The sequence below is a fragment of the Streptomyces azureus genome, assembly GCF_001270025.1.
Lineage (GTDB): Bacteria > Actinomycetota > Actinomycetes > Streptomycetales > Streptomycetaceae > Streptomyces > Streptomyces azureus.
On the sequence record NZ_DF968229.1, the window covers coordinates 1 to 52,093 of the forward strand.

50 protein-coding genes and 1 pseudogene are annotated in these 52,093 nt (G+C 70.8%); 39 read left to right on the forward strand and 12 right to left on the reverse strand.

Annotated elements, in window-relative coordinates:
* From murD to AOQ53_RS09115, 10 genes are all read left to right on the forward strand, one after another.
* The coding region (murD, locus tag AOQ53_RS09070) for a UDP-N-acetylmuramoyl-L-alanine--D-glutamate ligase (protein ID WP_059416475.1) at nt 1-1,204 on the forward strand (1,204 nt) is incomplete at its 5' end.
* 132 nt (nt 1,205-1,336) lie between these two features.
* Entirely contained in the window at nt 1,337-2,701 is a 1,365-nt protein-coding gene (gene ftsW / locus AOQ53_RS09075; RefSeq protein WP_059416476.1) for a putative lipid II flippase FtsW, read from the forward strand.
* A gap of 6 nt (nt 2,702-2,707) precedes the next feature.
* Nucleotides 2,708-3,805: an undecaprenyldiphospho-muramoylpentapeptide beta-N-acetylglucosaminyltransferase gene (murG, locus tag AOQ53_RS09080; RefSeq protein WP_059416477.1), complete on the forward strand. Its 1,098-nt coding sequence runs from the start codon at nt 2,708-2,710 to the stop codon at nt 3,803-3,805.
* Between the two features lie 26 nt (nt 3,806-3,831).
* On the forward strand, nt 3,832-4,626 hold the full coding sequence (locus AOQ53_RS09085; protein WP_059416478.1) for a cell division protein FtsQ/DivIB: 795 nt from the start codon (nt 3,832-3,834) through the stop codon (nt 4,624-4,626).
* Nucleotides 4,627-4,914: 288 nt separating this feature from the next.
* On the forward strand, nt 4,915-6,108 hold the full coding sequence (gene ftsZ / locus AOQ53_RS09090; RefSeq protein WP_059416479.1) for a cell division protein FtsZ: 1,194 nt from the start codon (nt 4,915-4,917) through the stop codon (nt 6,106-6,108).
* 10 nt (nt 6,109-6,118) lie between these two features.
* On the forward strand, nt 6,119-6,850 hold the full coding sequence (gene pgeF, locus AOQ53_RS09095) for a peptidoglycan editing factor PgeF (protein WP_059416480.1): 732 nt from the start codon (nt 6,119-6,121) through the stop codon (nt 6,848-6,850).
* Nucleotides 6,851-6,856: 6 nt separating this feature from the next.
* Nucleotides 6,857-7,576: a YggS family pyridoxal phosphate-dependent enzyme gene (locus AOQ53_RS09100; RefSeq protein ID WP_059416481.1), complete on the forward strand. Its 720-nt coding sequence runs from the start codon at nt 6,857-6,859 to the stop codon at nt 7,574-7,576.
* A gap of 129 nt (nt 7,577-7,705) precedes the next feature.
* Nucleotides 7,706-8,347 (forward strand): cell division protein SepF, encoded by a 642-nt coding sequence (gene sepF / locus AOQ53_RS09105; protein WP_059416514.1) that lies wholly within the window; start codon nt 7,706-7,708, stop codon nt 8,345-8,347.
* Between the two features lie 59 nt (nt 8,348-8,406).
* Nucleotides 8,407-8,691 carry a YggT family protein gene (locus AOQ53_RS09110; protein ID WP_007448661.1) on the forward strand — a complete coding sequence of 95 codons (285 nt, stop codon included), beginning with the start codon at nt 8,407-8,409 and terminating at the stop codon, nt 8,689-8,691.
* 53 nt (nt 8,692-8,744) lie between these two features.
* Entirely contained in the window at nt 8,745-9,884 is a 1,140-nt protein-coding gene (locus AOQ53_RS09115; protein ID WP_059416482.1) for a DivIVA domain-containing protein, read from the forward strand.
* 219 nt (nt 9,885-10,103) lie between these two features.
* Here the strand turns inward: AOQ53_RS09115 and ileS are convergent, their stop codons facing one another.
* Nucleotides 10,104-13,256: an isoleucine--tRNA ligase gene (gene ileS / locus AOQ53_RS09120; RefSeq protein ID WP_059416483.1), complete on the reverse strand. Its 3,153-nt coding sequence runs from the start codon at nt 13,254-13,256 to the stop codon at nt 10,104-10,106.
* A 627-nt stretch (nt 13,257-13,883) separates the two neighbouring features.
* Here ileS and AOQ53_RS09125 point away from each other — a divergent pair.
* The 5 genes from AOQ53_RS09125 (at nt 13,884) to AOQ53_RS09145 (ending at nt 19,227) form a co-directional block, all read left to right on the forward strand.
* Entirely contained in the window at nt 13,884-15,284 is a 1,401-nt protein-coding gene (locus AOQ53_RS09125; protein WP_174523247.1) for a TraR/DksA family transcriptional regulator, read from the forward strand.
* An 89-nt stretch (nt 15,285-15,373) separates the two neighbouring features.
* Nucleotides 15,374-16,060, forward strand: a complete 687-nt coding sequence (lspA, locus tag AOQ53_RS09130) for a signal peptidase II (RefSeq protein ID WP_059416484.1) — start codon at nt 15,374-15,376, stop codon at nt 16,058-16,060.
* Nucleotides 16,061-16,124: 64 nt separating this feature from the next.
* Complete coding sequence (locus AOQ53_RS09135) at nt 16,125-17,069, forward strand: RluA family pseudouridine synthase (protein WP_059416485.1); 945 nt, start codon at nt 16,125-16,127, stop codon at nt 17,067-17,069.
* On the forward strand, nt 17,066-17,545 hold the full coding sequence (locus AOQ53_RS09140) for a GNAT family N-acetyltransferase (RefSeq protein ID WP_059416486.1): 480 nt from the start codon (nt 17,066-17,068) through the stop codon (nt 17,543-17,545). Before AOQ53_RS09135 ends, AOQ53_RS09140 begins: the two co-directional genes overlap by 4 nt.
* Before the next feature lie 95 nt (nt 17,546-17,640).
* Nucleotides 17,641-19,227, forward strand: coding sequence for a Na+/H+ antiporter (locus AOQ53_RS09145; protein ID WP_059416487.1), 1,587 nt, complete (start codon nt 17,641-17,643; stop codon nt 19,225-19,227).
* 65 nt (nt 19,228-19,292) lie between these two features.
* On the opposite strand, the gene AOQ53_RS09150 is transcribed toward AOQ53_RS09145, so the two are convergent.
* Entirely contained in the window at nt 19,293-20,420 is a 1,128-nt protein-coding gene (locus tag AOQ53_RS09150) for a mechanosensitive ion channel family protein (protein ID WP_059416488.1), read from the reverse strand.
* Nucleotides 20,421-20,482: 62 nt separating this feature from the next.
* On the opposite strand from AOQ53_RS09150, the gene AOQ53_RS09155 reads away from it, so the two are divergent.
* Complete coding sequence (locus AOQ53_RS09155) at nt 20,483-21,100, forward strand: dienelactone hydrolase family protein (protein ID WP_269085442.1); 618 nt, start codon at nt 20,483-20,485, stop codon at nt 21,098-21,100.
* Between the two features lie 37 nt (nt 21,101-21,137).
* Here AOQ53_RS09155 and AOQ53_RS09160 read toward each other — a convergent pair whose 3' ends face one another.
* The 4 genes from AOQ53_RS09160 to AOQ53_RS09175 all read right to left on the reverse strand — a co-directional run bounded on the left by AOQ53_RS09160 (nt 21,138) and on the right by AOQ53_RS09175 (nt 25,910).
* On the reverse strand, nt 21,138-22,808 hold the full coding sequence (locus AOQ53_RS09160) for an alkaline phosphatase D family protein (RefSeq protein ID WP_059416489.1): 1,671 nt from the start codon (nt 22,806-22,808) through the stop codon (nt 21,138-21,140).
* A gap of 92 nt (nt 22,809-22,900) precedes the next feature.
* The gene (locus AOQ53_RS09165) at nt 22,901-23,719 is read right to left on the reverse strand and encodes a DsbA family protein (protein WP_059416490.1); all 819 of its coding nucleotides are present in this window, start codon (nt 23,717-23,719) and stop codon (nt 22,901-22,903) included.
* 77 nt (nt 23,720-23,796) lie between these two features.
* Nucleotides 23,797-24,492 (reverse strand): hypothetical protein, encoded by a 696-nt coding sequence (locus AOQ53_RS09170; protein WP_059416491.1) that lies wholly within the window; start codon nt 24,490-24,492, stop codon nt 23,797-23,799.
* A 92-nt stretch (nt 24,493-24,584) separates the two neighbouring features.
* The gene (locus tag AOQ53_RS09175; protein ID WP_059416492.1) at nt 24,585-25,910 is read right to left on the reverse strand and encodes a DUF2252 domain-containing protein; all 1,326 of its coding nucleotides are present in this window, start codon (nt 25,908-25,910) and stop codon (nt 24,585-24,587) included.
* Between the two features lie 216 nt (nt 25,911-26,126).
* Between AOQ53_RS09175 and dnaE the strand changes: the two genes are divergently transcribed.
* A complete protein-coding gene (gene dnaE / locus AOQ53_RS09180) occupies nt 26,127-29,666 on the forward strand; it encodes a DNA polymerase III subunit alpha (RefSeq protein WP_059416493.1) in 3,540 nt (1,179 codons plus the stop codon).
* A 101-nt stretch (nt 29,667-29,767) separates the two neighbouring features.
* On the opposite strand, the gene AOQ53_RS40580 is transcribed toward dnaE, so the two are convergent.
* Nucleotides 29,768-29,932: a hypothetical protein gene (locus AOQ53_RS40580; RefSeq protein ID WP_230299561.1), complete on the reverse strand. Its 165-nt coding sequence runs from the start codon at nt 29,930-29,932 to the stop codon at nt 29,768-29,770.
* 222 nt (nt 29,933-30,154) lie between these two features.
* Here AOQ53_RS40580 and AOQ53_RS09185 point away from each other — a divergent pair, with 222 nt between their 5' ends.
* The 4 genes from AOQ53_RS09185 (at nt 30,155) to AOQ53_RS09200 (ending at nt 34,204) form a co-directional block, all read left to right on the forward strand.
* Nucleotides 30,155-31,366: an NYN domain-containing protein gene (locus tag AOQ53_RS09185; RefSeq protein WP_059416494.1), complete on the forward strand. Its 1,212-nt coding sequence runs from the start codon at nt 30,155-30,157 to the stop codon at nt 31,364-31,366.
* Nucleotides 31,367-31,489: 123 nt separating this feature from the next.
* Nucleotides 31,490-32,464 (forward strand): ABC transporter ATP-binding protein, encoded by a 975-nt coding sequence (locus tag AOQ53_RS09190; RefSeq protein ID WP_059416495.1) that lies wholly within the window; start codon nt 31,490-31,492, stop codon nt 32,462-32,464.
* Nucleotides 32,465-32,612: 148 nt separating this feature from the next.
* Nucleotides 32,613-33,434 carry an ABC transporter permease gene (locus AOQ53_RS09195; RefSeq protein ID WP_059416496.1) on the forward strand — a complete coding sequence of 274 codons (822 nt, stop codon included), beginning with the start codon at nt 32,613-32,615 and terminating at the stop codon, nt 33,432-33,434.
* 56 nt (nt 33,435-33,490) lie between these two features.
* Nucleotides 33,491-34,204, forward strand: a complete 714-nt coding sequence (locus AOQ53_RS09200; protein WP_078945224.1) for an AAA family ATPase — start codon at nt 33,491-33,493, stop codon at nt 34,202-34,204.
* Between the two features lie 33 nt (nt 34,205-34,237).
* On the opposite strand, the gene ybaK is transcribed toward AOQ53_RS09200, so the two are convergent.
* The 4 genes from ybaK to AOQ53_RS09220 all read right to left on the reverse strand — a co-directional run bounded on the left by ybaK (nt 34,238) and on the right by AOQ53_RS09220 (nt 38,235).
* Nucleotides 34,238-34,741: a Cys-tRNA(Pro) deacylase gene (ybaK, locus tag AOQ53_RS09205; RefSeq protein ID WP_059416498.1), complete on the reverse strand. Its 504-nt coding sequence runs from the start codon at nt 34,739-34,741 to the stop codon at nt 34,238-34,240.
* A gap of 11 nt (nt 34,742-34,752) precedes the next feature.
* Entirely contained in the window at nt 34,753-35,493 is a 741-nt protein-coding gene (locus AOQ53_RS09210; RefSeq protein ID WP_059416499.1) for an LON peptidase substrate-binding domain-containing protein, read from the reverse strand.
* An 11-nt stretch (nt 35,494-35,504) separates the two neighbouring features.
* On the reverse strand, nt 35,505-36,536 hold the full coding sequence (locus AOQ53_RS09215) for a hypothetical protein (RefSeq protein WP_174523248.1): 1,032 nt from the start codon (nt 36,534-36,536) through the stop codon (nt 35,505-35,507).
* 121 nt (nt 36,537-36,657) lie between these two features.
* The gene (locus AOQ53_RS09220; RefSeq protein ID WP_059416500.1) at nt 36,658-38,235 is read right to left on the reverse strand and encodes an oxidoreductase; all 1,578 of its coding nucleotides are present in this window, start codon (nt 38,233-38,235) and stop codon (nt 36,658-36,660) included.
* Between the two features lie 178 nt (nt 38,236-38,413).
* Here AOQ53_RS09220 and hisD point away from each other — a divergent pair, with 178 nt between their 5' ends.
* The 8 genes from hisD to hisF are packed head-to-tail and all read left to right on the forward strand — an operon-like array spanning nt 38,414 to nt 44,133.
* Nucleotides 38,414-39,739, forward strand: a complete 1,326-nt coding sequence (hisD, locus tag AOQ53_RS09225) for a histidinol dehydrogenase (protein ID WP_059416501.1) — start codon at nt 38,414-38,416, stop codon at nt 39,737-39,739.
* Nucleotides 39,736-40,848, forward strand: a complete 1,113-nt coding sequence (locus AOQ53_RS09230; RefSeq protein ID WP_059416502.1) for a histidinol-phosphate transaminase — start codon at nt 39,736-39,738, stop codon at nt 40,846-40,848. Before hisD ends, AOQ53_RS09230 begins: the two co-directional genes overlap by 4 nt.
* Nucleotides 40,845-41,438, forward strand: coding sequence for an imidazoleglycerol-phosphate dehydratase HisB (gene hisB, locus AOQ53_RS09235; RefSeq protein WP_059416503.1), 594 nt, complete (start codon nt 40,845-40,847; stop codon nt 41,436-41,438). Before AOQ53_RS09230 ends, hisB begins: the two co-directional genes overlap by 4 nt.
* A complete protein-coding gene (locus AOQ53_RS44530) occupies nt 41,435-41,599 on the forward strand; it encodes a hypothetical protein (protein ID WP_010039417.1) in 165 nt (54 codons plus the stop codon). Before hisB ends, AOQ53_RS44530 begins: the two co-directional genes overlap by 4 nt.
* Nucleotides 41,596-42,240 carry an imidazole glycerol phosphate synthase subunit HisH gene (gene hisH, locus AOQ53_RS09245; protein WP_408055143.1) on the forward strand — a complete coding sequence of 215 codons (645 nt, stop codon included), beginning with the start codon at nt 41,596-41,598 and terminating at the stop codon, nt 42,238-42,240. Before AOQ53_RS44530 ends, hisH begins: the two co-directional genes overlap by 4 nt.
* A gap of 11 nt (nt 42,241-42,251) precedes the next feature.
* Nucleotides 42,252-42,983 (forward strand): bifunctional 1-(5-phosphoribosyl)-5-((5-phosphoribosylamino)methylideneamino)imidazole-4-carboxamide isomerase/phosphoribosylanthranilate isomerase PriA, encoded by a 732-nt coding sequence (gene priA, locus AOQ53_RS09250; protein WP_059416518.1) that lies wholly within the window; start codon nt 42,252-42,254, stop codon nt 42,981-42,983.
* Nucleotides 42,980-43,381 (forward strand): RidA family protein, encoded by a 402-nt coding sequence (locus AOQ53_RS09255; protein ID WP_020271433.1) that lies wholly within the window; start codon nt 42,980-42,982, stop codon nt 43,379-43,381. The genes priA and AOQ53_RS09255 overlap by 4 nt, the downstream gene beginning before the upstream one ends.
* Nucleotides 43,378-44,133, forward strand: a complete 756-nt coding sequence (gene hisF / locus AOQ53_RS09260; RefSeq protein WP_059416505.1) for an imidazole glycerol phosphate synthase subunit HisF — start codon at nt 43,378-43,380, stop codon at nt 44,131-44,133. Before AOQ53_RS09255 ends, hisF begins: the two co-directional genes overlap by 4 nt.
* Nucleotides 44,134-44,200: 67 nt before the next feature.
* On the opposite strand, the gene AOQ53_RS09265 is transcribed toward hisF, so the two are convergent.
* Nucleotides 44,201-44,836: a TIGR03085 family metal-binding protein gene (locus AOQ53_RS09265; RefSeq protein WP_059416506.1), complete on the reverse strand. Its 636-nt coding sequence runs from the start codon at nt 44,834-44,836 to the stop codon at nt 44,201-44,203.
* Nucleotides 44,837-44,919: 83 nt separating this feature from the next.
* Between AOQ53_RS09265 and hisI the strand changes: the two genes are divergently transcribed.
* From hisI to AOQ53_RS09310, 10 genes and pseudogenes are all read left to right on the forward strand, one after another.
* Entirely contained in the window at nt 44,920-45,315 is a 396-nt protein-coding gene (gene hisI, locus AOQ53_RS09270) for a phosphoribosyl-AMP cyclohydrolase (protein ID WP_059416519.1), read from the forward strand.
* 11 nt (nt 45,316-45,326) lie between these two features.
* A complete protein-coding gene (locus AOQ53_RS09275) occupies nt 45,327-46,808 on the forward strand; it encodes an anthranilate synthase component I (protein WP_059416507.1) in 1,482 nt (493 codons plus the stop codon).
* A 41-nt stretch (nt 46,809-46,849) separates the two neighbouring features.
* Nucleotides 46,850-47,491: a TIGR02234 family membrane protein gene (locus AOQ53_RS09280; RefSeq protein ID WP_059416508.1), complete on the forward strand. Its 642-nt coding sequence runs from the start codon at nt 46,850-46,852 to the stop codon at nt 47,489-47,491.
* A 118-nt stretch (nt 47,492-47,609) separates the two neighbouring features.
* The gene (locus tag AOQ53_RS09285) at nt 47,610-47,861 is read left to right on the forward strand and encodes an HGxxPAAW family protein (RefSeq protein WP_059416509.1); all 252 of its coding nucleotides are present in this window, start codon (nt 47,610-47,612) and stop codon (nt 47,859-47,861) included.
* A gap of 37 nt (nt 47,862-47,898) precedes the next feature.
* Nucleotides 47,899-48,333 carry a DUF2752 domain-containing protein gene (locus tag AOQ53_RS09290; RefSeq protein WP_059416510.1) on the forward strand — a complete coding sequence of 145 codons (435 nt, stop codon included), beginning with the start codon at nt 47,899-47,901 and terminating at the stop codon, nt 48,331-48,333.
* A 140-nt stretch (nt 48,334-48,473) separates the two neighbouring features.
* Complete coding sequence (trpC, locus tag AOQ53_RS09295; RefSeq protein ID WP_059416511.1) at nt 48,474-49,283, forward strand: indole-3-glycerol phosphate synthase TrpC; 810 nt, start codon at nt 48,474-48,476, stop codon at nt 49,281-49,283.
* Nucleotides 49,284-49,304: 21 nt separating this feature from the next.
* A complete protein-coding gene (trpM, locus tag AOQ53_RS44535) occupies nt 49,305-49,472 on the forward strand; it encodes a tryptophan biosynthesis modulator TrpM (protein WP_167745701.1) in 168 nt (55 codons plus the stop codon).
* Nucleotides 49,473-49,608: 136 nt separating this feature from the next.
* The gene (trpB, locus tag AOQ53_RS09300) at nt 49,609-50,895 is read left to right on the forward strand and encodes a tryptophan synthase subunit beta (RefSeq protein WP_059416512.1); all 1,287 of its coding nucleotides are present in this window, start codon (nt 49,609-49,611) and stop codon (nt 50,893-50,895) included.
* A complete protein-coding gene (gene trpA, locus AOQ53_RS09305; RefSeq protein ID WP_059416513.1) occupies nt 50,892-51,710 on the forward strand; it encodes a tryptophan synthase subunit alpha in 819 nt (272 codons plus the stop codon). Before trpB ends, trpA begins: the two co-directional genes overlap by 4 nt.
* Nucleotides 51,711-51,796: 86 nt before the next feature.
* Nucleotides 51,797-52,093 (forward strand): annotated as a pseudogene (locus AOQ53_RS09310) (hypothetical protein); the annotation flags it as partial.

Sequence of the window (52,093 nt, forward strand, 5' to 3'; positions counted from 1 at the left end):
GCTGATCGTCACCGCGCCCGGCTGGAAGCCGGACAAGCCGCTGTTCGCGGCGGCGGAGCGGGCGGGCGTCCCCGTCTGGGGCGACGTCGAGCTGGCCTGGCGCCTGCGCGGTCCCGACGCGGCCCCGTGGCTCGCCGTCACGGGCACCAACGGCAAGACCACCACGGTGCAGATGCTCGCCTCGATCCTGAAGGCGGCGGGCCTGCGCACGGCCGCCGTCGGCAACATCGGCGTCTCCCTGCTGGACGCGGTGCTCGGCGAGGAGCGGTACGACGTGCTGGCCGTGGAGCTGTCCAGCTACCAGCTGCACTGGGCGCCGTCGCTGCGCGCCCACTCGGCCGCCGTGCTCAACCTCGCCCCCGACCACCTCGACTGGCACGGCTCCATGGAGGCGTACGCCGCCGACAAGGGCCGTATCTACGAGGGCAATAGCGTCGCCTGCGTCTACAACGCCGCCGACAAGGCCACCGAGGACCTGGTCCGCGAGGCCGACGTCGAGGAGGGCTGCCGGGCCATCGGCTTCACCCTCGGCACCCCGGGCCCCTCCCAACTCGGTGTCGTGGAGGGCATCCTGGTCGACCGCGCCTTCGTCGAGAACCGGCAGAAGAACGCCCAGGAGCTCGCCGAGGTCGCCGACGTCAACCCGCCGGCCCCGCACAACATCGCCAACGCCCTCGCGGCGGCGGCCCTCGCGCGGGCGTACGGCGTGCCCGCCAAGGCCGTACGGGACGGTCTGCGGGCGTTCACCCCGGACGCCCACCGCATCGCGCACGTGGCCGACGTGGACGGGGTCGCGTACGTCGACGACTCCAAGGCCACCAACACCCACGCGGCGGAAGCCTCGTTGGCGGCCTACGAGTCGATCGTGTGGATCGCGGGCGGGCTCGCGAAGGGTGCGACCTTCGACGAGCTGGTCACCAAGTCGGCGCCGCGGCTGCGCGGGGCCGTACTGATCGGCGCGGACCGCGCGCTGATCCGCGAAGCCCTGGCGCGACACGCCCCGGAAGTACCCGTCGTCGACCTCGACCGGACCGACACTGGGGCGATGCGCGCGGCGGTGCAGGAGGCGCGGCGGCTCGCTCAGGCCGGTGACACGGTGCTGCTGGCTCCGGCCTGCGCCTCCATGGACATGTTCGCCAACTACAACAAGCGCGGGGACGCTTTCGCGGACGCCGTTCGCGAGCTCGGCTCCGCCGACGGCTGACCCGGGTCCGCCTCGCCCGGCGGCGCCGGGCGTATCTGGGAGGGACGCGTGACACGGATGTGGCTGGTGCCCGAGCGGCCGGGGAGCGTTCGCTTCGGAACGTCGTCTTCCGGCATGGCGGGGTGAGCGGCGATGCCCACCAGCCGCACCGGAAGGCCTCCGGTTCCACGCACTCCCAAGCGCCCGGTGACGCCCCGGCTCGCCCCTGAGAACGGCGTCCTGGCCTTCTACACCCGTGCGCGCAGGGGCTGGGACCGGCCGCTGACCGCCTACTACCTCATCTTCGGCGGCAGTCTGCTGATCACCGTGCTGGGCCTGGTGATGGTCTACTCGGCCTCCCAGATCACCGCGCTCCAGATGTCGCTGCCGGGCTCGTACTTCTTCCGCAAGCAGCTGCTGGCCGCCGTGATCGGCGCCGGGCTGCTCTTCGCCGCCTCCCGGATGCCCGTGAAGCTGCACCGGGCCCTGGCCTATCCGATCCTCGCGGGCGCCGTCTTCCTCATGGCCCTGGTGCAGGTCCCCGGGATAGGAGTGTCGGTCAACGGCAACCAGAACTGGATCGCGCTCGGCGGCTCCTTCCAGATCCAGCCCAGCGAGTTCGGCAAGCTCGCCCTCGTGCTGTGGGGCGCCGACCTGCTCGCCCGCAAACAGGACAAGAAGCTGCTGACCCAGTGGAAGCACATGCTCGTGCCGCTGGTGCCGGCCGCCTTCATGCTGCTCGGCCTGATCATGATCGGCGGCGACATGGGTACGGCGATCATCCTCACGGCGATCCTGTTCGGCCTGCTGTGGCTGGCGGGCGCTCCCACCCGGCTGTTCATCGGCGTCCTGTCGATCGCCGCGGTGCTCGGCGCCATCCTCATCACGTCCAGCTCGAACCGCATGGCCCGCCTGCAGTGCCTCGGCGCCACCGAACCCCAGTCCGGTCCCGTCGACTGCTGGCAGGCCGTGCACGGCATCTATGCCCTCGCCTCCGGCGGAATCTTCGGCTCCGGGCTGGGTGCGAGTGTGGAGAAATGGGGCCAACTCCCCGAAGCCCATACCGACTTCATCTTCGCCGTCACCGGTGAGGAACTGGGCCTGGCGGGGACGCTGTCGGTACTCGCCCTCTTCGCGGCTCTAGGCTATGCGGGTATCCGCGTGGCCGGACGCACGGAGGACCCCTTCGTGAGGTATGCCGCGGGAGGCGTGACCACCTGGATCACGGCCCAGGCCGTGATCAACATCGGTGCGGTGCTCGGTCTGCTGCCGATCGCCGGCGTCCCCCTCCCGTTGTTCTCCTACGGGGGATCCGCCCTGCTGCCGACCATGTTCGCCATCGGGCTGCTGATCGCCTTCGCGCGTGACGAGCCCGCTGCGCGGGCGGCGCTTGCGATGCGGCAACCCTGCTTTGGTAGAAAGCGGGGGGCTGGGGGAACCGGTTCCGGCCGGAGTCCCCGGAGATGGAACACGATGCGACGGCGCGCCTCGGCGGCGCGCTCGTCCGGAGAGCGGTGAATTTCGGTGCATGTCGTACTCGCCGGCGGAGGAACCGCGGGCCACATCGAGCCCGCGCTCGCCCTCGCGGACGCCCTGCGCAGGCAGGATCCGACCGTGGGCATCACAGCCCTGGGCACGGAGCGAGGCCTGGAGACACGTCTCGTACCCGAGCGCGGGTACGAACTCGCGCTGATCCCCGCCGTACCGCTGCCACGCAAGCCCACCCCCGAGCTGATCACCGTCCCGGGCCGGCTGCGCGGCACCATCAAGGCGACCGAGCAGATCCTGGAGCGCACCAAGGCGGACGCCGTGGTCGGCTTCGGCGGCTACGTCGCCCTGCCCGGCTACCTCGCGGCCAAGCGCCTCGGCGTGCCGATCGTCATCCACGAGGCCAACGCCCGCCCGGGCCTGGCCAACAAGATCGGCTCGCGCTACGCCAGCCAGGTCGCCGTCTCCACCCCGGACAGCAAGCTGCGGGGCGCCCGCTACATCGGCATCCCGCTGCGCCGCTCCATCGCCACCCTGGACCGGGCCGCCGTACGCCCCGAGGCCCGCGCCGCGTTCGGGCTCGACCCGAACCTGCCCACGCTGCTGGTCACCGGCGGCTCCCAGGGCGCCCGCCGCCTCAACGAGGTCGTCCAGCAGGTCGCGCCCTGGCTCCAGCAGGCCGGGATCCAGATCCTGCACGCGGTCGGACCGAAGAACGAACTGCCGCACGTCCAGCAGATGCCGGGGATGCCCCCCTACATCCCGGTAAGTTACCTGGACCGGATGGACCTCGCGTACGCCGCGGCCGACATGATGCTCTGCCGCGCGGGCGCGATGACCGTCGCCGAGCTCTCCGCCGTCGGGCTCCCGGCCGCCTACGTCCCGCTGCCCATCGGTAACGGCGAACAGCGGCTCAACGCCCAGCCGGTGGTCAAGGCCGGCGGCGGCCTGCTGGTCGACGACGCCGAGCTGACCCCCGAGTGGGTCCAGCAGAACGTGCTGCCCGTGCTCGCCGACCCGCACCGGCTGTACCAGATGTCCCGCGCCGCCGCCGAGTTCGGCCGCCGGGACGCCGACGACCTGCTCGTCGGCATGGTGTACGAGGCGATCGCCGCCAGTCGTGCACACCGCTAGGACTGTATGACGGAAGGCAGGGGAGCGTGGCCGGATCGACCACCGCCGAGCGCGGTGAACGCCAGCAGGAGTCGTCCGGCCCGCCGCCCCGCCTGCGGTCGAGGCGGGCCCGGCTTCGCGCGATCGTCATCCTGGGTCTCGTCCTGGTGTTCCTCGGCATCCCGACGGTGTGGCTCTTCTACGGCTCCGACTGGCTGCGCGCCGAGCAGGTCTCCGTGTCGGGTACACGGGTCCTGACGCCGGCTCAGGTCGAGGCGGCCGCCGACGTCCCCCTGGGGGAGCCGCTGATTTCCGTCGACACCGATGCGATCGAGACGAGACTGCGCCAAAAAATGCCCCGAATTGACTCGGTTGACGTGGTCCGTTCCTGGCCCCATGGAATCGACCTGAAAGTGGTCGAGCGGACTCCGGTTCTGATTGTCCAAAAGGGCCGAAAGTTCGTCGAAGTGGACGATGAAGGTGTCCGTTTCGCCACGGTTTCCAAGGCGCCGAAAGGCGTGCCCGCACTGGAATTGACGCTCTCCCGGTCCAGCTCCGCCGCCGCGAGCCTGCGCCGCTTCGGCGAGTCCCGGCTGGTGCGCGAGGCGGTCGGCGTCGCCCGTGCGGTTCCGGCCGCCGTCGCGCGCGACACACGGACCGTCAAGGCCCGTTCCTACGACGACATCTCGCTGGAGTTGAGGGACGGCCGTACGGTCGTCTGGGGCAGCAGCGAGAAGGGCGCCGCGAAGGCCCGTACGCTCACCGCCCTGATGAAAGCCTCGCCCGGCGCGCGGTACTTCGACGTGAGTGTCCCCACCGCGCCTGCGTCATCAGGAAGTTGACGCACATCCGCGCAGGCCAGCACCCTGGTTGGGCAGTGCTACGGCTGATCACATAGGGTGAAAAGAAAAACGGGAGGTTCGGCGTGTTCGTTGAACGTGCGCCACTTGTCGACTTAGTGTCCTGTTCAGAAGACTCCAAGGAACAGACACACTGGTAACCCTAAACTTCAGGGTTAGGGTTCGGGTCGGCGATACGGACCGTCCCATTCGGCATCAGTCGTCGGGTCGCGGGGCGCAGCGCGCCACGGTGATTCGGCGACACGTAACTCGAGGCGAGAGGCCTTCGACGTGGCAGCACCGCAGAACTACCTCGCAGTCATCAAAGTCATCGGTGTCGGCGGCGGTGGTGTCAATGCCATCAACCGGATGATCGAGGTCGGTCTCAAGGGCGTCGAGTTCATCGCCATCAACACCGACGCGCAAGCTCTGTTGATGAGCGACGCCGACGTCAAGCTGGACGTCGGCCGTGAACTCACCCGCGGACTCGGCGCCGGAGCCAACCCGGCCGTGGGCCGCAAGGCCGCCGAGGACCACCGCGAGGAGATCGAGGAGGTCCTCAAGGGGGCCGACATGGTCTTCGTGACAGCCGGTGAAGGCGGCGGCACCGGCACCGGCGGCGCGCCCGTCGTGGCCAACATCGCCCGCTCGCTCGGTGCCCTCACCATCGGCGTGGTGACGCGCCCGTTCACTTTCGAGGGACGGCGCCGCGCGAACCAGGCCGAGGACGGCATCGCCGAGCTCCGCGAAGAGGTCGACACCCTCATCGTCATCCCGAACGACCGACTGCTGTCCATCTCGGACCGCCAGGTCTCGGTGCTGGACGCCTTCAAGTCGGCCGACCAGGTCCTGCTCTCCGGTGTCCAGGGCATCACCGACCTCATCACCACCCCGGGCCTCATCAACCTCGACTTCGCCGACGTCAAGTCGGTCATGTCCGAGGCCGGCTCGGCCCTGATGGGTATCGGCTCCGCCCGCGGCGACGACCGCGCGGTCGCCGCCGCCGAGATGGCGATCTCCTCCCCGCTGCTGGAGGCGTCCATCGACGGCGCCCGCGGTGTGCTGCTCTCCATCTCCGGTGGCTCGGACCTCGGTCTGTTCGAGATCAACGAGGCCGCCCAGCTGGTGAGCGAGGCCGCCCACCCCGAGGCCAACATCATCTTCGGCGCGGTGATCGACGACGCCCTGGGCGACGAGGTCAGAGTCACCGTGATCGCGGCCGGCTTCGACGGCGGCCAGCCGCCCTCCAAGCGGGACAACGTCCTCGGCTCGTCCTCGGTCAAGCGTGAGGAGCCGACCCCGGTACGGCAGACCGAGAGCCGCCCGTCCTTCGGTTCGCTCGGCAGCGTGACCCCGAAGGAGGACCCGGAGCCCGCTCCGGAGCCGGTCAACGACATCCCGGTCGCCCCGCCGGTCCCGCCGGCGCCGCGGACCTACTCGGACAGCGCGGCCGAGGAACTGGACGTACCGGACTTCCTCAAGTGATCCTTCTGACGTGATAGGACAGCGCGAAAGCGCGAGCGGCGCCCACTTCGCCTTCACCGACCGGTGGGGCGGGGTGAGCGCCGCTCCGTATGAGGAGCTCAATCTCGGCGGGGCGGTCGGTGACGACCCCGACGCCGTACACGCCAACCGCGAACTGGCCGCGAAGTCCCTGGGCGTCGAGCCGGACCGGGTGGTCTGGATGAACCAGGTGCACGGGGCCGACGTGGCGGTGGTGGACGGGCCGTGGGGATCTTCCCCCGAGATCCCGTCGGTCGACGCGATCGTCACGACGCGGCGGGGGCTCGCCCTCGCCGTGCTCACCGCCGACTGCGTGCCGGTCCTGCTCGCCGATCCCGTCGCCGGAATCGCCGCCGCGGCCCACGCGGGCCGCCCCGGCATGATCGCCGGAGTCGTCCCGGCCGCGCTACGCGCGATGACGGACCTGGGTGCCGAGCCCTCCCGGATCGTCGCCCGCACCGGGCCCACCGTGTGCGGCCGGTGTTACGAAGTGCCCGAGGCGATGCGCGCCGAGGTGTCCGCCATCGAGCCGGCGGCGTACGCCGAGACGAGTTGGGGCACACCGGCGGTCGACGTGAGCGCCGGAGTGCACGCCCAACTGGAACGGCTCGGGGTGCGCGACCGGGCGCAGTCGCCGGTGTGCACGCTGGAGTCGGAGGATCACTTCTCGTACCGCCGCGACCGCACGACCGGTCGGCTCGCGGGCTATGTGTGGCTGGACTGATAGGGCATGACGGACCGTAAGGAAGAACTCGCCGCAAATCTGGCGAAAGTTGAGCGACGCATCGCCGACGCGTGCGCGGCCGCGGGGCGGGGGCGTGACGAGGTGACCCTGATCGTGGTCACCAAGACCTACCCCGCGACCGATGTGCGGATCCTCTCGGAACTCGGCGTGCGGCACGTCGCCGAGAACCGCGACCAGGACGCGGCACCGAAGGCCGCCGCCTGCGCGGATCTGCCCCTTACTTGGCATTTTGTCGGTCAACTCCAGACCAACAAGGTGCGATCCGTGGCCGGTTACGCGGCCTTCGTGCAGTCCGTCGATCGTTCCAAGCTCGTCACAGCTCTGTCGAAGGAGGCCGTCCGGGCCGGGCGGGAGCTGGGGTGTCTCATCCAGGTCGCACTCGACGCCGGCGAGAGCGCGCGGGGTGAGCGGGGAGGCGTGGCGCCCGCGGGAATCGAAGAGTTGGCCGACCTCGTCGCCGAAGCACCGGGGCTGCGGCTCGGCGGACTGATGACCGTCGCACCGCTCACCGGGGAGTACGCGGGACGCGAACAGGCGGCGTTCGGGCGGTTGATGGATTTGTCGACCGACCTGCGCCGGAGTCATCCGGCTGCCACCATGGTCTCGGCAGGGATGAGTGCGGACCTCGAACAGGCCGTGGCGGCCGGAGCGACACATGTGCGCGTCGGCAGCGCGGTACTCGGAGTCCGCCCCAGGCTCGGGTAACGTCGCCAGGAAGTCGGACCACAGCAGAAAATATGGTCATTGCCGCCGAAAGGCGGATTCAAGGACCTCGTGGATCGCGGGCACCTGGCAGTCGTCAGCCGATCCACCACAGAGCGGAGGACTCAGAGCATGGCCGGCGCGATGCGCAAGATGGCGGTCTACCTCGGCCTCGTGGAGGACGATGGGTACGACGGCCGCGGATTCGATCCCGACGACGACTTCGAACCAGAGCTGGACCCGGAGCCCGAGCGGGACCACCGACGGCACGAGCCGTCCCACCAGCCGCACGGCTCACATCAGCCCCAAAGGGACGAAGAGGTACGAGTCGTACAGCCGCCCGCACCTCGTGAACCGGCCGCCCGTTCCGCTTCGCTACCCGCGGAATCCGGCCGCCCGGCGCGCATCGCGCCCGTGGCATCCATCACACAAGAACGCGCAAGTCTGGAGAAGAACGCACCGGTGATCATGCCCAAGGTCGTGTCCGAACGAGAGCCTTACCGGATCACCACGCTTCACCCACGGACCTACAACGAGGCCCGTACCATCGGGGAACACTTCCGTGAAGGCACTCCGGTGATCATGAATCTGACTGAGATGGATGACACAGATGCGAAGCGACTTGTCGACTTTGCGGCCGGTTTGGTGTTTGGTCTTCACGGCAGTATCGAGCGGGTGACGCAGAAGGTGTTCCTGTTGTCGCCTGCTAACGTCGATGTCACGGCGGAGGACAAGGCCCGCATCGCAGAGGGCGGGTTCTTCAACCAGAGCTGAGACGTAACACCGGAAGCAGCAGTAACAGCAGGGCACAGGGGAGAGGGAAGCAAGAGGTCATGAGCGTGGTTTTGGATGTCGTCTACATCGCGCTGATGTGCTTCCTCATCGTGCTCATCTTCCGGCTGGTCATGGACTATGTCTTCCAGTTCGCCCGCTCATGGCAACCAGGCAAGGCGATGGTGGTCGTTCTGGAGGCCACCTACACTGTCACGGATCCACCGCTCAAGCTTCTGCGGCGGTTCATTCCGCCGCTGCGTCTCGGGGGCGTGGCGCTCGACCTGTCCTTCTTCGTGCTGATGATCATCGTCTACATCCTGATCTCGATCGTGAGCCGGCTGTGAGCGATGTGAACTACGGTCTTGCCGAATGCCGACGACTACGTTGAGGTGAAGAGATGCCGTTGACCCCCGAGGACGTGCGGAACAAGCAGTTCACGACCGTCCGCCTCCGAGAAGGCTATGACGAGGACGAGGTCGATGCCTTCCTCGACGAGGTCGAAGCCGAACTGACCCGCCTGCTCCGCGAGAACGAGGACCTGCGCGCCAAGCTGGCCGCGGCCACGCGCGCTGCTGCCCAGAATCAGCAGAACATGCGCAAGCCTCCGGAGCAGCAGGATCAGCAGCAACAACAGCAACAGCAACAGCAGCAGCAGGGCATGCGCGGTCCAGGTGGTCCCGTACCCGCCGGCATATCGGGCCCGCCGCAGCAGCAGATGGGTGGCCCCATGGGTGGTCCGCCCCAGCTGCCGAGCGGTGCCCCGCAGCTGCCCGCCGGTCCCGGCGGTCAGGGTGGCCCGCAGGGTCCCGGCCCCATGGGCCAGGGTCCGGGCGGTCCCGGCCCGATGGGCCAGCCCCCTATGCAGCAGCAGATGGGTGGTCCGATGGGCGGCCCCATGGGTGGTCCGATGGGCGGCCCCGGTCAGGGAGGCCCCGGTGGCGACAGCGCCGCCCGTGTCCTCTCGCTGGCCCAGCAGACCGCCGACCAGGCGATCGCCGAGGCCCGTTCCGAAGCCAACAAGATCGTCGGCGAGGCGCGTTCGCGTGCCGAGGGTCTGGAGCGTGACGCCCGTGCCAAGGCCGATGCCCTGGAGCGGGACGCGCAGGAGAAGCACCGCGTCGCGATGGGCTCCCTGGAGTCCGCCCGCGCCACGCTGGAGCGCAAGGTCGAGGACCTGCGCGGCTTCGAGCGCGAGTACCGCACGCGCCTGAAGTCGTACCTGGAGTCGCAGCTGCGTCAGCTGGAGACCCAGGCCGACGACTCGCTGGCCCCGCCGCGTACTCCGGCGACCGCCTCCCTCCCGCCGTCCCCGGCGCCTTCCATGGCACCGGCCGGCGCGAGCGCCCCGTCGTACGGCGGTGGCAACCAGACGATGGGCGGCGGCCCCTCGCAGTCCGGTCCGTCCTACGGCGGTCAGCAGCAGATGTCCCCGGCGATGACCCAGCCCATGGCGCCGGTGCGTCCGCAGGGTCCGTCGCCGATGGGTCAGGCGCCCTCGCCCATGCGGGGCTTCCTGATCGACGAGGACGACAACTGACGGCCTGATGGCCAGTAGTACGGCGTAGACGTCGGCAGCGTTCAGGGCGGGGCCCCGGGTTGAACCCGGGGCCCCGCCCTTTTGCCGCACGTGTCCGTGCGCACAGCACCGGTGTTCGTGCATGCGCAACCGCGTTCGTGCGCACGCAACGCCGAAGGCCCGGACTCACCAAGATTTTTGGCGGGTCCGGGCCTTCGGCCTGGGGGTTACGCCCTGTGGCTACGCCTTGCGCAGGCGGAACGTCAGCGTCAGCCCCTCGTCCGTGAAGGGGTTCCCGAAGCTGTCGTCCGCGCCGCCTTCGGCGAAGTCGGTCGCCAGGACCTCGTCGGCGATCAGGCCGGCGTGGTCGGTGAGGGCAGCGACCGTCGCCGGGTCCGTGGCGGTCCAGCGCAGTGCGATGCGGTCGGCCACGTCGAGGCCGCTGTTCTTGCGCGCCTCCTGGATCAGGCGGATCGCGTCACGGGCCAGGCCCGCACGGCGGAGCTCCTCCGTGATCTCCAGGTCCAGCGCCACCGTCGCACCCGAGTCGGATGCCACGGACCAGCCCTCGCGCGGGGTCTCCGTGATGATCACCTCGTCCGGAGCGAGGGTGACCGTCTCGCCGTCGACCTCCACCGACGCCGTGCCCTCGCGCAGGGCCAGGGACAGCGCGGCCGCGTCCGTGTTCGCGATGGCCTTGGCCACGTCCTGGACGCGCTTGCCGAAACGCTTGCCCAGCGCGCGGAAGTTGGCCTTCGCGGTGGTGTCGACCAGGGAGCCGCCGACCTCGCTCAGCGTCGCCAGGGACTCGACGTTCAGCTCCTCCGTGATCTGCGTGCGCAGTTCCGAGCCGAGCGCCTCGAAGCCCGTCGCCGCGATCAGGGCGCGGGAGAGCGGCTGACGCGTCTTGACGCCCGACTCCGCGCGCGTGGCACGGCCCAGCTCCACGAGCCGGCGCACCAGCACCATCTGCTTCGACAGCTCCGGGTCGATGGCGGTGAGGTCCGCCTCCGGCCAGGTCGACAGGTGGACCGAATCGGGGGCACCCGGGGTGACCGGGACGATCAGGTCCTGCCACACCCGCTCGGTGATGAACGGGGTCAGCGGGGCCATCAGCTGTGTCACCGTCTCGACGACCTCGTGCAGCGTGCGCAGCGCCGCCTTGTCGCCCTGCCAGAAGCGGCGGCGGGAGCGGCGCACGTACCAGTTCGACAGGTCGTCGACGAACGCGGACAGCAGCTTGCCGGCGCGCTGGGTGTCGTAGGCGTCGAGGGCCTGGGTGACCTGGTCGGTGAGCGCGTGCAGTTCGGACAGCAGCCAGCGGTCCAGGACCGGGCGGTCGGCCGGGGCCGGGTCGGCCTCGGACGGGGCCCAGCCGGACGTACGCGCGTACAGGGCCTGGAAGGCGACCGTGTTCCAGTACGTGAGGAGCGTCTTGCGGACGACCTCCTGGATGGTGCCGTGGCCCACGCGGCGGGCCGCCCACGGGGAGCCGCCGGCCGCCATGAACCAGCGGACCGCGTCGGCGCCGTGCCGGTCCATGAGCGGGATCGGCTCCAGGGTGTTGCCCAGGTGCTTGGACATCTTGCGGCCGTCCTCGGCGAGGATGTGGCCCAGGCAGACCACGTTCTCGTACGAGGACTTGTCGAAGACCAGCGTGCCGACCGCCATCAGCGTGTAGAACCAGCCGCGGGTCTGGTCGATGGCCTCGCAGATGAACTGCGCCGGGTAACGGGCCTCGAAGATCTCCTTGTTCTTGTACGGGTATCCCCACTGCGCGAACGGCATCGAACCCGAGTCGTACCAGGCGTCGATGACCTCGGGCACGCGCGTGGCGGTCTGCCCGCAGCCGTCCTGCGGGCAGGCGAAGGTGACCTCGTCGATGAACGGGCGGTGCGGGTCCAGGCCCGACTGGTCGGCGCCGGTCAGCTCGGTCAGCTCGGTGAGGGAGCCGACGCAGGTGAGATGGTCGTCCGCGCAGCGCCAGATCGGCAGCGGGGTGCCCCAGTAGCGGTTGCGGGACAAGGCCCAGTCGATGTTGTTGTTCAGCCAGTCGCCGTACCGGCCGTTCTTGACCGTGTCCGGGAACCAGTTGGTGTTCTCGTTCTCCGCGAGGAGACGGTCCTTGACTGCCGTGGTGCGGATGTACCAGGAGGGCTGCGCGTAGTAGAGCAGCGCGGTGTGGCAGCGCCAGCAGTGCGGGTAGCTGTGCTCGTACGGGATGTGCTTGAAGAGCAGACCGCGCTGCTGGAGGTCCTCGGTGAGCTTTTCGTCCGCCTTCTTGAAGAAGACGCCGCCGACGAGGGGGACGTCCTCCTCGAACGTGCCGTCCGGGCGGACCGGGTTCACGACCGGCAGGCCGTACGCGCGGCAGACCTTGAGGTCGTCCTCACCGAAAGCGGGGGACTGGTGGACCAGACCCGTACCGTCCTCGGTCGTGACGTACTCGGCGTTCACGACGTAGTGCGTGCCGCCCTCGGTCTCCGGGAACTCGACCAGCTCGAACGGGCGCTGGTACGTCCAGCGCTCCAGCTCGGCGCCCGTGAACGTCTGGCCGGTGGTCTCCCAGCCCTCGCCGAGGGCCTTGGCGACGAGCGGCTCGGCGACGACGAGCTTCTCCTCGCCGTCGGTCGCGACGACGTAGGTCACCTCGGGGTGCGCGGCGACCGCCGTGTTGGAGACCAGCGTCCAGGGCGTGGTCGTCCACACCAGGAGCGCGGCCTCGCCGGCCAGCGGGCCGGAGGTGAGCGGGAAGCGGACGAAGACCGACGGGTCGACGACCGTCTCGTAGCCCTGCGCCAGCTCGTGGTCCGACAGGCCCGTGCCGCAGCGGGGGCACCAGGGGGCGACGCGGTGGTCCTGGGCCAGCAGGCCCTTGTTGAAGATCTCCTTGAGCGACCACCAGACCGACTCGATGTACTCGGGGTCCATGGTGCGGTAGGGGTCGGTGAGGTCGGTCCAGTAGCCCATGCGGGTCGTGAGTTCTTCGAAGGCGTCCGTGTGCCGGGTCACCGACTCGCGGCACTTCGCGTTGAACTCGGCGATGCCGTACGCCTCGATGTCCTGCTTGCCGGAGAAGCCGAGCTCCTTCTCCACGGTGAGCTCCACCGGGAGGCCGTGGCAGTCCCAGCCGGCCTTGCGGGCCACGTGGTAGCCGCGCATGGTGCGGAAGCGGGGGAAGACGTCCTTGAAGACGCGGGCCTCGATGTGGTGGGCGCCGGGCATGCCGTTGGCGGTGGGCGGACCCTCGTAGAACACCCACTCGGGGCGGCCCTCGGACTGCTCCAGGGTCTTGGCGAAGATCTTCTGCTCGCGCCAGAAGTCGAGCACGGCGTGCTCGAGGGCGGGCAGGTCGACCTGGGCGGGCACCTGGCGGTACGTCGGCGATGTCATCAGCGGGCTTCCTCCGGCGGACTTGCTGCCTTCCGTCCGGAGGGACGAGAGCTGTGTCTGCCTGCGCCGCCTTCGGCGCGCTCCCGCGGTACCACCCTCCTTGGCCCTCCGGCGCGGGGTGTGCGCCGGTGAGCCCCCTCATTGGGGTCGCGATGCCGGTTCTACTGGCCACTGCCCTCGGGATGCGGCTTTCTTCCGGCGGCTCCGGGGTGATCTTCACGTCGCGCTCGCCCCCGGGCTTCCACCGTCCCCGGGTCGCTCTGGGCTGCGTACGCCGCTACTCGTCCCCATCCACGCTTTTCGCTCCGCCCAGTGTACGGCGCCGCACGGACAGGGGCCGACCGCATTTTCGGGGGCGGTCGGGGACAGGGAGCCGTAAGGGGCGCCGTAATGGGTGACGTATGGGTTTGATGACCCGAATGGCGAGGTATGGGTGTTCGGATCCTGGGACGTCCGGCTCGGCGGATTACCCGGCGGGGAGCTGGGCACAACGGATGCAGGTTCGCCGCGCGCCGTGCGCGAGGCGGGCGAATCGGGCGGTGTGCCCCGTTGCCGCGGGACTCAAGTCGATTTATCGTCCCAGCACGATTCACGAGCAAGATCACAATATGTGAAGGGGCCGCGGCCATGGTGGCGAAGAAGACCGCCGTACAGCAGCCGGCGTCCGGCAGGTCCGCGGAGGCCTCCGGCGGTGCGGCCAAGGACGTGGGCGGGAAGAAGACCACACAGGGGGGCTCGGCGGGGCGGGCGGCGAAGGGGGCGGCCGGGAAGGCGACCGAGGGGACGAAGGCGGCTGTCGAGAAGACGAAGTCGGCGGTCAAGAAGGTGACGGGCAAGAAGGCCGTGGCCGGGAAAGTGGTGGCCAAGGCCGAGAAGGCCGTTGCCGAAAAGGTCGCGACGAAGAGGGCCGCGACGAAGGAGGCTGTGGCCAAGGAGGCCGCGGGCAAGGCTCCGGCCGAGAAGACGACCGAGAGGGAGACGGCGGCCGAGAAGGCGGCAGCCAGGAAGACGGCGGCCAAGGAGGCCGTGGCTGGAAAGGTCCCGGCCAAGAAGGCCCCCGCCAAGACGGCGGCGGCAAAGAAGGCGGCGGCCAAGGAAACAGCGCTCAAGGGGGCGGCAGGCAGGAAGACGGCGGCCAAGGAGGCCGCGGTCGAGGGGGCCCCGGGCAAGGAGACGGCGGCCAAGGAGGCGGCAGCCGGGAAGGCGGCTGAGAAGGCGGCGGCCACAGAGGCGCCAGCCAGGAAGGCGCCAGCCCGGAAGGCGGCAGCCAAAGAGACGGCGGCCGAGAAGGCGGCGGTCAAGGAGACGGTGGCCAGGAAGACGGCGGCAAAGAAGGACGCTGTCAGGAGGGCGAAGGCCGCCGAGGCCGGTGCCGCCGAGAAGGGCGTCGAGGCCGAGGGCGTTCGCGCCGGAGGCGAGAGCACCACCACGAAGGGCGGAGTCGGGAAGGGCGCGGCCCGGACCGGCGCCGTCACACAGGACACGGCCGGGAGCAGCACGGCCAAGAAGGCGGGTGCGGCCGAGGCCGCGCAGCAGACGGGAGCGACGACGGTGGGCGCGAAGAAGACTCCTGGCACGGCAACGGCGGCCAAGACCGCTGTTCCGAAGGCACGGGCGGCCGCGGTGGAGCCAGGTGAGCTCGCGGTACGCCCGGGCGAGGACCCCTGGACGGAGGCGGAGGTCGAGGAGGCGCGTGCCGAGCTGACGTCCGAGGAGACCCGGCTGCGTGAGGAGCTCGAGTCGTCGGAGCGGTCGCTCGCCGGTCTGATGCGGGACTCCGGGGACGGCGCCGGTCACGACGAGGCGGACACCGGCAGCAAGAACATCACGCGCGAGCACGAGCTGGCCCTGGCCGCCAACGCGCGCGAGATGCTCGTCCAGACCGAGCGCGCCCTGGAGCGCCTCGACTCCGGTACCTACGGCCTGTGCGAGAACTGCGGCAACCCCATCGGCAAGGCCCGCATGCAGGCCTTCCCGCGGGCCACTCTGTGCGTGGAGTGCAAGCAGAAGCAGGAGCGCCGTTACTGACCGGCGGCTGAATGCCTCCTGAGCACGTGGGACGCCCGGGGTGTGCCGTACCCTCGTCCTCAGTCAGGCACCTAGGTTGAGGGACTCACGTGGCAGAGGCGGAGCGCATCATCGGTACGCCGGACACACCGGACGCGGCCGGTAACGGGCGGGAGCGGCCCGGCGAGGACGCGGCGTCGGGCGAGCGCGCCGACTCCGAGGGCACCCGGGCCCCGGCCGGCGGCTCCGGCGATGCGGCGGCCGCCGGGGCGTCCGGCACGGATGAGCCGACGGCGGCCGGGCGTCCCCGGGGCAAGCGCCGCATCGCGGTCCTGTTCGCGGTCGCCATGGTTGCGTACGCCCTCGACCTGATCAGCAAGATGCTCGTGGTGGCCAAGCTGGAGCACCACCCGCCCATCGAGATCATCGGGGACTGGCTGAAGTTCGAGGCGATCCGCAACGCGGGCGCGGCCTTCGGCTTCGGAGAGGCCTTCACGGTGATCTTCACCATGATCGCGGCGGCGGTGATCGTGGTGATCGCCCGGCTCGCCCGCAAGCTCTACAGCCTGCCCTGGGCGATCGCGCTCGGCCTGCTGCTCGGCGGTGCGCTGGGCAACCTCACCGACCGGATCTTCCGGGCGCCGGGCGTCTTCGAGGGCGCGGTCGTGGACTTCATCGCGCCCAAGCACTTCGCCGTCTTCAACCTGGCGGACTCGGCGATCGTGTGCGGCGGCATCCTGATCGTGCTGCTGTCGTTCAAGGGGCTCGACCCTGACGGGACCGTCCACAAGGACTGAGCCCGCGAGGGGTTGTCCACAGGCTCCGTACGGGGCTGTCTCACCCGTCCGGCATACTCGACGGGTGAGCACGATTCCCGAGATCCGTACCCTGCCCGTGCCCGACGGACTGGAGGGCGAGCGCGTCGACGCCGCCATCTCCCGTATGTTCGGCTTCTCCCGGACCAAGGCGGCCGAGCTCGCCGCCGCGGGGAAGGTCACGGTCGACGGATCGGTGGTCGGCAAGTCGGAGCGGGTGCACGGCGGAGCCTGGCTCGAAGTCGAGATGCCGCAGGCGCCCGCGCCGGTGCAGGTGGTGGCCGAGCCGGTCGAGGGCATGGAGATCGTGCACGACGACGATGACGTGGTCGTGATCGTCAAGCCGGTGGGCGTGGCCGCGCACCCGTCGCCGGGCTGGACCGGCCCGACCGTCATCGGGGGCCTGGCCGCCGCCGGGTACCGGATCTCGACCTCCGGGGCCGCGGAGCGCCAGGGCATCGTGCACCGGCTCGACGTCGGCACGTCCGGGCTGATGGTGGTCGCCAAGTCGGAGTACGCCTACACGTCGCTCAAGCGCCAGTTCAAGGAGCGCACGGTCGACAAGCGGTACCACACGCTCGTCCAGGGCCACCCCGACCCGACCAGCGGCACCATCGACGCGCCCATCGGACGGCACCCGCAGCACGACTACAAGTGGGCGGTCACCGCCGAGGGCAAGCCGTCCGTCACGCACTACGACCTGATCGAGGCCTTCCGCGCGGCGTCCCTGCTCGACGTGAAGCTGGAGACCGGCCGCACCCACCAGATCCGCGTCCACATGGCCGCCCACCGGCACCCCTGCGTGGGCGACCTGACGTACGGGGCCGACCCGACGCTCGCCAAGCGGCTCCATCTGACCCGCCAGTGGCTGCACGCGGTGCGGCTCGGCTTCGAGCACCCCGGGGACGGGCAGTGGGCGGAGTTCTCCTGCGAGTACCCGGACGACCTCCAGAAGGCCCTGGACCAGGTCCGGGAGGAGACGTACGCATGAGCGGGAGGCCGGCGCCGTCGTACGCGGTGCGGGTCGCCGAGGACCCGGCCGACCGTGAGGCGTGCTTCGCGGTGCGCAAGGAGGTGTTCGTCGGCGAGCAGGGAGTGCCGGAAGGCATCGAGTACGACGCGTACGACCGGGGGGCCGTCCATGTGCTGGCGGTCCGGGAGGACGGCGTGCCGGTCGGGACCGGGCGGCTGCTGCTCGGGGAGGCGGCCGTGGCGCAGACCGGCGCCGACCCGTCCGTGGGCTCCCTCGGCCGGCTCGCCGTGGCCGCCCACGCGCGCGGTCTCGGTGTCGGCGCCGCCCTGGTGCGGGCCATCGAGGAGGCGGCACGCGCGCGTGGTCTCGCGGCCGTGGACCTGCACGCCCAGACGCACGCGCTGGGCTTCTACGAGCGGCTCGGCTACGAGGCGTACGGGCCGGAGTACTTGGAGGCGGGCATTCCGCACCAGGCGATGCGGCGCTCGCTTTAGCCCGTCATGACGGGTGCCGAAACGGTTTGTCCCGGGAGTTGCGTGGCAGGCTTGAGGTCAGTCGTGTGAACGTTTGACCTTCCGGAGCGCTGACCGTGGATCAGTTGGCCCTGCTGTTCGTGCTGCTGCTCGGGGCCGTGATCAGCGTCCCGGTCGGGGACCGGATCGGCATGCCCGCGCCGGTGCTGATGACACTCCTGGGCATAGTCCTCGCGCTGCTCGACTTCGTGCCGAACGTGCAGATCCCGCCGGACCTGATCCTGCCGCTGTTGCTTCCGCCGCTGCTGTACGCGGCGGTGCGGCGCACGTCCTGGCGGCAGTTCGCGGCGAACAAGAGACCGATCTTCCTGCTGGCCGTGGCGCTGGTGTTCGTCACCATGGCCTCTGTGGCCGCCGCGGCCAACGCGATCGTGCCGGGGCTGCCGCTGGCAGCGGCGTTCGCGCTCGGCGCGCTGGTCGCGCCGCCGGACCCGGTCGCGGCGACCGCCGTCGCCGGGCAACTGGGGCTGCCGCGCCGGCTGGTGTCGATCCTGGAGGGCGAGGGGCTGTTCAACGACGTGACGGCCATCGTCCTGTACCACGTGGCGATCGCGGCCGCCGTCAGCGGGACGTTCTCACCCTGGAAGGCCGGGCTGGATCTGGTGCTGTCGGCCGTGGTGGCGGTGGCCGTGGGCCTCGCGCTGGGCTGGGGCGCGAACAAGCTGATGGAACTGCTCGGGGAGGCGACCCTCCAGATCGGGCTGACCCTGCTGGTGCCGTACGCCTCGTACGTCATGGCCGAGGAACTGCACGGGTCCGGAGTGCTCGCCGTGCTCACCACCGCGCTGTTCCTCGCGGAGTACGGGTCCGACGCCGACGACGTCATGACGCGGCTGGCCGGGCACACGTTCTGGAACATCGTCGACACGCTCGTCACCGGCGTCGCGTTCGGGCTGGTCGGGCTGGAGTTGCACAACGCGATCCACACGGCGTCCGGCCGCTGGGGCGAGTTGCTCGGGTGGGCGGCGGTGGTCGTCTGCGTGGTCGTGTTCGTACGGCTGTTGTGGCTGCTGCCGGCGACCTGGCTGACCAAACGGCTGCACGCGCGGCGGGACTACGACGAGGACATCCCGGTGAGCTGGCGCGAGACCGTGGTGATGTGGTGGTCGGGGATGCGGGGGGTGGCCTCGGTCGCGCTGGTGCTGGCCATTCCGCTGGAGACCGACGCCGGGGCGCCGTTCCCCAGCCGGGACGAGATCATCTTCATCGCGTTCGGGGTGATCATGGCGACGTTGGTGGTGCAGGGGCTGACGTTGCCGTGGCTGGTGCGGTCGCTGGGGGTGCGGGCCGACACGGACGTCGAGAAGGAGTTCGCGAAGGCGTTGGCGATCCGGGCGTCCAAGGCGGCGAAGCGCAGGCTCCGGGAGATCGAGGAGGCCGAGGAACTGCCGGAGGAGTTGTCCGAGCAGATGGTGCGGCGGGCGTTCGACATCGCGGTGCGGATCAGCCCTGAAGTGGCCGAGGACGAGCGGCGGGACGCCTATCGGGAGCGGGCCCGGCGGCTGAAGCGGGTGCGGCGCATCCAGCAGGAGATGCTGAGTGCGGCGCGGCATGAGGTGTTGGCGGCGAGAAGCGAGCCGGGGGCGGACCCGGAGGTGGTGGACCGGGTGCTGCGGCATCTCGATGTGCGGTCCATGCGGTGAGCTGTAGGCTCCCCCCTCCCCGGGGCGGGCCCGCCCGTAGCTGTTCGCTTCAGCCGTTGACCTCGTCAGCGCTCCGGCCTCGTCGAGCCGTGGAAGCGGCGCTGCTGCGGGACGCCGTCCTGGGACGGGCGGTGGCCGTTCTGGGTCTGGGACGGCGGCAGGATCGCGTCCGCCGTGTTGACCCGGGGCAGGGCGTACGGGTGCTCGTCGGCCAGCCAGCGGACCATCTGCTCGCGGACCGTGACCCGCGCCGTCCAGATGTCGTCCGCGTCCTTGGCGGTGACCAGGGCCCGCACCTGCATGGTGTTGGGGGTGGTGTCCGTCACGGACAGGTCGTAGGCGCGGCCGTCCCAGGCCGGGCACTGGCGCAGGATGTCGCGGAGTTTCTCGCGCATGGCGTCCACGGGGGCCGTGTGGTCGACGTGCCAGAAGACGGTGCCGGTCATCTGCGGCGTGCCGCGCGACCAGTTCTCGAACGGCTTGGACGTGAAGTACGACACCGGCATGGTGATCCGCCGCTCGTCCCAGGTGCGCACGGTCAGGAACGTCAGCGTGATCTCCTCGACCGTGCCCCACTCGCCGTCCACGACGACGGTGTCCCCGATGCGCACCATGTCGCCGAAGGCGATCTGGAACCCGGCGAACATGTTGCTCAGCGTGGACTGGGCGGCGACACCGGCGACGATGCCGAGGATGCCGGCCGAGGCCAGCAGTGAGGCACCCGCCGCGCGGAACGCCGGGAACGTCAGCAGCATGCTCGCCGCGGCCACCACGCCGACGATCGCCGACACCACCCGCATGATCAGCGTCACCTGGGTGCGCACCCGGCGGACCCTGGCCGGGTCGCGGTGGGCCCGGCCATTGGCGTAGCGGCTGTAGGACGTCTCGACGATCGCCGACGCGATACGGATCACCAGCCAGGCGGCTGACCCGATCAGTACCAGGGTCAGCGCTTGGCCGATGCCCTCCTTGCGGCTCTCCAGCAGTTGTGCCTCGTCGTACGACCCTCGCAGCAGGGCCGCGCACAGCAGGAGCTGGTAGGGGATGCGGCCGCGACGGAGCAGACCCCACAGCGGGGTCTCGTGGTGCCGTTCGTCGGCCTTGCGCAGCAGGAAGTCGGTGGCCCAGCCGATCACCAGCGTGAGCACGACCGAGCCACCGACCACGATCAGCGGTCGTAGCAGGTTCTCCATGCCCCCGAACCTAACCGGCTCGCCGGGGGCATGAACATGTGACTTCGGCGGCGTCCTGGGTAGTGCCGCGATCTCGGCTCGTCACACCCGGCTGGCACCATGGCTTCATGAACATCATGCTCTTTCACTCGACCCATGGGCTGCGGCCCGCGGTGCTCCAGGCCGCCGACCGGCTGCGCGCGGCCGGACACGAGGTGTGGACACCCGACCTCTTCGAGGGACGCACGTTCGACACGGTCGAGGAAGGCATGGAGCACAAGGAGAAGATCGGCAAGGAGGAGCTGCTGAGGCGGGCCGTGCTGGCCGCCGCGCCCTACTCCGAGCGCGGGCTGGTCTACGCCGGGTTCTCGCTCGGCGCCTCCATCGCGCAGACCCTCGCCCTCGGCGACGACAAGGCGCGTGGGCTGCTGCTCGTGCACGGCACGTCGGACATCGCGCCGGGCGTCACGGCGGACGAGTTGCCGGTCCAGCTGCACGTGGCGGAGCCGGACCCGTTCGAGACGGACGACTGGCTGAGCGCCTGGTACCTCCAGATGGGCCGCACCGGCGCCGACGTAGAGGTGTACCGGTACGCCGGGGCCGGCCACCTCTACACCGACCCCGACCTGCCCGACTACGACGAGGAGGCCGCCGAGGCCACCTGGCGGGTGGCGCTCGGCTTCCTGGAGACCCTCCAGTAGACCGGCCCGTTCGGGCACGCCTTCGAGGTGACGGTGGTTACACCGGGTCGTGGACGCGCTCGATCTTCTGCGTGCCGCTGCGCGTGCGGTACGAGCGGGCCCACGTGACGGTGGCGTCGCGCTTCGTGCGGTCGGACAGGACGTAGTAGTCCATCTGCGCCCGCTCGGCCGTGATGTCCAGGACGCCGTAGCCGTGGCGGTCGGTGTCGACCCAGTGGACGTGCCGGTTGGCGGCGCGGATGACGGGTGAGGCGACCGCGGAGACCGTGCCCTGGGGGACCTTGACGAGGTCGTCGAGGTTGTCGGAGGTGACCGAGGTGACGACGAACTCCGTGGCGGCCGACGGGGACAGCGGGTACGTACCGGCGTCCACCGGCACGTCGTTGGCCCAGGCCATGTGGATGTCGCCGGTGAGGAAGACCGTGTTGCGGATCGAGTTCGCCCGCAGGTGCGCCAGGATCTCGCGGCGGTCGTCGGTGTAGCCGTCCCACTGGTCGGTGTTGAGGGCGAGGCCCTCCTGCGGCAGGCCCAGCAGCTTGGCCAGCGGCTTCAGCAGATCGGCGGAGAGCGAGCCGATGGCGAACGGCGAGACCATCACCGAGTTGCCGACCAGCCGCCAGGTGGTGTCGGACGCCTTCAGGCCCGCCTTGAGCCAGTCGAGCTGGGCGCGGCCGGTGAGTGTGCGGTCCGGGTCGTCGACCTCGCCGCCTCCGACCTTGACCTGCTGCGAGCGGAACGAGCGCAGGTCCAGCAGCGAGAGGTCGGCCAGCTTGCCGAAGCGCAGGCGGCGGTAGGTGGTGCCCGCGATCGCCGGTCGCACCGGCATCCACTCGAAGTAGGCCTGCTTGGCGGCGGCCTGGCGGGCGGACCAGGCGCCCTCGGCGCCCTCCGTGTGGTTCTCGGCGCCGCCCGACCAGGCGTCGTTGGCGAACTCGTGGTCGTCCCAGATCGCCACGACCGGGGCCGCCGCGTGCAGCGCCTGGAGGTCCGGGTCGGTCTTGTAACGGGCGTGCCGGACGCGGTAGTCGGCGAGGGTGACGATCTCGTGGGCCGGGGCGTGCGGGCGGACGACCGTGCCGCGGGTGCCGTACTCGCCGGTGCCGTACTCGTAGACGTAGTCGCCGAGGTGCAGCCAGGCGTCCAGGTCGCCGCGGGCCGCGAGATGGCGGTACGAGGAGAAGTAGCCGGCTTCCCAGTTGGCGCAGGAGACCACGCCGAAGCGGAGGCCCGTGACGGCCGCGTCGGCCGCCGGGGCGGTGCGGGTGCGGGCGGCGGGGGAGTCGGTGCCCCCGGCGGAGAAGCGGAACCAGTAGTCGGTGGCCGGTTCCAGGCCGCGGATGTCGGCCTTCACGGTGTGGTCGGAGGCGGCGGTCGCGGTGGTGGAGCCCTTGGCGACGACGGTGGTGAACGCCCGGTCCCTGGCGACGACCCAGCTCACCTCGGTGGCCGGGCCGAGCCCCGAGCCGGGTATGGCCTCCGGGACGGGCGTCACGCGGGTCCACAGCAGGACGCCGTCCGGCAGGGGGTCACCGGAGGCGACGCCGTGCAGGAAGGCGGGAGCCTGGTCGACGGCGCGCGCGGGCAGGGTCGCCGCCAGCGGTCCGGCCAGGACAGCGGTCGCCGCCGCGGCCTTGACGACCGTGCGGCGGCGCGGGGTGAGGGAGTTGAGGCCCTCTGACGGCTTCGATGATCTGTATCGACTGGTCACGGACGATCAGGTTACTGATCGGTATGCACCAGAGCGGGCGAACTCCCGAAGTTCGCCCGCTCTTCACGCAGTGACCGGTCCCGGCCTCGTCGTCACTTCTTGAGGGCCTCGCCCACCACCCGGTTGAAGTCGGCCACCGTCATCAGCGGCGTGCCCTGCTTGTCGGCGGTGAGCTGCTTGCCGTCCATGACGAAGCCCGGGGTGCCCTGCACGCCGTCCTTGTTGTCGTCGAAGGTCTTCGACATGGCCATCGCCCAGGCGTCGTAGGTGCCCTTCTCGACCGCGTCCTGGAACTTCTTGTTGTTCTTCAGCGCGGGGACGGTGTCGGCGACCTTGATGAGGTAACTGTCCTTCTTGAACTCGTCGGTCGTCTCCTCGGGGTGGTACTTCGCCGAGTACAGCGCGGCCTTGTAGTCGAGGAACGCCTCGGGGCTGACGTTCAGCGCGGCACCCAGGGCGCTCAGCGCGTTCTTGGAGCCCTCGCCGTTGTCCTTGTTGTCGATGAAGGTCGCGCCGATGAACTGCATCTTGTACTTGCCGTCGTCGATGTCCTTCTTCACGGTCGGACCGACGGTCTGCTCGAACTGGGCGCACACGGGGCAGCGCGGGTCCTCGTAGATCTTCAGGGTCTTCTTGGCCGAGTCCTTGCCGATGACGACCGTGGTGCCCTTGGCGCCCGTGGTGTTGGCCGGGGCGACGACCTTCTCGTCCTTCACCGCCTCCCAGTGGGTCGGCTTGTTGGCCTGGACGACCGCGTAGCCGATGCCGCCGGCTATCGCCAGGACGCCGACGATGGAGGCGGCGACGATGATCTGCCGCTTGGCCTTCGCCCGCTTGGCCTCGCGCTCGCGCTCGATGCGCAGCCGCTCACGGGCCGCCGTCTTCGCCGCCTGGCTGTTCCGCTTGCTCATGGTGATGTTCTCCGTCGGGGACGCGCACACGTCGTGTGCGGAATATGTAAGGGGGACTGCCGGTGCTCGAAAGGTGCTCACGCGAAGGCGGGCGAGCACGGCGGTCCACGTCGTCCCAGGGAGTGGGCGAGGATCCGGTCGCGGGCGGTGGGCGTGCGGTCGGCGGCCCGCGACGGCAGCCGGGGCCCGGCCGGGTCCCGTGTCACCGTCACCGCGGCGACCGCCAGCAGCAACGGCCGGAACGTGCTCGCCGCCACCGCCCGCAGCAGCTGGGCCAGGGCCCGCTCACCCCGGCGCAGCCAGACGGCGGCGGCCAGTCCCACGCCGACGTGCGCGCCGAGCAGCAGCCAGGCGGTGGCCGGGTCGGCATGCGCGACCACGGCCGCGAGCCGGTCGGTGCCGGTGGCCCCGGCCATCCGCGCCAGCGGCGTGCCGACCTCGCCGCCGCCGCACAGCACGTCCAGGCCGACCGACCGCAGAGGGCCGGCGACCGGGCCGCCCGACCGGCCGTAACAGGCGTGCTGTCCCGTGGTGAACACCGTGTCCGCGGCCAGTTCCAGCGGGATCAGCAGGGCGGCGATCCGCCCGAAGGAGCGCTCGCGGCCCGCCAGGGCGTACGCGATCACGAACACGGTGGCGGCGACCGCGGCCACCGTGCCCAACGGGAGCGGGACCCCGGACAGCAGCACGTGCGACGCGGTGCTGAGCGTCACGACCACTGCCGTGAACAGCGCCGCGCGTACGGCTCTGAGCTGGATCCCGGATATGTCCATAGCGAAAGGAGAGTCTGTCACGGGGGCCTTAAGGGACCCCTAAAGGATGCCTGTGAGAGAGCGGTCGGCCAAAGCCGGCGGTTCAGGGGTCCTTACAGCCCCGGGATCCGGCCGTTGCGGAACAGGTCAACGAAGGTCTGGTGGTCGGCACGCGCGCGTGCGCCGTAGCTGTGCGCGAAGTCGGTCAGCAGCGGCGCGAAGCCCTCCTCGTCGGCCGCGATCGCCGCGTCGATGGCCCGCTCCGTGGAGAACGGCACCAGGGACTCACCGGACTGGTCGTCCGCCGCCGAGTGCATCGTGGCCGTGGCCCGGCCGAGATCGGCCACCACCTGTGCGATTTCCTCCGCGTCGTCGATGTCGCCCCAGTCGAGATCCACCGCGTACGGCGAGACCTCGGCGACCAGCTGGCCCGCGCCGTCCAGCTCGGTCCAGCCCAGCCACGGGTCGGCGTGCGCCTGGAGGGCACGCTGGGAGATGACCGTGCGGTGCCCCTCGTGCTGGAAGTAGTCGCGGATCGCCTGGTCCGTGACGTGCCGGGAGACGGCCGGGGTCTGGGCCTGCTTGATGTAGATCACCACATCGTTCTCCAGGGCGTCGCTGTGGCCCTCAAGGAGGATGTTGTACGACGGCAGCCCCGCCGAGCCGATGCCGATGCCGCGCCGGCCGACGACGTCCTTCACGCGGTAGGAGTCCGGGCGGGCCAGCGAACTGTCCGGCAGCGTCTCCAGGTAGCCGTCGAAGGCGGCGAGGACCTTGTAGCGCGTGGCCGCGTCCAGCTCCACCGAGCCGCCACCCGGCGCGAAGCGGCGCTCGAAGTCGCGGATCTCCGTCATCGACTCCAGCAGCCCGAACCGGGTCAGCGACCGGGCGTCACGCAGCGCGTCCAGCAGCGGGCCCTGCGCGGTGTCCAGCGTGAACGGCGGCACCTCGTCGCTCTTGGCGCCGGTGGCCAGCGCGTGGATCCGCTCGCGGTACGCGACCGCGTAGATCGTCACCAGCTCGGAGATCTGCTCGTCGCTGAGCGCCTTCGCGTACCCGATGAGGGCGATGGAGGCGGCGAAGCGCTTCAGGTCCCACGTGAAGGGACCGACGTAGGCCTCGTCGAAGTCGTTGACGTTGAAGATCAGGCGGCCGTTGGCGTCCATGTACGTGCCGAAGTTCTCCGCGTGCAGGTCGCCGTGGATCCACACGCGCGAGGTGCGCTCGTCCAGGAACGGCCCGCCCCGCTTCTCCTCATCCAGATCGTGGTAGAAGAGGCATGCCGTGCCCCGGTAGAACGCGAAGGCCGAGGCCGCCATCTTCCGGAACTTCACGCGGAACGCGGCCGGGTCGGCGGCCAGGAGCTCGCCGAAGGCGGTGTCGAAGACGGCGAGAATTTCCTCACCGCGGTGCTCGTCGTCGAGCTGCGGGAACGACATCGCTGGGTGCCTCCTGGTGCATGCGTCTGGGGACGGCAGGTCCGCCCTCTGCCTAACGTGCGGCGGTCCGCGGGAGTGCCCGCGAGCCTCGCACGAAGGTACGCGGGTCAGGCCCCCGGGTGTCAGCGGCGAGGCATAGACTTCGACGCTGTCCCCCAGACTGTCCGCAGCCTGTCGGGCCCCATTCGACGTATGTTTTCCCTGGAGGCCGCAGCCGTGTCGAAGCCGCCGTTCACGCACCTGCACGTCCACACCCAGTACTCGCTGCTGGACGGTGCCGCGCGGCTGAAGGACATGTTCAACGCGTGCAACGAGATGGGCATGACGCACATCGCCATGTCCGACCACGGCAACCTCCACGGGGCGTACGACTTCTTCCACTCCGCGCAGAAGGCCGGGGTCACCCCGATCATCGGCATCGAGGCGTACGTCGCGCCCGAGTCGCGCCGCAACAAGCGCAAGATCCAGTGGGGCCAGCCGCACCAGAAGCGGGACGACGTCTCCGGTTCCGGTGGTTACACCCACAAGACGATGTGGGCCGTGAACAAGACCGGCCTGCACAACCTCTTCCGGCTCTCCTCGGACGCGTACGCCGAGGGCTGGCTCCAGAAGTGGCCCCGGATGGACAAGGAGACCATCGCCAAGTGGTCCGAGGGGATCGTCGCCTCCACCGGCTGCCCCTCCGGCGAGGTCCAGACCCGGCTGCGCCTCGGCCACTTCGACGAGGCCCTCAAGGCCGCCGCCGACTACCAGGACATCTTCGGCAAGGACCGCTACTTCCTGGAGTTGATGGACCACGGCATCGAGATCGAGCGCCGGGTCCGCGACGGCCTTCTGGAGATCGCCAAGAAGCTCGGCATCCCCCCGTTGGTCACCAACGACTCGCACTACACCTACTCGCACGAGGCGAGCGCCCACGACGCCCTGCTGTGCATCCAGACCGGCAAGAACCTCTCCGACCCGGACCGCTTCAGGTTCGACGGCACCGGCTACTACCTGAAGTCCACGGACGAGATGTACGCCATCGACTCCTCGGACGCCTGGCAGGAGGGCTGCGCCAACACCCGGCTGATCGCCGAGATGGTCGACACCACGGGCATGTTCGAGAAGCGCGACCTCATGCCCAAGTTCGACATTCCGGAGGGGTACACCGAGGTCAGCTGGTTCCGCGAGGAGACCCTGCGCGGCATGCACCGCCGCTTCCCGGACGGCATCCCGGACGACCGCATGAAGCAGGTCGAGTACGAGATGGACACCATCATCTCGATGGGCTTCCCGGGCTACTTCCTCGTGGTCGCCGACTTCATCATGTGGGCCAAGAAGCAGGGCATCGCGGTCGGCCCCGGCCGAGGCTCCGCGGCCGGCTCGATCGTCGCCTACGCCCTCGGCATCACCGACCTCGACCCCATCCCGCACGGCCTGATCTTCGAGCGGTTCCTCAACCCCGAGCGCATCTCCATGCCCGATGTCGACATCGACTTCGACGAGCGCCGGCGCGTCGAGGTGATCCGGTACGTGACGGAGAAGTACGGCGCCGACAAGGTCGCCATGATCGGCACGTACGGCACCATCAAGGCCAAGAACGCGATCAAGGACTCCGCGCGTGTGCTGGGCTACCCGTACGCGATGGGCGACCGCCTCACCAAGGCCATGCCCGCCGACGTCCTCGGCAAGGGCATCAACCTCGACGGCATCACCAACCCCGAGCACCCCCGGTACTCGGAGGCGGGCGAGATCCGGGCGATGTACGAGAACGAGCCGGACGTGAAGAAGGTCATCGACACCGCCAAGGGCGTCGAGGGCCTGGTCCGGCAGATGGGCGTGCACGCCGCCGGCGTGATCATGTCCAGCGAGACGATCACCGACCACGTCCCGGTCTGGGTCAGGCACACCGACGGCGTGACCATCACGCAGTGGGACTACCCGAGCTGTGAGTCGCTCGGCCTGCTGAAGATGGACTTCCTGGGCCTGCGCAACCTGACGATCATGGACGACGCCGTCAAGATGGTGAAGTCCAACAAGGGGATCGACATCGATCTCCTGAGCCTCCCGCTCGACGACCCCACGACCTTCGAACTGCTCCAGCGCGGCGACACCCTCGGCGTCTTCCAGTTCGACGGCGGCCCCATGCGCTCGCTGCTGCGGCTGATGAAGCCGGACAACTTCGAAGACATCTCCGCCGTGTCGGCCCTGTACCGCCCGGGCCCGATGGGCATGAACTCCCACACGAACTACGCGCTGCGCAAGAACGGGCAGCAGGAGATCACCCCGATCCACCCCGAGCTGGAGGAGCCGCTCAGGGAGGTCCTGGACGTCACCCACGGCCTGATCGTCTACCAGGAGCAGGTGCAGAAGGCCGCCCAGATCATCGCCGGCTACTCGCTCGGCGAGGCCGACATCCTCCGCCGCGTGATGGGCAAGAAGAAGCCCGAGGAACTGGCGAAGAACTTCGTGCTGTTCCAGGAGGGCGCCCGCAGGAAGGGTTTCAGCGACGAGGCCATCCAGGCCCTGTGGGACGTGCTGGTCCCCTTCGCCGGCTACGCGTTCAACAAGGCGCACTCCGCCGCGTACGGACTCGTCTCGTACTGGACCGCGTACCTCAAGGCGAACCACCCCGCCGAGTACATGGCCGCGCTGCTCACGTCCGTGAAGGACGACAAGGACAAGTCGGCCGTCTACCTCAACGAGTGCCGCCGCATGGGCATCAAGGTGCTCCCGCCGGACGTCAACGAGTCGATGTCCAACTTCGCCGCCCAGGGCGACGACGTGATCCTCTTCGGCCTCTCCGCCGTCCGCAACGTCGGTACGAACGTCGTCGAGTCGATCATCCGGTGCCGCAAGGCCAAGGGGAAGTACACCTCGTTCCCGGACTACCTCGACAAGGTGGAGGCGGTGGTCTGCAACAAGCGCACCACCGAATCGCTGATCAAGGCCGGCGCCTTCGACGCGATGGGCCACACCCGCAAGGGCCTCACCGCGCACTACGAGCCGATGATCGACAACGTCGTCGCGGTCAAGCGCAAGGAGGCCGAGGGGCAGTTCGACCTCTTCGGCGGCATGGGGGAGGAGCAGAGCGAGGAGCCGGGCTTCGGGCTCGACGTGGAGTTCACCACCGAGGAGTGGGACAAGACCTATCTGCTCGCCCAGGAGCGGGAGATGCTCGGACTGTACGTCTCCGACCACCCGCTGTTCGGGCTGGAGCACATCCTGTCCGACAAGGCCGACGCGGGCATCTCCCAGCTGACCGGTGGTGAGCACGCGGACGGCGCGGTCGTCACCATCGGCGGCATCATCTCCGGCCTCCAGCGCAAGATGACCAAGCAGGGCAACGCCTGGGCCATCGCCACCGTCGAGGACCTCGCCGGTTCGATCGAGTGCATGTTCTTCCCGGCGACCTACCAGCTCGTCTCGACCCAACTCGTCGAGGACGCCGTGGTGTTCGTCAAGGGCCGCCTCGACAAGCGCGAGGACGTGCCGCGGCTGGTCGCGATGGAGTTGCAGGTCCCCGACCTGTCGAACGCGGGCACCAACGCGCCCGTCGTGCTGACCATCCCGGCCACGCGGGTCACCCCGCCGCTGGTCAGCCGTCTCGGCGAGGTCCTCAGCCACCACAAGGGCGACAGCGAGGTGCGGATCAGGCTCCAGGGGCCGACCAAGACGACCGTGCTGCGTCTGGACCGGCACCGGGTGAAGCCGGACCCGGCGCTCTTCGGTGACCTGAAGGTGCTGCTCGGGCCGTCCTGCCTGGCGGGCTGACGCTGAGCTCGGAGCGGCTCTTGACGCGCGAGAGGGGCGCACCTGGTACCGGGTGCGCCCCTCGGCGTGTGTCCGGGCCTCAATCACCCGTTACACAGATGTCAGTTGTGACCGAAGCTCCGCTTGCGCTTGCGGGACGCCACGTCGCCGGGGGTCACCTCGACCTCGGGCTGGGGCTCCGCCTCCGCGGTGGGACGGCGGTCCGCACGCTGACCACGCTCGGTAGGACGCTGCTGCTTACGGTCACGGTTCTTGTTCTTGGCCATGGTGATGCCTCCTGTGGGGGATCTAGGGGCCAGGGCCGGGACCAGATTCACACAGGCCGACAACGATCGCATGTCGGACAATTACCGTGCGTGACAGGGCTGGTCGTGGCGAGAACCTCGGAAACGCCACGCCGAAGATCGAGTTCCGGCCGTTAACCTCCGCGCCGTCGGGCAGACTCGAAGCAAGCCCGAAGCAAACCTCCCGGGAAGAGGGTGAGTCGTGTGGACCGCTGCATCGTCCTGGTGGACGCGGGGTATCTGCTGGGGGCAGCGGCGAGTCTCCTCGCCGGGGAGCCCTCACGATCCCGTATCACCGTCGACCACACCGCCCTCATCCAGGGGCTGCGCGAACGCGCCGAGTCGGACACACAGCAGCCGCTGTTGCGCATCTACTGGTTCGACGGCGCCCCCGACCGCGTCCCGCAGCCCGAGCACCGCAGGCTGCGCGTGATGCCCCGGGTCACCGTCCGGCTGGGCGCGCTGACCCGCAGCGACGGCCGCTGGGCGCAGAAGGGCGTGGACGCCGCGATGCACGCCGAGCTCACCGAACTGGCCCGCAACCGCGCCTGCTCGGACGTCGTCCTGGTGACCGGGGACGGCGACCTGCTGCCGGGCATGATGGCCGCCAAGGAGCACGGCGTCGCCGTCCACCTGTGGGCCGTGCAGGCCGCCGACGGCGACTACAACCAGTCCGAGGACCTGGTCGCCGAGGCCGACGAGCGGCGCGTCCTGGATCGCGCCTGGATCACCAAGGCCGTCCGCGCCAAGGAGCACACCGGCGTGTGCGCCCCGCAGCCCGCGCCCCGGCCCGAGATCGCCGCGATCCTCTCCGCCCCGCTGCCCGAGGCCGCGCTCGCCGCCGCGACCGAGCGCCCCGCCCCGCAGCCGCAGCACCCCGCGGCCGACGCCGGGCAGAACGGAGCGGAGGAACGGGTGCCCGCCCCGAAAGGCGTTCCCACACCCAAAGACCTCGCCGCCCTGCGCGCCCCCGGCACCCAGGCCGCCCAGCAGCCCGCCTCCGCCACCCTCCGCTGGTCCTCCGACAAAGGCTGGGTCGACCGGCCCACGGCCGAGCCCCCCGAGGCCGCCTCGATGCCGACGCTCGCCCAGCTGACCACGGCCGAGCAGCGGTGGGCCGACCGCGAGGAGGACATCACCACCGTCGGCGGCGACCCCTTCGAGGTGGGGCAGGTCTTCGCCCGGCGCTGGGTCGAGCGCCTCGGCGACCAGGGCCACCTGCAGAAACTGTCCGGGATGTACCCGCGCATCCCGCACCGCGTCGACGGGGAGCTGCTGCGCTACGCCGCCCGCTTCGGTCTGCTGGCCCACAAGGACGACCAGATCGACGAGCGGGACCGGTACGCCATCCGGGCCGGTTTCTGGAAGGAGATCGGCGTGCGCACGGGAGTGGAGCACGCGCCTGTCGGCGAATGAGGACTTTGCCGACGGATTTCCCGTTGTGGACCGACCCGAGAGCGGACCGGGCTTGCCGACCCCGTAGTCTCGTCCCTTGTGAGTAAGCGCGCGGCACAGGCATTTCGGCACGATGGTGACGTCGTGTGCGCGGTGCGCGGGCTGACCAAGACCTATCCGGCGGTACGCGGCCGTCGCGGCGCGCCCGGAACACCCGAGGTCCGGGCCACGGACGACGTGACGCTGGACATCAGGCGCGGCGAGATCTTCGGCCTGCTCGGGCCGAACGGCGCCGGCAAGTCCACCCTCGTACGGCAGCTCACAGGACTGATGCGGCCCGACCGCGGCAGCGTGGGGATCCTCGGGCACGACATCGTGCGCCACCCGGAGCGGGCCGCGCGGATCCTCGCCTACCTCGGGCAGGAGTCGACCGCCCTCGACGAGCTGACCGTGTCGCTCGCCGCCGAGACCACCGGGCGGCTGCGCGGCCTGGACGTACGGCGGGCGCGGGCCGAGCGGGACGACGTACTCGACGAGCTGGGGCTCGCGCCGCTCGCCGGGCGGCCGCTGAAGAAGCTCTCCGGGGGCCAGCGGCGCCTGGCGTGTTTCGCCGCGGCGCTGGTGGGGGAGCGGCCGCTGCTCGTGCTCGACGAGCCGACCACCGGCATGGACCCGGTGGCGCGGCGGGCCGTGTGGTCCGCCGTCGACCGGCGGCGGGCCGAGCGCGGGACGACCGTGCTGCTCGTCACCCACAACGTCATCGAGGCCGAGACCGTGCTGGACCGGGTGGCCGTCCTCGACCGGGGGCGGGTGATCGCCTGCGACACCCCGACCGGGCTCAAGGAGCAGGTCGCCGGCGAGGTGCGGGTCGATTTGGTGTGGCGGGACGCGGCGCCGCTGCACGTCCCCGAGGTGGCCGCGCTGCGGGACCGCGCCGTGGAGTCGGGCCGCCTGTGGACGCTCCGGCTCGGGCCCGAGGAGGCCCGGGCGGTCGTCGCCACCGTCACCGGTGGGGCCGCCTTCGCCGCCCTCGACGACTTCACGCTGGCCACCCCGAGCCTGGAGGACGTGTACTTGGCCCTGGGCGGTGCCGTGCAGCAGGGGCTGGTGAAGGCGTGAGGCGTACCGAGGCCTTGAGTGCGGGGGCGAACATGACGGCCTGGAATGTGACGGCCCGGAATGCGGCGGCCTTGAGTACGCAGGCCGCCGCGTACGTACCGAACAGGGCGACTGCCGCAGTGGACCCGACGAAGGGGAGCAGCGCGACGTGAGTGTCGTACCCGCCGATGTCCTGCCGGGCAGTGCCCTGGCCGTGGAGGAGCCCGCCGCGTGCGCGGCCGAGCTCGGACCTCGGGCGCGGCTGTGGCCGTCGCTGGCGGCCGTGTACCGGGCGCAGCTGTCCCGGGCGCGGGTCGCGCGGATCCCGTTGCTGTTCGTGGCGACCTTCCAGTCGATCGGGATCATGATCCTGATGCGGGGGGTCGTGGACGACGGGGCGGAGGCGCAGGCCGTCGTCGCCGGGTCGTCGGTCCTGGTGGTCGCCTTCGTCGCGCTGAACCTCCTCGCGCAGTACTTCGGGCAGCTGCGGGCCAGCGGCGGACTCGACCACTATGCGACCTTGCCGGTGCCGCCGGCGGCGGTGGTGCTGGGCGCGGCGGGCGCGTACGCGTCGTTCACCGTGCCCGGGACCGTCGTGACGGCGGTGTTCGGCTGCGTGCTGTTCGGGCTGCCGCTGGCCCATCTGTGGATCCTCGTGGCCGTGATCCCGTTGGCGGGCGCCGCGCTCGCCGGGCTCGGGGCGGCGCTCGGGCTGCTGGCGCCCCGGCCGGAATTGGCCACGCTGCTCGGGCAGCTGGGCATGTCGGCGGCGCTGCTGCTGGGCGTGCTGCCGGCGGACCGGATGCCGGAGGTCGTGCGGTTCGCTCGGGATCTGCTGCCGTCGACGTACGGGGTGGAGGCCTTCGCGCGCACGTTCGGGCCGAACCCCGACTGGGCCTTCGTGCTCGGTGACCTCGCCGTGTGCGGGTTCGTGGGCGTCGTCTCGCTGGCCGTGGCGACCTGGGCGTACCGCCGGGCGGCCGTGCGGTGAGCGGGGAGGGATCGTCCGGTGACGCGGGGCACAGGCGGGCCTGGCACGATGGCAGGGTGACCGCACCACTGAATCCGCCACCGCCACCGCATGAACGTTCCGCACAGGGGTCGTGGCAGCCGCCGGCCGCCGGGCCCGAGGCACACGGGGCTCACGGGTTTCAGGCTCCCGGGTCTCACCACGCCGAGTACGCCGGGCACGGCTGGTACGAACAGGACGGCCCCGGATTGCAGGCGGAAGTGCGGGAGGCCGCCGTGGTCGCGGTGGCCGTGGCGCTCGGCGGCGTGCTGCTCGGGGTCCTGTGGTGGTGGCTCGCTCCGCACGTGCCGCTGGTCGGTGACGTGGCGGAGGGCAACTGGGCCGTCTACCTCAAGGAGACCGAGGGGGAGCAGGCCGTCGGTGTCGACGGCACGTTCACGCTGCTCGGGCTGGGCTTCGGGGTCGTGAGTGCGCTCGTTGTGTTCCTGTTGCGGCGGCGCGGGGGTGTGCCGCTGGTGGTGGGGCTGGCCGTCGGGGGACTGCTCGGGTCGTTGCTCGCGTGGCGGACCGGAGTGTGGCTCGGGCCTGCGGGGGATGTGGTCGCGCAGGCGAGGGAAGTCGGGCGGGGGGTGACGTTTTCCGCGCCGCTGAGGATGGGGGCGAAGGGGGCATTGCTGGCTTGGCCTCTTGCCGCGCTGGTGTTGCACCTGGGGCTGACGGCGCTGTTCGGGCCTCGGGATCCGGAGCCGGAGTTTTCGGACGGGCCGTATCAGGCACCGCCGGTGGCGTAGTGCTCGGTGCCGGTGCTGGGGCCGGGTGGGCGCCTAGGTACGTCCGATAGAAGCCAGCACCGCTTCTGTCAGCCTGGCGAGATCCTCCGGGGACAGCTCCACCTCCAGGCCCCTCCGGCCCGCCGACACACAGATCGTCGTATGGGCCGAGGCCGACGCGTCCAGCACCGTCGGGAGCTTCTTTCGCTGGCCCAGCGGGGAGATACCGCCCCGGACATAGCCCGTCGTGCGTTCCGCCAGTGTCGGGTCGGCCATTGTGGCGCGCTTGCCGCTCACCGCTGCTGCCAGGGCCTTCAAGTCCAGCTGGCCCGCCACCGGGACCACCGCGACCGTCAGCGTGCCGTCGACGTCCGCGACCAGGGTCTTGAAGACGCGGTCCGGGGAGACGCCCATCGCCTCGGCCGCCTCCTCGCCGTAGGAGGGGTGCGCGGGGTCGTGGTCGTAGGAGTGGACCGTGTATTCCACACCGGCCGTCGTCAGTGCGACCGTCGCGGGCGTGCCGCCCGGCTGTTGCTGCTTCCTCGACTTCTTCGCCATTCCGGTCCGCTTCAGTTGAGACTCGTCGGGCCGCGCGTCAGGTCCGACGCCGGCAACGACGGCAGATTACGGATGATGGCCGTCTCGGAGCGAAGGAGTTTCAGCTCGTCGCGCAGGCGGGAGGCCGTGTCGGGCGCCTGGAGCAGGCGCTGCTTGGTGGGGGTGTCCAGCATCATCGCCGCGGCCACCAGGTACGACACCACACCCGGCTCGTCGGGCAGGTCGGCGCCGGTCGTCAGGGACCGCTCCCGCGCGCCCGCCAGCCGCTTCTGGTACTGGCGGAAGGACCGCAGCACCCCCTCGGCCAAGGGCGCCGCCTCGTCGCCGGGTTCCTCCGGCAGCGTCTCCAGCTCGGCCGTCAGGAAGGGACCTGACGCCTCCACCGACAGCAGCCGCACCCGGTTCGTGCCGGTCGCCAGCACCTCGAAGGAGCCGTCGGTCCGCTCGCGGATCGTCGCGGCGTCCGCGATACAGCCCACCTTGTGGAACGCCTTGGCCGGGTCCGTGCCGAAGCCGGCGGCGGGCCCCCGCTCGGGCAGGGACGTGGGGTCGGGCATGCCGGGCGCGCTCAAGGCCACCTCGTGGCCGTCGCGGATCGCCACGACGGCGAACCGGCGCGGCTCGTCCTCCGGCGTCTTCAGCAGCTCGCGCATCATGGCGCGATACCGCTCCTCGAAGACGTTGAGCGGGAGCACGAGCCCCGGGAACAGCACCGAGTTCAGGGGGAAGAGGGGGAGCCGGACGGTGGTCACGACGCAAAAGCCTAATGGTCGCGGGAGCGGGCTCGTCCGCCCCGTTCACTCCGTGGATGCCCGGACGGCCGGCCGGCCGCCCCGGCCCGGATGTCGTCGCGTACCCGAAGGAAGTGGCCGAGCGGGTCGTCGGACACCTGGTCCCAGGGGAACGAGGTGGCGTACGGGCCGTTCAGGCGCAGCTGCTCCTGGGCATCCGGCCAGCGCTCCAGGCGCACCAGGACGAAGACGAGCAGGTTCCGCATGCGGGCCGGCCAGGGGTCGGACGCCGGCAGTCGAAGGGAGAGCGCGATCGCCCGGTCGGCGGCCGCGTCCAGCCGTTCGCGCGGCAGCTCGGGCCCGCAGTCGTCGGTGAGGTAGCCGAAGGCGGCCCGCAGCGGGAGCGCCTGGACGAGCGCGTCGGCGGGCGCGTCCTGCGCGGCCCGGTCGGCGAAGTCGAAGCACTCCTGGTGCGAACCGTGCCAGGACGCGGCCAGATAGCGCAGGGCCGACTCGTGACAGCCGTAGTGGTGCGGGGCGCGACGGACGGCCGCCACCCACAGTTCCTCGAAGTAGCTGTGTCCGGCCTGGGCGCCGCGCGCGTGGTCCAGCGCGAGCCGCCAGGGCACGGGGTCGCCGTGGTCGGCCCGCGCGGCGGCCGTGATCAGCGGGCTCACCTCGCGCAGCGCCTCGGCCCGGGCCGGTGACTGCCAGGCGCGGTCCACCGCCAGCTGGGCCCCGAGCAGCAGCGCGTCCGGGTCCTGCGGGGCGGTGGCGAGCCAGGCGTCCAGCCAGTCGGGGCGCGAGCGGGCGAAGGCGGCCAGCCGGGTGACGTACCGGTCGCGCCGCTCCCACTCGGCCGCCGCCCGGGTGGCGCGGAGCAGCCCGGCCGCCGGTCCGTGGTCGTCGCGGGCGGCCGCGACCAGCGCCGGACTGAGCCGCGCGTCGGGCGCGTCGAGCAGCACCTCGTCGTCGGTGCGCGGTCCGCTGACGAGGTGGGAGGCGGTCCTTGTCATCCGGCTCGCGCGGATGAACGGCAGCTGTATTGCCATGGTGCCGACCATTGAAAGTCCGCTGGTCACAGCGGCGCCAGATCGTTCGGGGAAGTCGCGGAAAGTTGTACGCCGAAAGGTCAAGAGACGGTAAAACTGTGACAGTCCGACAACTGCCATCACATGGGCAACACTAGTTGCGCCGCAGCAGCCGCGTCGCCCCCGCCGCCACCGTGGTCGCCAGGATCCAGCCCAGCAGGATCATCGCCGTCGCCAGCCACTGCCAACCCCCGCGCAGCTGCCAGAAGCCCACCTGGCCGAGGTCGATGACCGGCAGCAGCAGATCGAGCGTGAAGAGCGCGGGGTTCCACTCCGGATGCTCGCCCCGCTTCAGCGGCGGATGCCCGGCCTGCGCGAAGGCGAGCGAGCCCGCCGCCCACAGCACCGCCATCCACACCGCGGCCCGGGCCGGCCGGTACCCGTAGGCGACCGTCCAGTCCTGCGCGTAGCCCCACAGCTTGGCGGCCGGCGGCAGGCTCTCCCGGTGCCGGCGCTGCTTGGCGAGCAGCACCTCGCGGGCGTCCTCGTCCTCCCCGCCGGCCCGCAGCACGGCCGCGAGCCGCTCGTACGGCTCCGGGTTGTACTCGGCGGTCGCCGCCGCCACCCAGTCCAGCCGCTCGGCCAGCGGGAACGGCCCGCGCGGCACGAGGTTCTCGTAGGCGAAGCCGCCCATGTGCAACCTTCCCGGGCCAGGCCAGGCGTCCGCCCGGTCCATCAGGTTGACGATCTTCGCCCCCGACAGCACCACACGCCCGCGCTCGGGATGCTCGCCGAGGAACCGCAGCTCGGGCGTCTGCACCCGGCGCAGCGACAGCTCCTGATCGTCGGTGAGGGTGAACCTGGCCCGTTCGAAGTCGACCGCGTCGCCGAACCGCCCGTCGTCCAGCCGGATCCCGCCCTCGCACGCGAACCGCTGGATCCGCGTCCCGCGCGCCGGGGTCATCCCGCTCATCGCCTGGGCGCCGACGCCCGCCGGGGTCAGGTACAGGCTGCGCTCGACGGTCAGCTGCGGGGCGTTGAAGGCGAGCCGCTCGTACGGGTTGGCCAGACGGGCGCCGCGCAGGCTCAGGGACACACCGATGGTGGCGGCGCGCAGGCTCAGCTCGCCGTGCGACTCCAGCAGCTCGGCCTGTAAGTCCTGGCCGACGGTCAGGCCGTCCGCGGCGATCGACCGGCCGCTGCGGTCCCGGTGCACGATCGCCTGGTTGAGCATCAGGTCCGTGCCGATCTGCGCGTCCGTGAGCCGGATGCCGCGGTGGAAGCGGCAGCGCGGCAGATGCAGATCGCCCTCCGTCTGCAACCGGGCCGCCTCCAGCCGAGGCACCGAGCAGTCCACCATCCGTACAGTCGTGAAACGGGCCTCCGGCAGCAGCACGTCCTGTTCGAACCGGCACTGGCGCATCTCGACGTACGGCACCACCGTGCCGCCCGCGAGGTCCAGCGAGCCGCTGATCAGCACGCCGGTCAGTTTCAGCGATGACACCCGGCCGGCCAGGGCGGGCGGGCCGTCCAGGAGCAGCCAGCAGACGATCCGGGCCCGCACGGTCCGCTCCTCGCCCCACGGGTGGCCGCCGTGCGGGTCGTCCACCACCGGGTCGCCGCTGCTCAGGTCGTACACGCTGCCGTTGCGGAACGCCTGCCACATTCCGGCCTCCGCCGCTGTCAGGTCGTCGGGCAGCTCCCCGGCACGCACGCCGGCCCCCTCGGTCACGTCTCTTCCTTCCTCCCCGAATACTCGCGAGTCAGGCGCTTCGTACACCTGTTCATGCCCGCTGAGTGACGCCCCGAACGCGAAACGTGAAGGGGATCTTCCGTGTCCCGGCGACACTCTGTATCAGCCATTGATACGAGCGAACGGCGCGTCATGCGGGTCTGAGAGAATTGAGCACGTGATCTCCCGAATCGATCTGCGTGGCGACGCCCTCCCCGAGGGCCCCGCCCTGCGCGACCTGCTGCCCCGAGCCGAGTTCGACGTACAGGCCGCCCTGGAGAAGGTGCGTCCGATCTGCGAGGACGTGCATCATCGGGGCGACGCGGCGCTGATCGATTTCGCCGAGCGGTTCGACGGGGTCAGGCTCGACCAGGTGCGGGTGCCGGCCGCCGCGCTCACGCGCGCGCTGGAGGAGCTCGACCCGGCCGTGCGCGCGGCCCTGGAGGAGTCCATCCGGCGTGCCCGGACCGTCCACCGCGAGCAGCGTCGCAGCACGCACACCACCCAGGTGGTGCCCGGCGGCTCCGTGACCGAGAAGTGGGTTCCGGTCGAGCGTGTCGGGCTGTACGCGCCCGGCGGCCGGTCCGTGTATCCGTCCTCCGTGGTCATGAACGTCGTGCCCGCGCAGGAGGCCGGCGTCGAGTCCATCGCGCTCGCCTCCCCTGCCCAGGCGGAGTTCAACGGGCTGCCGCACCCGACGATCCTCGCCGCCTGCGCGCTGCTCGGTGTCGACGAGGTCTACGCCGCCGGCGGTGCCACCGCCGTCGCGATGTTCGCGTACGGCACGCAGTCCTGCCCGCCCGCCAACATGGTCACCGGCCCCGGCAACATCTGGGTCGCCGCCGCCAAGCGCTACTTCACGGGCAAGATCGGCATCGACGCCGAGGCCGGCCCGACCGAGATCGCGGTCCTGGCCGACGACACGGCCGACCCGGTGCACGTCGCCTCGGACCTGATCAGCCAGGCTGAGCACGACCCGCTGGCCGCCGCCGTGCTCGTCACGGACTCCGTCGAGCTCGCGGACGCCGTCGAGAAGGAGCTGGAGCCGCAGGTCGCGGCCACCAGGCACGTCGACGACCGGATCGTCCCGGCGCTGTCCGGGAAGCAGTCCGCGATCGTGCTGGTCGACGGCATCGACGAGGGCCTGAGGGTGGTCGACGCCTACGGCGCCGAGCACCTGGAGATCCAGACGGCGGACGCCGCCGCCGTGGCCGACCGCGTCAGGAACGCGGGCGCGATCTTCATCGGCCCCTGGGCCCCGGTCTCCCTCGGCGACTACGCGGCCGGCTCCAACCACGTCCTGCCCACCGGCGGCTGCGCCTGCCACTCCTCGGGCCTGTCCGTCCAGTCGTTCCTGCGCGGCATCCACATCGTCGACTACACCAAGGACGCGCTGGCCGAGGTCGCGCACCACGTGGTCACGCTGGCGGAGGCGGAGGACCTGCCCGCGCACGGCGCGGCGATCAAGGCGAGGTTCGGCTGGAAGGTGCCGGAGAGCAAGTGAGCGACGTACGCATCGACGATCTGCCCGTACGGGACGAGCTGCGCGGCAAGTCCCCCTACGGCGCGCCCCAGCTGGACGTCCCCGTACGGCTGAATACCAACGAGAACCCCTACTCGCTGCCCGAGCCGCTGGTCGAGCGCATCACCGAGCGGGTCCGTGAGGCGGCCCGCAACCTCAACCGCTACCCGGACCGGGACGCGGTCGAGCTGCGCACGAAGCTCGCCGAGTACCTGACGGACACGTCCGGCTACGAGGTCGGCCTGGCCAACGTCTGGGCCGCCAACGGCTCCAACGAGGTCATCCAGCAGCTGCTCCAGACCTTCGGCGGGCCGGGCCGCACCGCGATCGGCTTCGAGCCGTCGTACTCGATGCACGCGCTGATCTCGCGCGGCACGGGCACGGGCTGGATCTCCGGTCCGCGGGGCGACGACTTCACCATCGACCTCGCGGCCGCCGAGCAGGCGATCGCCGAGCACCGGCCCGACGTCGTCTTCATCACCACCCCCAACAATCCCACGGGCAACGCGGTCCCGCCCGAGACGGTCCTCGCGCTGTACGAGGCCGCGCAGGCGGCGAAGCCGTCGATGGTGGTCGTGGACGAGGCGTACATCGAGTTCAGCCACGGCGACTCGCTGCTGCCGCTGCTCGACGGACGCCCGAACCTGGTGGTCTCCCGCACGATGTCGAAGGCGTTCGGCGCGGCGGGCCTGCGCCTCGGCTACCTCGCCGCGCACCCCGCCGTCGTGGACGCCGTCCAGCTCGTCCGGCTGCCGTACCACCTGTCTGCCGTCACCCAGGCGACCGCCCTGGCCGCCCTGGAGCACACCGGCACGCTGCTGGGCTACGTCGAGCAGCTCAAGGCCGAGCGGGACCGCCTGGTCACCGAGCTGCGCGAGATCGGCTACGAGGTGACCGCGTCCGACGCCAACTTCGTACAGTTCGGCCGGTTCGCGGACTCCCACGAAGCCTGGCGGAAGATCCTCGACCGGGGCGTCCTGGTCCGGGACAACGGCGTGCCCGGCTGGCTCCGGGTCACCGCCGGAACCCCCGAAGAGAACGACGCGTTCCTCGACGCGGTACGTGCACTGAAGAAGGAGCAGAGTTCATGAGCCGCGTAGGACGCGTGGAGCGGACGACCAAGGAGACCTCGGTCCTCGTCGAGATCGACCTCGACGGCACCGGCAAGACGGAGATCTCCACCGGCGTCGGCTTCTACGATCACATGCTCGACCAGCTCGGCCGGCACGGTCTGTTCGACCTGACCGTGAAGACCGAGGGCGATCTGCACATCGACTCGCACCACACCATCGAGGACACCGCCCTCGCCCTCGGCGCCGCCTTCAAGCAGGCCCTCGGCGACAAGGTCGGCATCTACCGCTTCGGCAACTGCACGGTCCCGCTGGACGAGTCCCTCGCCCAGGTCACCGTCGATCTGTCCGGCCGCCCTTACCTCGTGCACACCGAGCCCGAGAAGATGGCCCCGATGATCGGCGAGTACGACACCACGATGACGCGGCACATCCTGGAGTCCTTCGTGGCCCAGGCGCAGATCGCGCTGCACGTGCACGTGCCCTACGGGCGCAACGCGCACCACATCGTGGAGTGCCAGTTCAAGGCGCTGGCCCGGGCCCTGCGCTACGCGTCCGAGCGCGACCCGCGTGCGGCCGGCATCCTCCCTTCCACGAAGGGCGCCCTGTGAACGGCATCTCGACCCTGCTGATCGTCGTCGGCCTGTTCCTCGTCGGCGGGATCTACTCCTTCGTCAAGCAGAAGATGCCCAAGGGCCTGATCGTGCTGCTCTCGATCGGCGCCGCGATGTGCCTGGCGGCCGGTGTCGTGAGGCTGGAGGTGTGGAATTGAGCGCCCCGCAGAAGAAGGTAGTCGTCTTCGACTACGGCTTCGGCAACGTCCGCTCCGCCGAGCGCGCCCTCGCGCGCGCGGGAGCCGACGTCGAGATCACGCGTGACTACGACAAGGCCATGAACGCCGACGGCCTGCTCGTGCCGGGCGTCGGCGCCTTCGCCTCCTGCATGAAGGGCCTGCGCGAGGCGCGCGGCGACTGGATCGTCGACCGCAGGCTGTCCGGCGGCCGCCCGGTCATGGGCATCTGCGTCGGCATGCAGATCCTCTTCGCCCGTGGCATCGAGCACGGCGTTCAGAGCGAGGGCCTCGACGAGTGGCCCGGCTCGGTCGAGCCGCTCCAGGCCGAGATCGTGCCCCACATGGGCTGGAACACCGTGGAGGCGGCGGCCGGCTCGCAGCTCTTCGCGGGCCTGGACGCGGACGCGCGCTTCTACTTCGTGCACTCCTACGCCGTCCACGACTGGTCGCTCCAGACGCACAACCCGGCGATGGAAGCCCCCAAGGTCACCTGGTCCACGCACGGCAAGCCGTTCGTCGCGGCCGTCGAGAACGGCGCCCTGTGGGCCACGCAGTTCCACCCCGAGAAGTCCGGCGACGCCGGAGCGCAGCTGCTGAACAACTGGATCGGAACCCTCTGATGCCCCCCTCGATGTCTTCCGTGAAGCTCGAACTCCTCCCCGCCGTCGACGTCCGTGACGGCCAGGCGGTCCGCCTGGTGCACGGCGAGTCCGGTACGGAGACCTCCTACGGCTCGCCCCTGGAGGCCGCCCTCGCCTGGCAGCGGTCCGGCGCCGAGTGGCTGCACCTGGTCGACCTGGACGCCGCGTTCGGCACCGGCGACAACCGCGCGCTGATCGCCGAGGTCACCAAGGCCATGGACATCAAGGTGGAGCTGTCCGGCGGCATCCGCGACGACGACACCCTCGCCGCCGCCCTGGCCACCGGCTGCACCCGCGTGAACCTCGGGACGGCCGCCCTGGAGACCCCCGAGTGGGTCGCCAAGGTCATCGCCGAGCACGGCGACAAGATCGCCGTCGGTCTCGACGTCCGCGGCACGACCCTGCGCGGCCGCGGCTGGACCCGCGACGGCGGCGACCTCTACGAGACGCTGGAGCGCCTCAACAAGGAGGGCTGCGCCCGCTACGTGGTCACCGACATCGCCAAGGACGGCACGCTCCAGGGCCCGAACCTGGAGCTGCTGAAGAACGTCTGCGCGGCCACGGACCGCCCGGTGGTGGCCTCCGGCGGTGTCTCGTCGCTCGACGACCTCCGTGCGATCGCCGAGCTCGTCCCGCTCGGCGTAGAGGGCGCGATCGTAGGGAAGGCGCTGTACGCGAAGGCGTTCACCCTGGAAGAGGCATTGGAGACTGTGTCGTCATGAGCGATGCCGTACGGCGCGTGCAGAGCGGAAGTCCCTGGGAAGAGAGTTTCGGTTTCGCGCGCGCCGTGGCGGCGGGCGACCGGGTGCTGGTGGCGGGCACGACACCCTTCAAGGGCGACGTGCTGTACGGGGAGGGCGACCCGTACGAGCAGGCCAAGGCGGCCTTCACCAGCGCCCTCGAAGCGATCGGCGAGTTCGGGCTCGGCATCGGGTCCGTGGTCCGGACGCGGATGTATCTGGCACACACGCGCGACCTCGACGAGGTGGGCCGGGCCCACAAGGAGCTGTTCGACTCCGTGCGCCCGGTCGCGACCTTCCTCGTGGTGGACGGCTTCGTCGACCCGCGCGTTCTGGTGTCGGTGGAACTAGAGGCATTCAGAGGAACGGTGGATTCATGACCCTGGCGGTCCGAGTCATCCCCTGCCTGGACGTGGACAACGGCCGGGTCGTCAAGGGCGTCAACTTCCAGAACCTGCGCGACGCGGGCGACCCCGTCGAGATGGCCAAGGTGTACGACGCCGAGGGCGCCGACGAGCTGACGTTCCTGGACATCACCGCCTCGTCGGGCAACCGCGAGACGACGTACGACGTGGTGCGCCGCACGGCCGAGCAGGTGTTCATCCCGCTCACGGTCGGCGGCGGGGTGCGCACCGCCGAGGACGTGGACAAGCTGCTGCGGGCCGGCGCGGACAAGGTCGGCGTCAACACGGCCGCGATCGCCCGCCCGGAGCTGATCCGGGAGATCGCGGAACGCTTCGGCCGCCAGGTCCTGGTCCTGTCGGTGGACGCGCGCCGCACCGAGTCCGGCTCCTTCGAGGTGACCACCCACGGCGGCCGCCGCGGCACCGGCATCGACGCCGTCGAGTGGGCGCACCGGGCCGCGGAGCTGGGCGCCGGCGAGATCCTGCTCAACTCCATGGACGCGGACGGCACCAAGGACGGCTATGACCTGGAGATGATCGCGGCCGTGCGCAAGCACGTGACCGTCCCGGTCATCGCCTCGGGCGGCGCGGGCAAGCTGGCGGACTTCCCGCCGGCCGTCGCGGCGGGCGCGGACGCGGTCCTGGCCGCGTCGGTGTTCCACTTCGGTGATCTGCGCATCGGCGAGGTCAAGGAGACGCTGCGGGAGGCGGGTCACCCGGTGCGGTGACCCGCCTGTCGGGAGCCCCGGTCGCGTCGCGCGGCCGGGGCTTCTCCATGTCCCTCAGAAGGTCCCCTCAGATCCCCAGCTGCTTCGCCTCGTGGAGCTTGGCGATCGCGTTCTCGTCGCCCTCCAGGTCGACCTTGGCCGCGCTCTGGCGGCCATAAGAGAACAGGACCAGTTCGGAGGGTTCGCCGGTCACCGTGACCACCGGGGTGCCGCGCTGGGCGACCGCTGTCTGGCCGTCGGGCCGGCGCAGCACCAGGCCCGTCGGGACGCCACGCCCCATCAGCCGGGCGGTGCGCTCCAGCCGGGACCACAGGGCGTCCTGGAAGACCGGGTCGAGCTCGCGCGGCGACCAGTCGGGCTGGGCGCGCCGGACGTCCTCCGTGTGGACGTAGAACTCGATGATGTTCGACATCTCGTCGACCGGCTTGAGCGAGAAGGGCGAGAAACGCGGCGGCCCCGTACGGATCAGCTGGATCAGCTCCTCGTACGGCTTGTCGGTGTACTCCGCCATCACCCGGTCCAGGCGTGGCGCGAGCTGCTTGATCAGTATCCCGCCCGCGGCGTCCGGGCGGCGCTCGCGCACCACCACGTGGGCGGCGAGGTCCCGGGTCGTCCAGCCCTCGCACAGGGTGGGCGCGTCCGGGCCAGCGGTCTCCAACAGATCGGCGAGGAGAAGCCGTTCACGCTTGGCATGGGTCGACATGAAGTCAGCCTACGGCGGGCCCGGAGGTCCGCACAGTGGACACTCCACCGGGCCTGTCAGTGGCGCGCGGCACAATGGTCATCATGACCAGCACGTCCTCCCGGCCCAGCCGTCTCGACCCGGAGATCGCCGCGCGCCTCAAGCGCAGCGCCGACGGCCTCCTGCCCGCCATCGCCCAGCAGTACGACACCGGAGAGGTGCTCATGCTCGGCTGGATGGACGACGAGGCGCTGCACCGCACCCTCACCACCGGCCGGTGCACGTACTGGTCGCGCAGCCGCCAGGAGTACTGGGTCAAGGGCGACACCTCCGGCCACTTCCAGTGGGTGAAGTCCGTCGCCCTCGACTGCGACGCCGACACCGTGCTCGTCAAGGTCGACCAGGTCGGCGCCGCCTGCCACACCGGCGCACGTACCTGCTTCGACGAAGACGTGCTCCTCAAGGGCGGCAGCTCCGACGTCTCCGCCACGGATCAGTAAGGTCAGCCGCCATGGACCTCGAGACGTTCCGCAAGCTCGCCACCGACCGGCGGGTCATCCCGGTCACCCGCAAACTCCTCGCCGACGGCGACACCCCGGTCGCGCTCTACCGCAAGCTCGCCGCCGAGCGCCCGGGCACCTTCCTGCTGGAGTCCGCGGAGAACGGCCGCTCGTGGTCCCGCTACTCGTTCGTGGGCGTCCGCAGCGCCGCCACGCTGACCGAGCGCGACGGGCAGGCCCACTGGCTCGGCGCCCCGCCCGTCGGTGTCCCCGTCGACGGCGACCCCCTCGCCGCGCTGCGCGCCACCATCCAGACGCTGCACACCCCTCACCAGGACGGCATGCCGCCCTTCACCGGCGGCATGGTCGGCTACCTCGGCTACGACATCGTCCGCCGCCTGGAGAAGATCGGCCCCGGCGAGCGCGACGACCTGAAGCTCCCCGAGCTGACCATGCTCCTCACCAGCGACCTGGCCGTCATGGACCACTGGGAGGGTTCAGTCCTGCTGATCGCCAATGCGATCAACCACAACGACCTGGAGACCGGCGTCGACGAGGCCTACGCGGACGCCGTGGCCCGGCTCGACGCCATGCAGGCCGATCTCTCCCGCGCGGTCGCCCAGCCCCCGGCCGCGCTGCCGCCCTCCGAGCTCCCCGAGTACTCCGCGCTGTGGGGCGGCCCCGACTTCCAGGAGGCCGTCGAGGACATCAAGGAGCGCATCCGGGCCGGCGAGGCCTTCCAGGTGGTCCCCTCCCAGCGCTTCGAGACGCCGTGCACGGCGAGCGCGCTGGACGTCTACCGGGTCCTGAGGGCCACCAACCCGTCCCCGTACATGTACCTGTTCCGCTTCGACGGGTTCGATGTCGTCGGCTCGTCCCCCGAGGCCCTGGTCAAGGTGGAGGACGGCCGCGCCATGGTCCACCCCATCGCCGGCACCCGCTGGCGCGGCGCCACCCCGCAGGAGGACCAGGCCCTCGCCGACGAGCTGCTCGCCGACCCCAAGGAGCGCGCCGAGCACCTCATGCTCGTCGACCTGGGCCGCAACGACCTGGGGCGGGTCTGCGAGCCCGGCTCCGTCGAGGTCGTCGACTTCATGTCCGTCGAGCGGTACTCGCACGTCATGCACATCGTCTCGACGGTGACGGGCCGCGTCGCCCCCGGCCGCACGGCCTTCGACGTCCTCACCGCCTGCTTCCCGGCCGGCACCCTCTCAGGCGCCCCGAAGCCCCGCGCCATGCAGATCATCGACGAACTCGAACCGTCCCGGCGCGGACTGTACGGCGGCTGCGTCGGCTACCTCGACTTCGCCGGCGACTCCGACACCGCCATCGCCATCCGCACGGCCCTCCTGAGGGACGGCACCGCCTACGTCCAGGCGGGCGCGGGCATCGTCGCCGACTCCGACCCGGTCGCCGAGGACACGGAGTGCCGCAACAAGGCGGCGGCGGTCCTCAGGGCCGTCCACACGGCGAATCGGCTGGGAAAGGCCTGAGATGAACCCCGGGTGACGGTTCGCCCGGGGTTCAAGCGATAGTGGGGTACGTGACTGCTGCACCTCACCCCCGTTCCGAAGCCGCCGGATCCGCCCGGGCCGGACGCCGGAGCCTCGCCGTCGCGCTGCTGTGCGGCGCGCTCGGCGCGGCCGTGGCGTTGCTCGCCACCCGGCAGCGCTGGGCGGAGGGCACCGCGATGGTGGCCGGCGGCGCCTTCCCCCTGACCGCCAAGGGCAGCGACGTCACGGGCGTTCCCGCGGCGCTCGCCGTGGTGGGCCTCGCCGCGCTCGTCGCTGTCTTCGCCGTCCGCCGGGCCGGCCGCCTCGTCGTGGCCGCGCTGCTGGCACTCTCCGGCGCGGGCATCGTCGCCGCCGCCCTGCTGGGCGCCTCGGACGGCTCCGCGCTCGACGAGCAGGCCGCCCAGGCCTCCGGCGACACCTCCGCCTCCGTGGACACCCTCAGCCACACCGCATGGCCGTACGTCGCGGCGGTCGGCGGCGTCCTGCTCCTCCTGGCCGGGCTGCTCGCCCTGCGCTACGGCCGGCTGTGGCCCGCGATGTCCGGCCGCTACGAGCGGGGCGGCACACCCCAGCCGCGCCGCAAGGCCCCCGCCGTCGACCCCGACCGGCCCGAGGACCTGTGGAAGGCACTCGACCGGGGCGAGGACCCGACCGGAGCCTGAGCCACCCGGGGGAGTGGGGTACTCCCAGGCGTACCCCCGCTCACCGCCCACGCGCGCGTGCGGGACAATGGCCACGAGCGTCCTGCTCAGACACGCACACAGCAACGAGGAGCAAGCAATGGCGGGCAGCAGCCACGGTCACACCCCGGCCGCCTGGACCGGTGTCACGATCGCCTTCATCGGTTTCTGCGTCTCGGGCGCCTTCATGGTGATGGACCAGCCGGTGGGCTTCTGGGCCGGCATGGTCGTCGTGCTGCTCGGCGGTGTCGTCGGCGCCATCATGCGGATGATGGGCCTCGGCCAGCCCAAGGAACTGCACCAGCCGCACCGGATGACGGGCGACCGCGAGCCGGCGCGCGCCGAGGGCTGATCCCCGCGGAACACCGCGTTGTCGCGTGAGGGGCACAATGCATACCGTGAACGCCGACAGCCGAAGGGTGACGCCCAGCGTCCCGGGCCGCCTGGCCGGCCCCGCCGGTGTGCTCGCGGCCGTCGCCGCCGCCTTCGCCTACGTGGGCGCGGTCGACCCCAACGAACCCGGCCACTACCCCGTCTGCCCGCTGCTGCACTACACGGGCCTCTACTGTCCCGGCTGCGGCGGACTGCGCAGCGCGCACGCTTTCGTCCACGGAGACTTCCCGGCGGCACTGCACGCCAACGCGCTCGCCGTCCTCGGCTATCTGGCCTTCGCCGTGCTGTGGACCGTATGGGTGGTCCACGCGGTGCGCGGGCGCCCGCTGCGGATCGACCCCCGCCCGGGGCTGGTGTGGAGCCTCGGCGCGTTGCTGCTGGTCTTCACGGTTGTCCGGAACCTGCCCTTCGGTGGCTGGCTCCATCCTTGATCAACTGGCGGATGTCCAGGTAGTGGGACCGGCGTCAACCGGATGCGAAGCCTACGCCCCGCTGCGGATACCATCGCAGTGACCATCGGTTTTCGATCGGTCGCTGGAAATGTCAAGAGTCTGGAAGGGGGGCCGCTCGCGTGAGTGTGCTCGACGAGATCATCGACGGAGTCCGTGCCGACCTCGCGGAGCGGCAGGCACGCGTCAGCCTCGACGAGCTCAAGGAGCGCGCGGCGAAGGCTCCCGCTGTCAAGGACGGTGCGGCCGCACTGCGCGGCGACGGCGTCAAGGTCATCTGCGAGGTCAAGCGCTCCAGCCCGTCCAAGGGCGCGCTGGCCGCGATCGCCGACCCGGCCGGACTCGCCGCGGACTACGAGGCGGGCGGCGCGGCCGTCATCTCCGTCCTCACCGAACAGCGGCGCTTCGGCGGCTCGCTCGCCGACCTGGAGGCGGTCCGCGCCCGCGTGGACATCCCGGTCCTGCGCAAGGACTTCATCGTCACGTCGTACCAGCTGTGGGAGGCCCGGGCCTACGGCGCCGACGTCGTCCTGCTGATCGTCGCCGCTCTCGACCAGCCCGCCCTGGAGTCCCTCATCGAGCGCGCCGAGTCCATCGGGCTCACGCCGCTCGTCGAGGTGCACGACGAGGACGAGGTCGAGCGCGCGGTCGACGCAGGCGCCCGCGTGATCGGCATCAACGCCCGCAACCTCAAGACCCTCGAGGTCGACCGCGGCACCTTCGAGCGCGTGGCACCGGAGATCCCCGACCACATCATCAAGATCGCCGAGTCCGGCGTCCGCGGCCCGCACGACCTCATCGCCTACGCCAACGCCGGAGCCGACGCGGTTCTGGTGGGCGAATCCCTCGTCACCGGCAAGGACCCCAAGACGGCGGTCTCCGACCTGGTGGCGGCAGGCGAACATCCCGCACTCCGGCACGGCCGGGGCTGATCTCCCGCTAGGCTGGCCCCGATGAATCGCACCGTGACGACCGTGGACCGGTACGCCCGCCTCGCGCGTGGCTGCCGCCCCCGCGGCTGCCGAGCCCCCGCGCGCCGCGTACACGGCCGCCGGGTTCGCTACGTCATCGGTGACGAGCCCGGGCAGGTCAACGGCATGCGATGGCAGCGCGCCCTTTAGGGGCGCGGGGGCAGTTCTGAATATGCGGCTCCGCCGCGTGGGCGCGAGCAACCACACACGGCCCGCAGCCGACAGACAATCCCCGCCCCCACGGCGATTAGTGCATCCCACACACACTCACCGTGAAGGTTTCCGCATGCCCAGCCAGTTCTTCATCCCCGACCCCGAGGGTCAAACGCCCAACCCCGAAGGCTACTTCGGGACATTCGGCGGCAAGTTCATCCCGGAGGCCCTCGTCGCCGCAGTCGACGAGGTGGCCGTCGAGTACGACAAGGCCAAGCACGACCCGGAGTTCGCCAAGGAACTCGACGACCTCCTGGTCAACTACACCGGCCGTCCGTCGGCGCTCACGGAGGTGCCTCGGTTCGCCGAGCACGCCGGAGGCGCTCGCGTCTTCCTCAAGCGCGAGGATCTCAACCACACCGGCTCCCACAAGATCAACAACGTCCTCGGTCAGGCCCTGCTCACCAAGCGCATGGGCAAGACCCGCGTCATCGCCGAGACGGGCGCCGGCCAGCACGGCGTCGCCACGGCCACGGCCTGCGCGCTCTTCGGCCTCGAGTGCACGATCTACATGGGCGAGATCGACACCCAGCGCCAGGCCCTCAACGTCGCCCGGATGCGCATGCTCGGTGCCGAGGTCATCGCCGTGAAGTCCGGCAGCCGCACGCTGAAGGACGCGATCAACGAGGCTTTCCGCGACTGGGTCGCCAACGTCGACCACACGCACTACCTCTTCGGCACGGTCGCCGGCCCCCACCCCTTCCCGGCCATGGTCCGCGACTTCCACCGGGTCATCGGCGTGGAGACCCGCCGCGAGCTCCTGGAGCGCGCGGGCCGGCTCCCCGACGCCGCCGTCGCCTGCGTCGGCGGCGGCTCCAACGCCATCGGCCTCTTCCACGCCTTCATCCCGGACGAGTCCGTCCGCCTCATCGGCTGCGAGCCGGCAGGCCACGGCGTCGACACCGGCGAGCACGCGGCGACCCTGACCGCCGGCGAGCCCGGCATCCTGCACGGCTCCCGCAGTTACGTCCTCCAGGACGACGAGGGCCAGATCACCGAGCCGTACTCGATCTCGGCCGGTCTGGACTACCCGGGCATCGGCCCCGAGCACTCCTACCTCAAGGACTCCGGCCGCGGTGAGTACCGCGCGGTCACGGACGACGCGGCCATGCAGGCCCTGCGCCTGCTGTCCCGCACCGAGGGCATCATCCCGGCCATCGAGAGCGCCCACGCGCTGGCCGGTGCCCTGGAGGTCGGCAAGGAGCTGGGCAAGGACGGGCTGATCGTGGTCAACCTGTCCGGCCGCGGCGACAAGGACATGGACACCGCCGCCCGCTACTTCGGCCTCTACGACACCGACGCCGAGGTCGCCGCCGACGCGGACACCGACACCGCAGAGATCGAGGGGGACGCCAAGTGAGCGGGAACATTCAGCTGCTGAGCGACACCCTCGCCGCGGTGAAGTCCGAGGGCCGGTCCGCCCTCATCGCCTACCTCCCGGCCGGGTTCCCGACCGTGGACGGCGGCATCGAGGCGATCAAGGCCGTCCTGGACGGCGGCGCCGACGTCGTCGAGGTGGGCCTGCCGCACAGCGACCCCGTCCTCGACGGGCCCGTCATCCAGACCGCCGACGACATCGCCCTGCGCGGCGGCGTGAAGATCGCCGACGTGATGCGCACGGTCCGCGAGGCCCACGCCGCCACCGGCAAGCCGGTGCTCGTCATGACGTACTGGAACCCCATCGACCGCTACGGCGTCGAGCGGTTCACCGCCGAGCTCGCCGAGGCGGGCGGCGCCGGGTGCATCCTGCCCGACCTGCCCGTGCAGGAGTCGGCGCTGTGGAGGGAGCACGCCGAGAAGCACGGACTCGCCACCGTCTTCGTCGTCGCCCCCAGCAGCAAGGACCAGCGGCTCGCGCAGATCACCGCGGCGGGCAGCGGCTTCGTCTACGCCGCCTCCCTCATGGGCGTCACCGGCACCCGCGCGTCGGTCAGCTCGCAGGCCGAGGACCTGGTGGCGCGCACCCGGGCCACCGGCACGGACCTGCCGGTCTGCGTCGGGCTCGGGGTCTCCAACGCCACCCAGGCCGCCGAGGTCGCCGGCTTCGCCGACGGCGTGATCGTCGGCTCCGCCTTCGTCAAGGCCATGCTGGACGCCCCGGACGACGCGGCCGGTGTCGAGGCCGTGCGCTCGCTCGCGGGTGACCTCGCGCAGGGCGTGCGCGGGCAGGCGTAGGAAAGCCGGAAGTCATACAGGTCCCTCGTACGGGTGGACCTGGGGCCGGGGAGGCGCGGTGCGCCTCCCCGGTTCGTTTCCGGGGTGTGAGCGAGAAGAACCGTGAGGGAAAGCGCACCGCCCGGGAGAAGATGGCGGTCGAGCGTGAGAAGCAGAAGTCCGCTGAGAAGCGCCGGCGCGCGCTGATCGTGGGCGGGGCCGTCGTCGCCGTCCTGGGACTCGCGGCGGTGATCGGCGTCGTCGCGGCCAACGCGGGCAAGGACGACGACAGCGAGGCCTCGGGCCCGGTCGTGGCCCCCTCGGGAGCACAGGGCAAGGACGGCCTCGCGATCCCGGTCGGCAAGGACAGCGCCAAGTCCACGCTCACGGTCTGGGAGGACTTC

Coding starts and splice junctions, on each gene's coding strand:
- AOQ53_RS09290 (WP_059416510.1), top strand. CDS start 47,899: ATGCATACCGTGAACGCCGACAGCCGAAGGGTGACGCCCAGCGTCCCG.
- sepF (WP_059416514.1), top strand. CDS start 7,706: ATGGCCGGCGCGATGCGCAAGATGGCGGTCTACCTCGGCCTCGTGGAG.
- trpM (WP_167745701.1), top strand. CDS start 49,305: ATGAATCGCACCGTGACGACCGTGGACCGGTACGCCCGCCTCGCGCGT.
- ileS (WP_059416483.1), bottom strand. CDS start 13,256: ATGACATCGCCGACGTACCGCCAGGTGCCCGCCCAGGTCGACCTGCCC.
- ftsW (WP_059416476.1), top strand. CDS start 1,337: ATGCCCACCAGCCGCACCGGAAGGCCTCCGGTTCCACGCACTCCCAAG.
- priA (WP_059416518.1), top strand. CDS start 42,252: ATGTCTTCCGTGAAGCTCGAACTCCTCCCCGCCGTCGACGTCCGTGAC.
- AOQ53_RS09140 (WP_059416486.1), top strand. CDS start 17,066: ATGAGCGGGAGGCCGGCGCCGTCGTACGCGGTGCGGGTCGCCGAGGAC.
- AOQ53_RS09100 (WP_059416481.1), top strand. CDS start 6,857: ATGACGGACCGTAAGGAAGAACTCGCCGCAAATCTGGCGAAAGTTGAG.
- AOQ53_RS09150 (WP_059416488.1), bottom strand. CDS start 20,420: ATGGAGAACCTGCTACGACCGCTGATCGTGGTCGGTGGCTCGGTCGTG.
- ybaK (WP_059416498.1), bottom strand. CDS start 34,741: ATGGCGAAGAAGTCGAGGAAGCAGCAACAGCCGGGCGGCACGCCCGCG.
- AOQ53_RS09125 (WP_174523247.1), top strand. CDS start 13,884: ATGGTGGCGAAGAAGACCGCCGTACAGCAGCCGGCGTCCGGCAGGTCC.
- trpB (WP_059416512.1), top strand. CDS start 49,609: ATGCCCAGCCAGTTCTTCATCCCCGACCCCGAGGGTCAAACGCCCAAC.
- AOQ53_RS09170 (WP_059416491.1), bottom strand. CDS start 24,492: ATGGACATATCCGGGATCCAGCTCAGAGCCGTACGCGCGGCGCTGTTC.
- hisB (WP_059416503.1), top strand. CDS start 40,845: ATGAGCCGCGTAGGACGCGTGGAGCGGACGACCAAGGAGACCTCGGTC.
- AOQ53_RS09285 (WP_059416509.1), top strand. CDS start 47,610: ATGGCGGGCAGCAGCCACGGTCACACCCCGGCCGCCTGGACCGGTGTC.
- hisF (WP_059416505.1), top strand. CDS start 43,378: ATGACCCTGGCGGTCCGAGTCATCCCCTGCCTGGACGTGGACAACGGC.
- AOQ53_RS09255 (WP_020271433.1), top strand. CDS start 42,980: ATGAGCGATGCCGTACGGCGCGTGCAGAGCGGAAGTCCCTGGGAAGAG.
- AOQ53_RS09215 (WP_174523248.1), bottom strand. CDS start 36,536: ATGGTCGGCACCATGGCAATACAGCTGCCGTTCATCCGCGCGAGCCGG.
- AOQ53_RS09275 (WP_059416507.1), top strand. CDS start 45,327: ATGGACCTCGAGACGTTCCGCAAGCTCGCCACCGACCGGCGGGTCATC.
- AOQ53_RS09175 (WP_059416492.1), bottom strand. CDS start 25,910: ATGTCGTTCCCGCAGCTCGACGACGAGCACCGCGGTGAGGAAATTCTC.
- AOQ53_RS09115 (WP_059416482.1), top strand. CDS start 8,745: ATGCCGTTGACCCCCGAGGACGTGCGGAACAAGCAGTTCACGACCGTC.
- AOQ53_RS09110 (WP_007448661.1), top strand. CDS start 8,407: ATGAGCGTGGTTTTGGATGTCGTCTACATCGCGCTGATGTGCTTCCTC.
- AOQ53_RS09265 (WP_059416506.1), bottom strand. CDS start 44,836: ATGTCGACCCATGCCAAGCGTGAACGGCTTCTCCTCGCCGATCTGTTG.
- hisI (WP_059416519.1), top strand. CDS start 44,920: ATGACCAGCACGTCCTCCCGGCCCAGCCGTCTCGACCCGGAGATCGCC.
- AOQ53_RS40580 (WP_230299561.1), bottom strand. CDS start 29,932: ATGGCCAAGAACAAGAACCGTGACCGTAAGCAGCAGCGTCCTACCGAG.
- AOQ53_RS09165 (WP_059416490.1), bottom strand. CDS start 23,719: ATGAGCAAGCGGAACAGCCAGGCGGCGAAGACGGCGGCCCGTGAGCGG.